Below are 57,671 nucleotides of genomic sequence, written 5' to 3'. Positions count from 1 at the left end.
GGCGCGATCGACAGCACGGTCAGCTTGTCGAACCTCTTCTCCTCCGACAGCGGCAACGTGTTCGTCACGATCACCTCGGAGATGCGCGAGTTCTTCAACCGGTCGACCGCCGGGTCGGAGAAGACCGCGTGGGTGGCGCACACGATGACGTTCGTGGCGCCCTGGTCGTACAGCGCGTCGGCCGCCTTGCAGATCGTGCCCGCGGTGTCGATCATGTCGTCGATCAGCACGCAGGTGCGTCCGCGGACCTTTCCGACGACCTCGTTGACCTTCACGGAATTCGCCACGTCGAGGTCGCGCCGCTTGTGGATGAACGCCATGGGCGTGCCGAGCGTGTCCGCCCAGCGCTCCGACAGCCGGACGCGGCCGGTGTCGGGTGAGACGATCGTGGTGGTGGCCAGGTCGAGCTTGTCCTTGAGGTAGCTCTCCAGGACCGGCATGGCGAACAGGTGGTCGACGGGCCCGTCGAAGAAGCCCTGGATCTGCGAGGTGTGCAGGTCGATCGACATGAGCCGGTCGGCGCCCGCCGTCTTGAAGATGTCGGCCATCAGCCGCGCGGTGATCGGCTCGCGGCCACGACCCTTCTTGTCCTGTCGCGCGTAGCCGAAGAACGGCATGACCACGGTGATGCGCTTGGCGGAGGCCCGCTTGAGCGCGTCGACCATGATGAGCTGTTCCATGATCCACTTGTTGATCGGCCCGGTGTGGCTCTGGATCACGAAGGCGTCGCACCCGCGTACCGACTCCAGGTAGCGCGCGTAGATCTCGCCGTTGGCGAAGTCGATCAGCTTCGTCGGCGTGAGCGAGACCCCGACGTTCCTGGCGACCTCTTCGGCCAGTTCAGGGTAGGCCCGGCCCGAAAAGAGCATCAGCTCCTTGGACCCCGGCTGTTTGATGCTCGTCACGTGCCACTCTCCCGCTCTTGCTCGGCAAGCGCCCTCTCGGCCGCCGCTGCCGACTTCGTGCCCGCGCGCCTGCGCAAGACCCATTTCTCGATGTTGCGCTGCCGCGCTCTTGCCACGCCGATCGCCCCTGGTGGGACGTCGTCGGTGATGACCGATCCGGCCGCCGTGTAGGCGCCGTCGCCGATGGTCACCGGAGCGACCAGCATGGTGTCGCACCCCACGAAGACGCCGTCTCCGATGGTGGTGTGGTTCTTGTTGACCCCGTCGTAGTTGACGAACACGGCCGACGCCCCGATGTTGACGTCCTCGCCGATCGTGGCGTCGCCCACGTAGGTCAGGTGCGGCACCTTGGACCGTGCCCCGACCTTCGAGTTCTTCACTTCGACGTAGGTGCCCGCCTTCGCCTTGTGGCCCAGCTCGGCGCCGGGGCGCAGGTAGGCGTACGGCCCGACGGAGGCTTCGGGCCCGATGACCGCGCTGTCGCACACCGCGTTGCGCACGACGGCGCCCGCTCCGACGGTCGTGTCGGTCAGCGTGGAGGCGGGGCCGATCTGCGCGCCGGCCGCGACGGCGGTGCTGCCGTGCAGCTGCGTCCCGGGGTGGATGACGACGTCGGACTCGAGCGTGACCTGCACGTCGACGAAGGTGCTCGCGGGGTCGATGACGGTCACGCCCGCCCGCATGTGCGACTCGAGGATGCGCTGGTTCAGCACCTTGCGGGCGAAGGCGAGCTGCACCCGGTCGTTGACGCCTTCGACCTCGACGTAGTCGGCGGCGATGTGGGCGCCGACCCTGTGCCCTTCCTCCCTGAGGATGGACAGCACGTCGGTGAGGTACTCCTCGCCCTGCGCGTTGTCCGTCGACACGCGCTTGACGGCGTCGGCGAGCAGGAGGCCGTCGAAGGCGTAGACGCCGGAGTTCATCTCCTTGACGGCGCGCTGGGCGGGGCCGGCGTCCTTCTCCTCGACGATCTCCAGGACGGCGCCGGTGTCGTCGCGGATGATCCGTCCGTATCCGGTCGGATCGGGCACCTCCGCGGTCAGCACGGTGACCGCGTTGCCGTCGGCGGCGTGGGACTCCAGCAGCCTGGCGAGGGTCTCGGCGCGCAGCAGCGGCGTGTCGCCGTAGGTGACGAGCACCGTGCCGGCGATCGTGCCCACCTCTTCGAGCACGGTGCGGACGGCGTGCCCCGTGCCGCGCTGCTCGCGCTGCACGACCGCCCGAGCGTCGGGGCTGGTCTGGGCGAGGTGGCCGCCGACCCGCTCCTTCGCGTGGCCGATGACGACGATGAGCCGCTCGGGTTCGAGCTCCCGCGCGGCGACGAGCATGTGGTCGACCAGCGCGAGGCCGCACAGCTCATGGAGGACTTTGGGGGTCTGGCTCTTCATCCGGGTGCCCTCGCCTGCGGCGAGGACGATGACTGCTGCCGGGCGCGGCACACTCACGGACTGAGGCTCCCTGTGACGAGGCGGATCAGGGCGTGGCACGGCTACCGCACCGCTACCCTCCCGACACCGTGAGGATACCTTCCCGCCCTCGGTGCCTCTCTAGCTACCCGGCCGATGGCCGTGTCGTGCTCCAGAGCTCCCGGAAGAGGACTCGAACCCCTACAAAGTGGACCAAAACCACTTGTCCTGCCGATTAGACGATCCGGGATGATCCGGACACTCGCGTGTCGCGGCTAGTCATACGATACCGACGTCTGTGTCACTCACGCGCCGCATTTCATCCCGCGGACAGGGCGGTACTCCAGGCTGTCAGCCGAGCACTTATACCAGCCCACGATGGCACCCGCAAGACACAGAACCCACTCAGCAATCGACGGAGACCGTTACCTTCCACACATTCGCTTCTGGCTCGTTCCTAACTTACGCTGACGTAGGTTACGGATGCGTAGCCCGGACATTCATCTACATATGTCGTGAGAGGTAGCCCATGACCGTCCTTGCCGATCGACCGGCGCCCGGTCCCAAGCCAGACGTGGATCCCGAACCCAAGACCAGGGCCGAACTGATCACCTTCGGTCTCGTCGTGGGCCTCCCCCTGGTCGCGATCGCCGCCGCCGTGCCGTTCGCGTGGGGCTGGGGCCTGGGGTGGACCGACATCGCGATCGCCTTCGTCTTCTACGTCGTCTCGGGGCTGGGCGTGACAGTCGGGCTTCACCGCTACTTCACGCACGGGTCCTTCAAGGCGAAGCGCCCGATGAAGATCGCGCTGGGCATCGCGGGCAGCCTGTCGCTGGAGATGTCGGTCCTCGACTGGGTGGCCACGCACCGCAAGCACCACAAGTTCTCCGACAAGGAGGGCGACCCGCACTCGCCGTGGCGCTTCGGCCCGGGATTCAAGTCGATGTCCAAGGGCCTGCTGTACGCGCACATGGGCTGGCTGTTCGAGAGCGAGCGCACCAACAGGGAGAAGTACGCCCCTGACCTGTACAAGGACCCGGACATCATCAAGCTCCACAAGTGGTTCGGCGCGCTGGCCGTCACCTCGATCTTCCTTCCCGCGATTCTCGGCGGGCTGCTGACCTGGTCGTGGCAGGGCGCGCTGACCGCGTTCTTCTGGGGCTCGCTGGTGCGCATCGGCCTGCTGCACCACGTGACCTGGTCGATCAACTCGATCTGCCACGTGTTCGGCGACGAGGCCTTCGAGGTGCGCGACAAGTCGCGCAACGTGTGGTGGCTGGCGATCCCCTCGTTCGGCGAGTCGTGGCACAACCTGCACCACTCCGACCCGACCTGCGCCCGTCACGGGGTGCTGAAGGGTCAGATCGACCTGAGCGCGGGCCTGATCCGGATCTTCGAGCGGCTCGGCTGGGTCCACGACGTGCGGTGGCCGACTCCCGAGCGCCTGGCGGCGAAGCGCATTGGGTAGTGCCGATACCACGGTGCCCGGTCACGGACCGGGCACCGTCATTATGGAACCTGTGACCACCGAATCCCGATCCCGCAGACGCATGACAGGAAGAGAGCGAAGAGAGCAGCTGATCACCATCAGCCGCGCGCTGTTCGCTGAGAAGGGGTTCGACGGGACCTCCATCGAGGAGATCGCCGCCACGGCGCAGGTGTCCAAGCCTGTGGTGTACGAACACTTCGGCGGCAAGGAGGGCGTCTACGCGGTGGTGGTCGATCGCGAGATGCAGAAACTGCTCGGCATGATCACCGCGGCGCTGTCGGCGTCGCACTCGCTGATCAAGCTGGAACGGGCGGCGCTCGCGCTGCTGCAGTACATCGAGGAGAGCAGCGAGGGCTTCCGCATCCTGGTGCGCGACTCGCACGCCGCTTCGGGCACGGGCACCTTCGCGAGCCTGATCAGCGAGATCGCCAGCCAGGTCGAGGACGTGCTGGCCGACGAGTTCAAGAGCAGGGGCTACGACCCCAAGCTCGCGCCGATGTACGCGCAGATGCTGGTCGGCATGGTGGCGCTGACCGGTCAGTGGTGGCTCGACGTGCGCAGGCCCGGCCGCGAGGAGGTCGCGGCACACCTGGTGAACCTGGCGTGGAACGGCCTGACGGGCCTGAACCCGACGCCGCAGATCACCGCGACGAGCAAGCACCTTGAGCTCGCTCCCGTGCCCGCGATGCCCAGGCCGACCGAGAAGGAGCTCAAGGAGGCTCAGAAGGCCAGGGCCAGGGAGCTCAAGGAGGCCGAGAAGGCCAGGGAGCGTGAGCTGAAGGAGCGCGAGCGGCTGCTGCGCGACGCCGAGAAGGCCAAGGAGCGCGAGGACAAGCTGCGTCAGCGCGAGGCGAGGTTGGCCGAGCGGGCGGCGAAACTCGAACAAGAGTGAGTCGTTGAGACGAAGTTAACGCTTTGTTCAATCTGGTTGGGCATATTACGTAATATGTCCGCCGAGCTCCTGCATACCGGAAATGATCTGCCCCTGCCTCAGGAGCGGTTCCTCAACCGTGAGGAAAGCTGGCTCCAGTTCAACGAGCGGGTGCTCGAGCTGGCCGAAGACTCCTCCCTCCCCCTTCTCGAACGCGTCCGATTCCTGGCGATCTTCGCGAGCAATCTCGACGAGTTCTTCCGTGTACGGGTGGCCGGCCTCAAGCGGCGGATGGCGACGGGCCTGCTGCTGCGCACCAAGAGCGGCCTCAAGCCGCGCGAGGAGCTGGCCCGCATAGGGACGATCGCGGACGGCCTGGCCAAGCGCCACGCCGCCCTCTTCCACGAGCGGATCTGCCCGCAACTGGCGAGCGAGGGCATCGAGATCGTCCGTTGGGACGACCTCGGCCGCGACGAGCGCACCGAGCTGCGCAAGCTGTTCAGGGAGCGCATCCGTCCGGTTCTGACGCCTCTGGCCGTCGATCCGGCCCACCCGTTCCCGTACATCTCGGGTCTGAGCCTCAACCTGGCCGTCGTCGTGCGGAACCCGTCGACGGATCACACGGTCTTCGCCAGGGTCAAGGTGCCGTCCCAGCTCCCGCGGTTCGTGACCGCCTCCAAGGACAGGTTCGTCCCGCTGGAGGATGTGATCGCCGCCCACCTCGGGCAGCTGTTCAAGGGCATGGAGATCCTCCAGCACCACGCCTTCAGGGTGACCCGCAACGAGGACCTCGACGTCGACGAGGACGTCACGGAGAACCTCATGAAGGCGCTGGAGAAGGAGCTGCTCAAGCGCAGGTTCGGTCCCGCGGTCCGGCTCGAGGTCGAGGACACGATCACGCCCGAGGTGCTCGAGCTGCTGGTCGACGAGCTGGACGTGGCGCCGCACGAGATCTACAAGATCAACGGCCCGCTCGATCTGACGGGCCTGCACGCGATCGCCGACCTCGACAGGGGCGAGCTGAGCTACCGCCCGTTCGTCCCCTCCGAGGCCATCCACGCCGAGGACGACATCTTCGCCGTCCTGCGCGAGCGTGACGTGCTGCTGCACCACCCCTACGACTCCTTCGCGACCAGCGTGCAGCGCTTCATCGAGCAGGCGGCCGAGGACCCGAGCGTTCTGGCGATCAAACAGACCCTCTACCGCACCAGCGGCGACTCCCCGATCGTGAACGCGCTGATCGACGCGGCCGAGGCGGGCAAGCAGGTCGTGGTCGTCGTGGAGATCAAGGCCCGCTTCGACGAGCACGCCAACATCTCGTGGGCGCGCAAGCTGGAGAAGGCCGGCTGCCACGTGGTCTACGGCGTGGTCGGCCTGAAGACCCACTGCAAGCTCGCGCTGGTCGTACGGCAGGAGCCTTCGGGCGAGCTGCGCCGCTACTGCCACATCGGCACCGGCAACTACAACCCGAAGACCGCCCGGCTCTACGAGGACTTCGGCCTGCTCACCGCCGATCCCCTGGTCGGCGAGGACGTGACCGACCTGTTCATCCACCTGACCGGCTACTCCAACCACTCGGCCTACCGCAGGCTGCTCGTCGCGCCGCACTCGCTGAGGGGCGGGCTGCTGGCCAGGATCGAGCGGGAGATCGCCCATCAGCAGGCGGGCCGTCCCGCGAGAATCCGGATGAAGACGAACTCCCTCGTGGACGAGCAGCTGATCGACGCCCTCTACCGGGCATCCCGTGCCGGCGTGCCGGTGGATCTGTGGGTTCGGGGCATCTGCGCGCTCCGTCCGGGCATTCCCGGGCTGAGCGAGAACATCCGCGTCCGCTCGGTTCTCGGGCGCTTCCTCGAGCACTCCAGGGTGTACGAGTTCGGGCTCGGCAGGCGACCCGAGATCTGGATCGGCAGCGCCGACCTGATGCGCCGCAACCTCGACCGCAGGGTGGAGGCGTTGGTGAAGGTGACCAGCCAGCCGCACAGGGCCTACCTGATCGAACTGCTCGACCTGGTGATGGCCGAGACCACGAACAGCTGGTGGCTGAACTCCGACGGCACGTGGAGCCGCCACCAGGGCGAGGACCTGCAGAGTCACACCCTGGCGACCAGGCGCTGGAGAACCGTTGATGACTGACCCCATCAGAGCCGCAGGCGCGGTCGTCTGGCGAGGTGACGAGGTCGCCCTCGTCCACCGGCCCGCCTACGACGACTGGACCTTCCCCAAGGGCAAGCTGCGGCAGGGCGAGCACATGATCGCCGCCGCCCTGCGCGAGGTGCGCGAGGAGACCGGGCTCACCGTGCTCCTCGGCCGCGCCCTGCCTCCCGTCCACTACCTGCGCAAGGGCCGGTTGAAGCGGGTCGACTACTGGACGGCCCGCGCGGTCTCCGGCGAGTTCGTCCCCGGATCCGAGGTGGACGAGATGGTCTGGCTGCCCGTCGACGAGGCCAGGGCGCGCCTGACGTACGAGTGGGACGCGGGCCTGCTGCGTACCGTCACCGCCGCGCCGCTGGAGACCACCCCCTTACTCCTGATACGGCACGGCAGCGCGGGCTCGCGCCAGAAGTGGAAGGGGGACGACGACCTGCGCCCGCTCGACGACGAGGGCGAGGTCCAGGCGCGCACGCTCGCCACGGTGCTGCCCGCCTACCGGCCAGGAGCGCTGCTCAGCTCGCCGAGCCGGCGGTGCGTGCAGACCCTGCCCGACGCCGGCGTCCGGCTCGAGCCGCTGCTGAGCGAGCCGGGCTACGACCCTGACAAGACCGCCGAGCTCGTGCGCGAGATCGAGGGCCCCGTGGCCGTGTGCAGTCACGGCAAGGTGCTCCCTCCGCTGATCTCCGAGCTCAGCGGCGTGCGGGTGCACCTGCGCAAGGGCGCGTTCGCCGTCGTCCATCGCGCCGGCGAACAGGTCGTCAGCGTCGAGCGCTACGCCGTCTGAACCTTCGCCCACACCTTGGGGAAGTCGGCCTGCGCACGCTCGGCCGTGCCTCGCTCGATGCCGACGAGGACGCCGTAGGTGAAGGTGTCCTCCCCCGCCTGCCGCGCGCTCTCCGCCTCCTTGGCGAGCGTGTCCTGCGCGACGACCCCGTCCTGATGCAGTCCGAGCACGTCCTGGATGGATTCGGCGCGCTTGGCCAGCTTGCTCATCCCGAGCGCCTCGGCGGTGTATCGAGCGCGTTTGGCCGCCTTGCGCACGTCGTGCATGGCGATCTCGCGCCGCTCCTCGTCCGGGATGGCCTGAGCGGTGTCGTACGCCTTCGTCACCCGCTGCCAGTTCTTGTCGGCGACACCGGCGAGCGTGGAGTCGGCGGGCTTCTTGGCCGCCTTGCCCAGTGACGGCTTGGCGACCAGCTCGTCGAGCGCGTCGAGCAGCGCGTAGTAGCGCTCGCCGCTCAGCGTCTCCCTGATCCTGCCGTACGCCTCTTCCTCCCGTGCGCCGAGGTCGTCGCCGAGCCGTACCTGGATGGGGCCCACCACCAGCTCGGGCGGCAGGTTCTTCAGGTGACGGGCGAACCTCGCCCTGATGACCTCCAGGTCGCGGGCCTCGCCGAGCACGGTGCCGAGCCACTGCAGCTCGTCCTGAACCCGCTCGGTGTCGCGCACGATGCTCCTGAACGCCTTCAGCGCGCTGCGCAGCCTGCGGCAGGCGACGCGCATCTGGTGGACCGCGTCCTCCTCGGCCCTACGGGTGCGCGGGTCCTGCGAGAGGAGCGCCTCCACCTGTCCTGCCAGGTAGTCGATGACGACGTCGCCGGCGGTGCCGTCGCCGACCCGGGCGCGCGTGGGCGCCGCCGGCTTCAGCAGCCTGGCCAGCTTGCTTCCCGTCCCGGCGGGTACGGCCCCCGCCTTGCGCAGCCGCTTGCCGACCTTGGCCAGCAGGTCGGGGTCGCCGTTCTCGAGCAGCTCGGCCTCGACCTCGCGCCAGCGCTCGACCTGCGGCGCGTCTCCGAGCACGGTGCCCTTGACCCGGTCGTCGGCCACCTCGACCAGCCCCGACAGGACGCGCACGCTCCTGCGGGTGTCGAGCTCGGCGACGGCCGCCAGCTCGGCGCCGCGCGTGTAGGCCTGGACGAGCTCGGCCAGCTCCCAAGGGATGATCTTCGTGCTTCTGGTGAGCGGGAGCTGGATCTCCTGGCGGGCGCCCTTGGCCTTCGGCAGCTTCAGATGCCAGCCCGCGTCCGCGCCGCCTCTGCGTCTGCGCAGCGTGATGCCCCTGGCGGCCAGCCTCAGATCAGGGGTGTCGTAGTAGAGCGCCACGAGCTGGTAGCTCCTCGGCCCCACGACCTCCCCGAGCTTGCCCAGGTCAGGGACTTCGTAGTCGTCAGGGACGTCGAACTTGTCTTCGATCTCGATGCTCACTGCACCTCGCAAGTGTCGAATTGCGGACAATAATGCCACTGCGCAATGAACAGGAGAAGTCTGGAAGAATCCTCGCCGCCAGCAGGTGGAACCATGGCCCAGGCTTGACGCCGCCGCGCGCCCTTTGCGCCTATCTACCCATGTTCCGCCTGTTCAGGAGGTCTAACCTTTCCGGCCGACCACGAAGATCCGCCGGAACGGGAAGGGCGTGCCGTACGGCCTGCTCGGATAGGCCTCGTCGAGCCGGACGGCGAGCTCGTCGGCGAAGCGCCTGCGCTCGTCGGGCTCCAGCCTGTCGAAGACCGGGCGCAGGGCCGTACCGGAGATCCAGTTGAGGACCGCGTTCTCGCCCTCGAGGATGTGGACGTAGGTGGTCTCCCACGCGTCCACCCGCAGCCCGAGGCCGCTGAGCTGGTCCACGTACGCCACCGGGTCGACGACCGGCCAGGGACGCTCGAAGTCGCCGAGCCTGTCCCGCCAGGCCTCGCTCGCGCACAGCTCCCTGATCAGCACGTGGCTGGGGGCGTCGAAGTTGCCCGGCACCTGGAAGGCGAGCCAGCCTCCAGGACTGAGGTCGTCGACCCAGCGCTCGAACAGGTCGCGATGCGTCGGCACCCACTGCAGCAGGGCGTTCGACACCAGCACGTCGATGGGCCGGTCGGGATGCCACAGGGTCACGTCGGCGACGTCGAACCTGGCGGTGGTCCGCAGCTCGCGCGCCTTGCTGATCATCGCGGGCGAGGAGTCGAAGCCGTAGACGGTGGCTCCGGGCCAGCGTTCGGTCAGCGTGGCGGTGAGTTCGCCCGATCCGCAGCCCGCGTCGACGACATAATCGGGTGCGTCCGCGTGGACGCGGCTGACCAGCTCGATATACGGCCTGCCGCGCTCGTCGGCGTACTTGGCGTAGGTCGCGGGATCCCAAATATCTCTCGACATAGAGATAATTGATATCGAGAGAGATATCTCGATGTCAAGACAGTACACTTTGTGTCATGACGATGGACGAGGTCGACAGGCTCGTGGCGTCCTGGCAGCAGGAACGCCCCGATCTCGATGTGACGCCGCTGCAGGTGCTGAGTCGAGTCTCCCGCCTGGCCCGCCATCTCGACAGGGCGCGACGCGCCTCCTTCGCCGAACACGACCTCGAGCCGTGGGAGTTCGACGTGCTCACCGCGTTGCGGCGGGCGGGCAAGCCGTACGAGCTGTCGCCTGGCGCGCTGCTGCGCGCGACGCTGGTGACCTCAGGGACGATGACCAACCGCATCGACCGGCTGGAGCAGGCCGGCCTGGTACGGCGCCGCCCCGACCCCGAGGACCGGCGCGGCGTGCTGGTGTCCCTGACCGACGAGGGACGGGCCAGGGTCGACGCCGCCTTCGCCGACCTGCTGCGACGGGAGCGGGACCTTCTGGCGAGCCTGGGGTCCGACGAGCAGAAGATTCTCGCCGATCTTCTCCGCACCCTCCTCACCCCGTTCGACACCTGACCGTCCGCGCCCACGACCATGCCCCGAGCCGGCCGGCCACTTCGCCGAGGATGGTCAGCGTCGGTCCGTCACCCAATGGGGGTGGCCCAGGCCGGCCTGACACTCGCCGAGCGTGGCCCGGGCCGGCGTGGCACTCGCCGAGCGTGGCCCGGGCCGGCGTGGCACTCGCCGAGCGTGGCCCGGGCCGGCCTGACACTCGCCGAGGGAGGCTCGGGTCAGGCGGGCGCTCGCGGAGAGTGCCCGCCGGGCGGTCACTCGCCGAGCCGCTCGGCCACCTCCAGCCACTCCGCCTCGACCGCGTCCTTCTCGTTCAGGATGTCGCGCAACTTGCCGTCCAGCTCGCCCAGCCTGGCGTAGTCGCTGGCCGCCTCCGCCATCACGGCGTGCAGCTTCTCCTCCTGCCCACTGAGCTTGTCGAGCTGCCGCTCCAGACGGCTGAGCTCCTTGCGCAGCTCCCGCTCCTCCTTCGCCGACAACCCGGAGGGAGCCTCGACGCTCTCCGGCGCGGGCGCCGCCGCCGGAGCCGTGCCCGCGACCCGCGCCGTGACCGCCGTACCGGCCGCCCGCCGTTCGAGGTACTCGTCCACCCCGCCCGGCAGCATCGACAGCCGCCCGTCGCCCAGCAGCGCCACGCACCTGTCGGCCACCCGCTCAAGGAAGTAGCGGTCGTGGCTCACCAGCACCAACGTGCCCGGCCAGCCGTCGAGCAGGTCCTCCAGCTCGTTCAACGTCTCGATGTCGAGGTCGTTGGTCGGCTCGTCGAGCAGCAGCACGTTCGGGTCGTCCATGAGCAGGCGCAGCAACTGCAGCCGCCGCCGCTCCCCTCCGGACAGGTCGCCGACGACCTTCCACTGCGCCTCGCCCTTGAAGCCGAGGCGTTCGAGCAGCTGGGAAGCCGTCCACTCCTTCTTGCCGAGCTGGATGTACTTGCGGATCTGCTCCACCGACTCCAGCACCCGCTGCGTCAGGTCGACGTCGGCGAGCTCCTGCGACAGGTACGCCAGCCGTACCGTCCTGCCCGTGACCACCCGGCCCGCGTCCGGCTTGACCTGGTCGGCGAGCAGACGCAGCACCGACGACTTGCCCGAGCCGTTGACGCCGATCAGCCCGATGCGGTCGCCAGGACCGAACTGGTAAGTGCACCGCTCCAGCACCAGCGGGCCCGCGTCGGGCCCGCCCGCGTGCAGCGTGACGTCCTCGAGGTCATAGACGGTCCTGCCGAGCCGCGCCGCCGCGAACTTCATCAGCTCGACGGTCTCCCGCGCCGGCGGCTCGTCCGCGATCAGCGCCTGCGCCGCCTCGATCCTGAACTTCGGCTTCGACGTACGCGCGGGCGGACCCCTGCGCAGCCAGGCGATCTCCTTGCGCATCAGGTTCTGGCGGCGCTCCTCGGCCGCCTGCGCGATACGCGCCCGCTCGGCCTTGGCGAGCACATAGGCGGCATAGCCACCCTCGTAACGCTCCACCCTGCCGTCGACGACCTCCCACGTCCTGGTGGAGACCGCGTCGAGAAACCACCTGTCGTGCGTCACGACCAGCAGCGCGCTCCTACGCTGCGCCAGATGCCCCGCCAGCCAGGCGATGGCCTCGATGTCGAGATGGTTCGTGGGCTCGTCGAGCATGATCAGCTCGTGCTCGTCGATGAGCAGCCTGGCCAGCGCCGTACGCCGCCGCTCCCCACCCGACAGGTCCCCGACCAGGCTCTCCAGGTCGAGATCGCCGATCAGGTTGGCGAGAATCTCCCTGATCGCCTGGTCGCCCGCCCACTCGTGCTCGGCTCTGCCGCCCAGCACCGTCTCGTGGACCGTTCTGCGCGGGTCGAGGTCGTCCCGCTGGGACAGCAGACCGACTCGCAGACCCCTGTTGTGCGTCACCCGCCCGGAGTCCGGTTTCACCGCCCCCGCGACCACGGACAGCAGCGTCGTCTTACCGCCGCCGTTGCGGCCGACGACGCCGATGCGCTCACCGGCCTCGATGCCGAGGGACACGTCGGAGAGCAGCGGCTTGGGCCCGTAGGCATGGGAAACCGACTCAAGATTGACCAGATTCATCGCCCCCCAGGGTACGGACTACCGCCCCATTTGGCTAAGCGACCCATCCCGCCCTCCCGCCCGCACGGCGGCGTGCTCCTCCACCACCGCCCGGAGCACGGCCCACCGCTCGAAGCACGGCCACCTCTCGAAGCACGGCCACCTCTCGAAGCACCGCCCGGTGCGCCACAGCTGATCGGTGCCGCCGCTCAGAGCACGGCCGCCGCCATGAGCGCCACCTGGTGCGCTGCAGCTGGTCGGTGCCGCCGCTCAGAGCGCGGCCGCCACCCGGAGCGCCACCGCCCGAAGCGCCACCGCCCTCACACGATCGAGGCGCCTGCCACCGGTCCATGAGCGGGCACCGCCGTACGGCACACGCCCGCCCCGACGAGTCCAACCGCCAGTTCCCGCGCCTGGTCCTCGTCAGCCGCCAGGAACGCGCACGTCGGACCCGACCCCGACACGATCGCACCCAGCGCGCCCAGCTCCCGCCCCGCCTCCAACGTACGGGCCAGCGACGCGCGCAACATCAACGCCGCAGGTTGCAGATCGTTGGCCAGCTCCGCGCCCAGCGCCCGCGCGTCCCCCTCCTTCAACGCCGCCAGCAGCGCGTCGCTGGCCTGCGGCCAGGCCACGACCTCGCCCAGCGCCGCCCGCAACCGGTCACACTCCGCGTACACCCTCGCCGTCGACAGGCCGCCGCCGGCGATCGCGAACACCCAGTGGAACCTGCCGCCCGTCGCCAGCTCGGCCAGTTGCTCACCCCTGCCCGTGCCGACCGCCGTACCGCCCAGCAGCGAGAACGGCACGTCGCTCCCCAGATCGGCGGCGATCTCCATCAGGTCCTCACGCGGCAGCCCGAGACCCCACAACTCGTTGCAGGCCACCAGCGTGCCCGCCGCGTCGGCGCTGCCGCCCGCCATGCCGCCCGCCACCGGGATCGCCTTACGGATGATCAGCTCGACCCCGTACGTCCTGCCCGCGTGCTTCGCCAACGCCCTGGCCGCCTGGATGGCGAGGTTCCCGTCGTCCACCGGTACCTGGTCGGCGGACTCACCCTCCACCCGCACGGAGATCGACTCCGACTCCTTCGCGATCACCTCGTCGAAGACGGAGACGGCATGAAAGACGTTCACCAGGTCGTGGTAGCCGTCATCCCGAAGCGGGCCCACGGACAGCTGCACGTTGACCTTTGCGGGCACCCGGACGGTCACGGAACTCATCGATCTTCTGCCACTCTCGTCGCCTGCTCGGTCAGGGCTTTCGATGCTAGCGGGACCCGCACGCTCACCACGCCCTCCCACCCCGACCCTCACCATAAGCCCACGCCGTCCTGGCCCGACTGGAGGTGGAGACCCGTGGACGGCGCAGGAAGCGCGGATGGCAGGGAGACGCGGGAGGCACGCGAGAAGGAGCGAACGGATGTGAGAGGGAGCGAGGGCTCGGGGCCAGGCCCAAGCGACACAGAGAGCTGCCGAGCCGAACTCGCAGGCCAGACCCAAGCGACACAGAGAGCTGCCGAGCCGAACTCGCAGGCCAGACCCAAGCGACACAGAGAGCTGCCGAGCCGAACTCGCAGGCCAGACCCAAGCGACACGGAGGGCTGCGGGGCCGAGCTCGTAGGTCTGGCGGTTCGGCATATTCTGCCGACTGCGGCAGCAACCCAGCACGAGTGAGGTGGATCCGATGTCTCAGGTGACGGTCGTCGAGGTGCCGCAGTGGCGAGGGTCGGGTTCGGCAACGGCCGAGCGCCTGGTCGAAGGGGCCGGGCTGCTCGCGGCGATGGTGCCGGACGCGGTCCGCCATCGGGTCGAGGTCGAAGAAGGCGATGCTCCTTCCGCTCTCGCCACCACCGCCGGTAGGGCCAGGGCTGCCATCGGCGGCGCCCGCGACGGGTTCGTGGTGACCGTGGGCGGAGACTGTGGCGTCGAGCTGGCGCCCGTGTCCGACGCGATCGATCGGTACGGCGAGCGTCTCGCCCTCGTCTGGTTCGACGCGCACGGGGACCTCAACACCCCCACGTCGTCCCCCTCCGGCGCCTTCCACGGGATGATCCTGCGAGCGCTCACCGGCGAAGGGCATGACGAACTGGTGCCCGGACGTGCCATCAGCCCCAGCAGGGTGGTTCTGGCCGGTGCGCGGGACCTGGACCCAGGCGAGCGGGACTTCATCGCGGCCAGCGGCCTCACCCATGTGACCGCGGCCGACCTGGCCGACCCCGCCGTGCTGGTGGAAGCCGTGGCGGCTACCGGAGCCTCGGCCGTCTACGTCCATATCGATCTTGATGTGTTGGATCCCGAGGTGTTCGCGTCCGTGGGGAGTCCGGCGTCTGCGGGGCTGCAGCCTGACCACCTTCTCAAGCTCGTGACGGCTCTGACGGAACGGTTCGAGCCGGCGGGGCTCGGCATCACGGAGTACGAGCCAGGCCGGCCCGAGGACCAGGCGCTCCTGACCCCGCTGGTCGCAGCCCTCGTCGCCAGCGTGTCCTGACCCTGAGGCGAGGCCAGGCGAGTCTGAACCCCACCGGCTCCCCGACCCAGCACCCGCCCACTGCCAGGTCGCGAGCCCTCGACCCCGGGACGCGTCACCCCACACCCCACGAGCCTCGCGACTGTCAGGCCCCGGAACCCCGCCCCGGAACACGCCGCCCCAAGAACCACAGGCCCGTCGGCCACCACGCCCGGGACGCATCGCCTCAAGAGCCACGAATCTGTCGGATACCAGGCCCCCGGCACCTCGACCCAGAACACGCCACCCCAAAAACCACAAGCCCGTCGGCCACCACGCCCGGAACACATCGCCCCAAGAACCACGAACCTGTCGGATACCAGGCCCCGGGACCTCGACCCGGCACGCGTCGCCCCATGTCCCGCGAGCCTGTCGGCTGCCACACCAGGGGCGTCGGCGAGCCAGAGCCCCCAGCCCCACGCTCCGGCAACCCGTGGGCGGCCTGCCCGGGCCCGTTGCTGCCACGCGACAGAATCCGGTCGGCATCCTGTCGGCGCACCCGGCCCTGAGCCTGCGCCCGCGAGATTCCACGCCCGCCGGCCCAGCGGTGACCCGGCCAGAGCCGGCCCCGCACCTCGGCAACCCGTAGCCGCCATGCCCGGAGCCCATCGATGAGTTGGCCCAGAGCGCACCGGCTCCTGTAGCGCGGAAGCCTTCGGGCAGGCCATGTTCTGGCCCGTAGTGCGGAAGCCCTTGGAGCAGGCCACATTCTGGCCCGTAGTGCGGAAGCCCTTGGAGCAGGCCACATTCTGGCCCGTAGCGCGGAAGCCCTTGGAGCAGGCCACGTTCTGGCCCGTAGCGCGGAAGCCCTTGGAGCAGGCCACGTTCTGGCGCGCGGCGCGGAAGCCTTTGGGCAGGCCATGTCCTGGTGGGCGGGCCTGCCCGGCGGAGGGGGACAGCGGGCTTCCTCCGCCGGGCAGGTGGGGTGCCGTGTCAGGCAGCCGTTGGGGTTGTCGGGGTCAGCCGGGGCGGACGGCTCCTCGGTAGCGGGGGCGGTAGTAGGCCGAGTCCAGGAAGTCGGTCTTCTTGACCACATCACCGGTTTTGGGAGCGTGGATCATGATGCCGTCGCCGAGGTACAGGCCGACGTGGGTGGGGTCGCCTCCTCCGCCGCCGAAGAACACCAGGTCGCCGCGGCGCAGGTCGGTCAGCCGGATGCGCCGGCCTTGCCGGAACTGGGTCCCGGTGTAATGGCCGAGCTTCACCCCCGCTCTAGACCAGGCGTAGAGCGTCAGGCCTGAGCAGTCGAACCCGACGGTGCCCGCGCCTCGCCCTATGCCTCTGCTGGGTCCTGCGGGGGTGCCGCCGCCCCAGGAGAACGGGGTGCCCAGGCGGGCGATCGCCGCGATGGCCGCGGTGTCGCCCTTGGCGCGCGTGACCCGGCTCGGGCGGGGTCTGCCGGTGCCCGGTGTCCTGCCGGGCTTGGCGACCTTGGGCGGCCTGACGCGGGGCGGTGGCACGGGACGTCGGACGACGCGTGGCAGGCCGACACGGGGCTTGGCGAAGCCGGGCATCACAACGCGCGGCATGCCGCCCAAGGGCGGGGTGGTGACGCGAGCCGGGTCCACGTCAGCCGGGGTCACGCGAACCGCGATCATGCCCGGGTCCGCGACGCGAGGCGGAGTGGCCCATGGCCGGGCGACACCTGGCGACGGGGTTCGGAGCGAGGCCTCGCCTGGGCGGTGCCATGCCGGGGCTCGGAGCGGAGCCTCGCCTGGGCGGTGCCATGCCGGGGCTCGGAGCGAGGCCTCACCCGGGCGGTGCCATACCGGAGCTCGGAGCGGAGCCTCGCCAGCGCGGTGCCATGCCGGGGCTTGGAGCGGAGCCTCACCAGGATGGTGCCATGCCGGGGTTCGGAGCGGGGCCTCGCCAGGGCGGTGCCATGTCGAGAAGTGGTGTCGCCAGCCGTCGAGCCAGTCGGCGTCCGTCATCGGCATGCGCATCACCGACCACCTCGTCAGCGATTTTCGGCCAGAGGCGCACGCCTCGGGAGGCAGGACGACCGTCAGGCGAGTGTGGTCGGCTGGCAGTGTCACCGTGCCGAGGCATGGCGGCGTTCCGGGCTCGGCCGCCGCGCCTGGCCAGGCGCTGAGGGTCGCGAGAAAGCCGATGGTGAGCCACATCAGAACCTCCTGAGCCGTGGAAGGGAAGGCTCAGGATCATCCGGAGAGGTTCACGTGGAAGTGGCCGAGCGGGGTTCTGTGGATGAGGAAGGTGAGATGCGCACAGGCTGTGGACGAGGCGAGACGGCGTACAGGTCGTAGGCGAGGAAGGGGAGGCGGCGCGCAGGCTGTAGGCGGGGCGGGCGGGGATACAGCTTGTGGGCGAGGAAGGGAGACGGCGCACAGGCTGTGGACGAGGCGAGGCGGAACAGCGAGTCAGAGCGGGCGAGGCAGAGCGGGCGGGATGGGCTGAGCGAGGCGTGGTAGGGCGAGAGGCGGGGCTAGGCGGGGCGGGGTGGGGCTGGGCGAGGCGGGGCTAGGCGGGGCGGGGTGGGGCTGGGCGAGGCGGGGCTAGGCGGGGCGGCGTGGGGCTGGGCGAGGCGAGACGGGGCGAGGCGAGACGGGGCGAGGCAGAGCGGGCAAGGCGAGACGGGGCGAGGCAGAGCGGGCAAGGCGAGGCGGGGCGAGATGGGGGGCCAGAGCGGGGTGAGGTACTGGCTGTGGATGGGCGCGCCGGTCAGTCGAGGTGTTCCGCGATTCTCGCGAAGGCGACGATGTCCAGTTGCTCGCCCCGCGTCGAAGGCTCCACTCCGGCGGCTCGCAGTGCCTCCTCCGCGCGCGGTGCCGTACCGAACAGTGAGGACAGGGCGGCTCGCAGGGTCTTGCGCCGCTGGGCGAAGGCAGCGTCCACCACCGAGAAGACCTGCTCGCGTGTCGCGGTGGTGGCGGGCGGGTCGCGGCGCTCGAGCGAGACGAGCCCCGAGTCCACGTTCGGCACCGGCCAGAACACCGTACGGCCGACGGGCCCGGCCCTGCGCACGTCGGCGTACCAGGCGGCCTTGGCGGACGGCACGCCGTACACCTTGGAGCCGGGAGGGGCGGCGAGCCGGTCGGCGACCTCGGCCTGCACCATGACCAGGCCCTTGCGGAGCGAGGGCAGCGCCTCCAGCAGGTGAAGCACCACCGGCACGGAGACGTTGTAGGGCAGGTTGGCGACCAGGGCGGTGGGGACGTGCCCGCCGAAGTCGCCGAGGCCCACCCGCAGGGCGTCGGCCTGGACGACGGTCAGCTTGTCGCCGAGCCCGCGCGTGTCGACGGTCAGGGGAAGCTGGGTGGCCAGCACGGGGTCGATCTCCACGGCGACGACGTGGGCGGCCTCGGGCAGCAGGGCGAGGGTGAGCGACCCGAGCCCTGGACCGACCTCGATCACGACGTCGTCGGCCGACAACCCGGCCGTGCGGACGATCCGCCGGACCGTCCCGCCGTCGATCACGAAGTTCTGTCCGAACTTCTTTGTCGGACGAAGGTCCAGCTTGTCCGCCAAATTACGTATTTCAACCGGCCCCAACAGGCTCACAATGGCACTCCCCACGTCATTCATTAAGTCTCCAGCATCCACGACGCTACGAAGAACCAGGCGGAGGAGGGAGGATGGTGTGAACGACGAAGGGACTTCCCTGATGGAGCCGACGGGCGCCACGCCACTGCGTCCGACCGACGCGCGGGAGATCGGGCCCTACCGCCTGCTGGGGCGGCTCGGCGAGGGCGGCATGGGCACGGTCTTCCTGGCGATCGCGCCGACCGGTCGTCCTGTCGCCGTCAAGGTGGTGAAGGCGGAGTTCGCCAACCAGGAGGGCTTCAACGCGCGCTTCCACGCGGAGGTGGACAACGCGCGCAGAGTGGCATCGTTCTGCACCGCGCAGGTGCTCGACAACGGCAACGACGGCGCGGGCAGGCCGTACATGGTGACCGAGTTCATCTCGGGAGTTCCCCTGTCGACGCAGATCGCCAAGTACGGCGCGCTGGAGCCGGGCGCGCTGCACGGCGTGGCGCTGGGGGTGGCGGCGGCGCTCGCCGCCATCCACGTGGCGGGGTTGGTGCACCGCGATCTGAAGCCGGCCAACGTCATCCTGTCGATGTCGGGACCCAGGGTGATCGACTTCGGCATCTCCAGGGCCCTCGACCGTGAGAGCAATTTCACGCTGTCGGGCGAGCTGCTGGGGAGTCCAGGCTGGTGGGCGCCGGAGCAGGTGCGCGGGCAGCAGGTGACGCCCGCGGCCGACGTGTTCGCGTGGGGCTGCCTGGTGGCGTTCGCGGGCAACGGCCGCCATCCGTTCGGCCGCGGCGACGCCATCACGCTGGCGACCAGGGTGCTGCACCAGCCGCCTGATCTCGGCGCGCTGCCCGCGCCGCTCAACGAGCTGGTACGGCGGGCCACCGCGATGGACCCGCTCCATCGGCCGACGGCGCAGGACCTGCTGATATCGCTGGTCGGCGGGCGCGTCCCCGCTCCCGACCCGGCGACGCTGGTCGCCACGGAGTGCTTCGACCAGCCCTGGCAGCCGCCGGCGAACATCGCCGACGAGCCCGACGCCACGGAGGTGTTGTCGGCGACCCTCTCGAGCCCGCCGGTCGCGACACCGACACCGACGCCCGCACCCACACCGACGCCCACACCGCCACCGACGCCCACACCAACACCGACATCGACGCCCGCACCGACGCCGGTGCCCACGCCGACGCCGGTGCCGGTCATGCTGCAGCAGGCTCCCGCCGAGGACGCCAGGCCGAAGACCAATCGCTGGCTGATCCCCGTGATCGTCGCGGCGGTGGCGCTGCTGGTCACGATCGCGCTCCTGATGGTCAACAGGCCGTCGCCACAGACCACGGCGACGCCGACGACAGGGAACGGCGCCACCGCCCAGGTGAACGCGGTCACCGATATCGGCAGGCGTATCCAGCTGGGCGCCGGCTTCGACGACCCACAGGTGATCGTCGCCCGGCGGCCCGACTGCGGCCTGACCGACTACGGCGGCAACCAGCCCACGTCGGGCCGGTTCTGCGTGATCAAGTGGACGATGGTGAACCCCAGCGGTACGGCACGCCCCATCGGCAAGCCTTCCGTCACGCTGCGCGACGACAGGGGCGCCGTCCATGAGGTCACGACATTGTCCAGCGCGCTTCCCGACTCGATCCCGCCGGGCGGGCGGATCGACGGGACGTTCGTGTTCGACCTGCCGCCGCAGCGGATGCCCGCCGTCCTGTCCGGCACCATGCTGCAGGGCGGGAAGGAAATCGAGGTGCGACTGTCATGACTCGTGCACTCCTGACCGTCCTCCTCACAACCGCCATGACCCAAGGAACGGTCGCCATCACCCCCGGAACGGTCGCCATGACCCACGGAGCCGCGGCCATCGCGTCAGGAAACGGTGGCGAAGCCGCGCGGGCGATGCCCTGCACGAGTGACGTGGTCGCCCGCGACGCCGTCGTCGGCGACCCGTTCGACGGCGCCGGCGCGGTCTATCTGGTGTCCGACGACGAGATCGTTCCTGTCAAGCCGCCCACCACCCTCCGGGAGGGCGACGGGTTCGGCTGGTCGGTGGCCCTGGCGGAGATCGACGGGGACGGCTGCGCCGACCTGCTGGTCGGCGCGCCGTACGCCGACGTGGAGTCCCTGCAGGACGCGGGCGTCGTCTACATCATGCCCGGCAAGGGCGGCGCCCCTATCAGGGTGACGTCGCCAGAGCCGCAGCCCGACGCGCATTTCGGCTGGTCGGTGGCGGCCAAGGGGGAGATGATCGCCGTTGGCGCGCCGTACGAGGACCAGGGGGACCTGGCCGACACGGGGTCGGTCTACGTCCTCAAGGGCCAAGGCAAGATGAAGAAGATCAACCAGGAGTCGAAGGAGATCCTGGGCAACCCCGAGGTGGGCGACCAGTACGGCTGGGCGCTGGCCTTCGGGGCGGGCAACAGCCTGGTCGTCGGCGTGCCGTACGAGAACGACGACGGCGCCGGCGTCCAGAACGGCGAGGGCAGGCTCGACTCCGGCTCGGTGAGCATCATCGCCGACATCACCGCGCAGAAGCCGACGGCCGTCAAGTGGGAGCCGCCCGACGACCGTGCCGGTGACAGGTTCGGCTACGCGGTGGCCTACGTCGAGGGCATGGGCATCGCGGTGGGCGCGCCGCAGGCCGACTTCGTGCAGTTCCTCGACGCCGCGGGCAAGCCGACGAGGAAGGTGAAGGGCGAGGGCAACTTCGGCTTCTCGCTGGCCGCCTCCAAGGACGGCAGACTCGCGGTCGGCGCCCCGTACGCGGGCGGCACGGGCGCGGTACGGATCCTGTCGGGCAGCGGCGGATCCGCCGAACGCAGGCTGGTCTTCCCACCGGGCGGCAGGTTCGGCTGGTCGGTCGCCTTCGCCGGCAACCGTGTGCTCGCCGGCGCGCCTGACGCCGCGCCGTACGGCATGGTCGGCATCGCGGGGCGCAACGAGGACACCGTCCAGGAGCTCCAGCCGCCGAAGGGCGTCGAGTTCGGGGCGTCGGCGGGCGGGTGAGCGGGGCCGGCCTAGCCGAACAGTCTGGCCCCGCAGTGCGGCCACTGACCCTGCCAGCGCCCGCCGACGCGCAGGTAGAGCAGTTGCGCCCGGTAGGTCTGCTCCTCGGCGGACCAGACGTGCGGCATGCCTGCGCCGCCGACCGCCTGCCACATCGGCAGGCTGAACTGGTACAGGCCGTAGTAGGGGCCCGAGGGGTTGTAGGCGTGCGGGTTGCCGCGGGACTCGCACGCGGCCAGCGCCGCCCAGTTGAGCCGCGCCACGTCGGCCTGGATCGGGATGGTGCGCGGCGGCGCGGCGGGCCCGGCCGGGGCGACCGTGATCGTGGTGCCCTCGCGAGGGAAGCTGCGGAGCGCGGGCGTGACGCGGTAGCCCCTGCCGTACCGGACCCTGGTCTGCCGCAGCACGCCCCTGACGGTCGCGCTGGTGGTCGTGGTGGTGAGGCGCCGCTCCCCCGCGACCACGTGCACCTCGCGGGGGGTGAACATCGTGACCGCCATCCCGCCCAACGGGATGGCGCCGGTCCTCGGCGCGGACAGGCGGCTGCCGCCGTGCTCGATGGCGAGCTCGTCGAGCGCCCCGCCGACGCTCGTGGCGGTGACGACGTGCCTGGCCGTGCGGCCGTCGACGGTGAGCGTGATCGGGCGGGCGTGGCGGACCACGATCGTGGTCGCCTCGCCGATCGGGGTGTGGGCGGCGGGGTACAGGTAGTCGTGCTCCCCGAACGGGATCTCGGCCTGCTCGAGCACCTCGGCCACGGTACCGGCGGTGCTGCGCAGCGCCATGGCCTTGCCGTCCACGACCAGCGCGACCTCCTCGCCGAGCGTGGCGACGATGATCGAACCGGCCAGGGCAGCCGTCACGAACCCGTAACCGGCCATCGCCCGGCCCGACTTCCAGAGGGGCCGGGGGGCGCGTCGTCGTCCTCTAGCCATCACCCGCGCGAGGCTAACCGAGCGCGGGGCGGGTTCACCGGGAGATGCCGAAGACCGCCTCTCCGTTGGTGTTCACGGCCTCGCACAGCACGTCAGCTGGCATGTCCTTGACCTCTGCCAGGCAGCGCAGCGTGAGCGGGATGAGGTAGGGGGCGTTGGGCTTGCCGCGGTGCGGGACCGGCGGCAGGTACGGCGCGTCGGTCTCGACCAGGATCAGCTCCTTGGGCGCCACCCTGGCAGCCTCGCGCAGGTAGCCGGCGTTCTTGTACGTCACGGGACCGGAGAAGGACATGAAATATCCGGCTTCCACGCACTTCTTGGCCATCTCGGCGTCCCCGGAGTAGCTGTGGAAGACCACGCGCTCGGGCGCGCCCTCCGCCGCCAGCACCTTCAGGACGTCGTCATGGGCGTCGCGGTCGTGGATGACCAGCGCCTTGCCCGTCCGCTTGGCGATCTCGATGTGCGCGCGGAAGCCCGCGTGCTGGTCGTCCTTCGACGCCCAGTCACGGTAGTAGTCGAGCCCCGTCTCGCCGACCGCCCGCACGTCGGGCTCGCCGGCCAGCGCCTCGATCTCGGCCAGCACCTCGGGTGTCGCGGCGTGCGCCTCGTTCGGGTGGATCGCCACGCCCGCGTAGACGTCGCGGTGGGCGGCGGCGACCCGCGCCCCCCACACCGAGGACGGCAGGTCGTAGCCGATGGTGACGAGGCTGTTGACGCCCACCGCGCGGGAGTCGGCCAGGATGCTCTCCACGCTGGCCGAGGCCGCCTGCGCGGCCTGCGCCACGGGGTCTCCGGAGGAGGCCTGCCTGGTGCCCACCATGATGTCGAGATGGCAGTGGCTGTCGAAGACGGGCGTCGTCAGCGGCTCGGGCGCGGAGGGAAGGGTGCTCACTCCCCCAAAGGTACCGTCGCGGCAAGGGACAATCGTCTCCATGCGGTTCGGGATCCTCGGGGCCACCGCGGCCTGGCGCGCCGACGGCACGCAGGTGCCGCTCGGCGGCCCCACCCAGCGTGCCCTGCTCGCCCTCCTGCTGGCCCGTGCCGGCCAGGTCGTCGCCGCCGGCAGCCTGATCGACTCCCTGTACGGCGAGCGGCCCCCCGCCAACGCCGGCCACGCCCTGCAGTCGCAGGTCTCCCGCCTGCGCCGCTCGTTCACGATCGAGCTGCTGCCCGGCGGCTACCGCCTCGACGTCGATCCCTCGGCGGTCGACGCGCACGTCTTCCTTGGTCTGGCCGACGAGGGCCGCGCCGCGCTGGAGGCCGGTGACCCCGCCGGTGCCGCCGATCTGCTGCGCCGGGCTCTGGCACTGTGGCGAGGACCGGCGTCGGCCGACGCCGTTCGTCTGGAGGAGCGCAGGCTGACCGCGCTGGAGGACCGGTTCGAGGCCGACCTGCGCGCCGGAGCCCCCGGTGTCGCCGCCGAACTGCGCGCGGAGATCGACCGTCACCCGCTGCGCGAACGCCTCCGCGGCCAGCTCATGCGCGCTCTTCACGGCGAGGGCAGGCAGGCCGAGGCGCTGGTCGCCTTCGAGGAGACCAGGCAGGTGCTGGCGGAGGAGCTGGGCGCCGACCCGTCGGCCGACCTGGCCGCCGTCCATCAGGGCCTGCTGCGCGGCGCCCGCCCCACGGCTCCGCCCGCCCCGCTGACCGGCCTGGTCGGCAGGGATTCCGACGTGGAAGGAGTACGCGGCCTGCTGCGGGAGGCCCGCCTGGTCACCCTGCTCGGTCCCGGCGGGGTGGGCAAGACACGGCTGTCGATCGAGGTCGCGAGCGGCGACGACGTCGCCTTCGCCGACCTCTCGACGGTCCAGGAGGGCGCCGAGCTGCCGCAGGCGCTGCTCGGCGTGCTCGGCGTGCGCGAGGGCGCGCTGCTGAGCCTGCCCGGCACCATGACTCCCACGTCCAGGCTGGTCGCCGCGCTGGCCGAACGCTCGACGCTGCTCGTCATGGACAACTGCGAGCATCTCGTCGACGCCGTCGCCGCGCTCGCCGAGCTGCTCCTGGGCGGGTGTCCCCGCCTGCGCGTCCTGGCCACCAGCAGGGAGCCGCTCCGCATCACGGGCGAGCACCTGTGGCCGGTCAGCCCGCTGCCGCCCGACGCCGCCGCCAGGCTGTTCGCCGAGCGGGCCAGGGCCGTGCGCCCCGGCTTCACCGCCGACCCCGACGACGTGCGGCGGCTCTGCGCGGCCCTCGACGGGCTGCCCCTCGCCATCGAACTGGCCGCCGCCAGGATGCGCACGCACGAGGTCGCCGACGTGGCCGACCATCTCGCGCTGCGCGGCAGCCGTACGGCGGGGCCGCGGCACCGCACGCTGCGCGCCGTGGTCGCGTGGAGCTGGAACCTGCTGTCCGACGACGAGAGGGCGATGGCCGCGCGGCTGACCGTCTTCGCGGGCGGCGCCACCGCCGCCGACGCCGAGGCGGTGTGCGGGCTGCCGCGTGACGTCCTGGACTCCCTGGCCGACAAGTCGCTGCTCGAGGTCTCGCGCGGCCGCTACCGCATGCTGGAGACCGTCCGCGCCTTCTGCGCCGAGCACCTCACCGACCCCGACCCCGTACGGCAGGCGCACGCCGACCGCTTCCTCGCCTTCGCCGAGCTGGCCGACCCTCACCTGCGCGGCGCCGACCAGCTCGAATGGCTCGACCGCCTGGCGGCCGAGCACGACAACCTCATGACCGCGCTGCGCTGGGCCGTCGCCACGCGGCGCACCGCGCTGGGCGTCAGGCTGCTGGCCTCGCTCTCCTCCTACCTGTGGATGCGCGGCGTGCGCTCCTCCGCGGTCGCCCACGCCACCGCGCTGCTCGAGCAGGCGGGCCCGGAGCCCGACCCTTCGTTCGGTGACGACTACGTGCTGTGCGCGCTCACCGCCGCGGGCGACAGGGATGCGTGGATCCGCCACAGGGCCGCGGCCGAGGCGATCGCCATGGACGAGGCGAGGCCGCGCCGTCACCCGCTGGTCACCTTCCTGTGGCCGATGGTCACCGCGACCAAGTCGGATGTGCGGGTGGTGCTGGCCACTCTGGAGCACGGCAGGCGCAGCGCCGACCCGTGGGAGCGGGCGATCGTCCACGTCATCTGGGGCTATCCGCACCTGGCCGCCGGCGACCTCGACGCCGCAGCGGCGGAGTTCACCGCCGCCGTCACCGCGTTCAGGGCGCTCGGCGACCGCTGGGGGGCCGCGTTCGCGCTCGACTCGCTGTCGTGGCTGGCGGCCGCGCGCGGCGACCGCGCCGCCGCCCTGGCCCTGGTCGAGGAGGCGATCGAGCTGACGGGCCTGCTCGGCGCGCTGGAGGACCTGGCCGACCTGCTGTGCAACAGGGGCGACTACCGGTTCGACGACGATCTGGCGGCGGCAAGGGCCGACTACGAGCTGGCCGAGGAGACGGCGCGCCGTACGGGATCGGCCACGTGCCTGGCCGCGGCGCTACGCGGCCGCGCGGACGTCGCCCTCGCCGAGGGTGACCTCGTGGCGGCGCGGTGGCTGTACGAGCAGGCGCTGGAGCGGTTCGACGAGCGGTGGATCAGGAGCTCGGGCAACCTCACCCGCGCTTTCGTGGGGCTCGGCACGATCGCGGAGACCGAGGGCGACCTGGAGGCCGCCCGCGCCTGGCACCTGCGCGGCGTCGAGATCTCCGTACGGCTCGGCGCCCTGCCCGACGCCGCGATGGCGGTCGACGCGCTGTCCCGTGTCGAACCCGACCCCGGCAGGGCGGCGACGCTGAAGGAGGGGGCGGTGGTCCTGCGCGGGATGGCGAGCGACGGGCATCCCTCGCCCGAGGAGGTGCTGCGCCTGGCCGGCGTGCGGGAGGAGCTCATCGATCACGCGCTCGCCCTGCGGGTGACCGCCTGGTGAGCTTGGGTCGTTGAGGGGCGGCCTGCCGGTCAGGCGTCCGGGTCCTGCTGCTCGAGCTGGGTCTCCATGGCGCCGCACAGGTGGTGGAGGAAGGACTCGAACTGCTGGAGCAACTCGGGCGGGTAATCCGACATCGCGGCGGCCATACGGTCGGACAGGGGCCCGAAGAACTTCCTGGCGGGTTCCTGGATGCGCGGGCTGCTGGTCAGGGTGACGACCCGCCGGTCGACGTGCTCGCGGGTGCGGACGATGTGCCCGGCCCGTTCGAGGCGGTTGAGCAGTGCGGTGGTGGCGCCCGACGACAGCGAGATGCGTTCGCTGAGGCGGGCGGGCGACAGCGGCGCTCCCCTGTCCTCGGCGTAGAAGATCTCCATGAGCGCTGCGGCGTCGGTGGAGTGCACGCCCAGCCAGGCCGCGAAGCGCCGGGTGAACTCGGTGTAGTTCGCGCCGTAGGCCCTCAGCCCTTCCATGAGCCGGTGATGCTGCGCCGAGTCGTGGCCGGGTTCCGCTTCCCCCATCGAGGCCCTCCGTCTTCCTTGTCGTACCGGTGACGCGTTTTGACAACGTACCCCCACCAATCTACCTTCACCATGAAGTTACTTCACGGTGGAGGTATCTGGTAGCGTGCCCGGCCACGGCCACCACCTCGCCTCCGCGTCCGAATCCCCCGATTCCCTGGAGTACTGATGCTGAACGCGCCCCACTCCGACGGCGTCGACCCGTTCGCCGCGACCGCCCGCGGCATCACCGCACCCGATCCCGCCCGTCCCGCCCTGCGCGCCGCAGGACCGATCGTCCAGGTGGACGCTCCGGCCGGCGGACGGGCGTGGATCGTGACCGACGACGACCTGGCGCGAGCCGTCCTGTCCGACCCGCGTATCGCCAAGGACCCCGCGTTCGCGCCCCCGAGCTGGGACCCGCACACCGCAGGACTCGAACGAACCGCCGCCGAGCAGCCGTCCCTCACCACCCTCGACGGTCCCGACCACGCGAGCCTGCGACGCGCACACGCCCCGCTGCTCAACGCCAGACGGATCCGCGCCCAGTCCGACCGGGTCCACGCGATCGCCAGGGAGTTGCTCACCGAACTCGCCGCCGACGGGAGGCCCGTCGACCTCATGGCCGGCTTCACCACCCGCTACCCGCTCACCGTGCTGCTCGACCTGCTCGGCATCCCCCTCGACCTCGTCGACCAGGCCACCGACGCCTGCAGACGGATGTTCAGCGACGACCCCGGCGAGCAGGGCAGGGCGATCGCCGCGCTCGGGGAACTCGCCGCCTGCGGGCTCGGCGACGGACGTCAGGGGCTCGCCGCGGAGTTGCGGGACAGGCTGCCCGCGCAGACCACCCAGGACCAGCTGCGCTACCACCTGTTCGGGCTGATCTTCGCCGGACAGCTGACCACCGACGCCGCCCTCGGCTTCCTGCTCGCGCGAGCGCTCTCGGACGACCCTCACCCGAACGCGGTGGACGAAGAGGCGATCGACCGGCTGGTCCACGAGACGCTGCGGCGGCACCCGCCCGCGCCCTTCACCCTCTGGAGATTCACGACCGCCGAGATCGAACTCGCCGGCGTACGGCTTCCCGCCCGAGCGCCTGTCCTCGTCGACATCCAGGGGATCAACACCGACCCCACCCGCCCGTCGGGGCCGGACCTGACCTTCGGCGCCGGCCCTCACTTCTGCATCGGCGCCCAACTCGCCCAGCTGGAACTGCGCGCGGTCGCCACGGTGCTCCGAACCGACTTCCCTGACGCCCGCCTCACGGTCCCCTTCACCGAGCTTCGGCAGGCCGGCATCGGCGGCCTCCAGGGGAGCAGGCTGACCGCGCTCCCCGTCCGGCTGCGCGGCTGACCACCGTCAGCCCGCGCAACCGATCACGAGCCTCCGCGTGCGCGGCGCGACGCGGAGGCCGTGTGGTCCACTCTTGTCAGTCGACGCTCTCCAGGCGCGGGAAGAGGATCTCGCCCTTCACGATCCGCGCCCCCGCGGGCAGCCTGCCCCACCGGCCCGCCTCGTCCACGCGCTGCGCCGCCAGGGCGCCCAGGTGCTCCTCCGCCCCCAGCGAGGCCCACAGCTTCTCCGCGGTGGCGGGCATCACCGGGTTGAGCAGCACGGCGACCGCGCGCAGCGACTCGGCGGCGGTATAGAGGATCGTGGCGAGCCTGGCGCGGCCCTCCTCCGAGGTGTCCTTGGCCACCTTCCACGGCTCCTGCTCGCTGAGGTAGCCGTTGACCAGCTTCACGAATTCGAAGATCGCGCCGAGCCCGCCCGCGAAGTCGAGCTCGTCGCCGATCGCCCTGTCGGCCTTGGCCACGGTCGCGGCCAGCGCGGTGGCGATGGTCTCCTCCTGGACGGCGGCCGCGGGCAGCTCGCCGTCGAAGTACTTGCCGACCATGGCGGCCACCCTGGAGGCCAGGTTGCCGAAGTCGTTGGCCAGCTCAGAGGTGTAGCGGGCGGCGAAGTCCTCCCACGAGAACGAGCCGTCCTGACCGAACGGGATGGCCCGCAGGAAGTAGTAGCGGTAGGCGTCGACGCCGAAGTGATCGGTGAGCTGCTGCGGCGAGATGCCGGTCAGGTTGGACTTGCTCATCTTCTCGCCGCCGACCATCAGCCAGCCGTTGGCGAAGACCTTGCCGGGCAGCGGCAGCCCGTTGGCCATCAGCATCGCGGGCCAGATGACCGCGTGGAAGCGCAGGATGTCCTTGCCCACGAGGTGGACGTTGGCCGGCCAGATCCGCTCGAAGCGCGCGGGGTCGGAGCCGTAGCCGACCGCGGTGGCGTAGTTGAGCAGGGCATCGACCCACACGTAGATGACGTGCTTGTCGTCCCACGGGATCGGGATGCCCCAGTCGAAGGTGGAGCGGGAGATCGACAGGTCCTGCAGGCCCTGCTTGACGAACTGCACGACCTCGTTGCGCGCGGAGGCGGGCTGGACGAAGTCGGGGTTGGCCTCGTAGAACTCCAGCAGGCGCTCGCCGTACTCGGAGAGCTTGAAGAAGTAGTTGTCCTCGCGCAGCCACTCGACAGGGACCTTGTGGATCGGGCAGAGGTCGCCCTCCAGCAGTTCGCCGGGGGTTTTGAACTCCTCGCAGCCGACGCAGTAGGGGCCCTCGTAGCCGCCCTTGTAGATCTCGCCCTTGTCGTAGAGGTCCTGGACGAACTCCTGGACCCGCTCGGTGTGGCGCTTCTCCGTGGTGCGGATGAAGTCGTCGTTGGCGATCTCGAGGTGCCGCCAGAGCGGCTTCCACGCCTCCTCGACCAGCTTGTCGGCCCACTCCTGCGGTGTGACGCCGTTGGCCTCGGCGGTGCGCATGATCTTCTGGCCGTGCTCGTCGGTGCCCGTGAGGTACCACACCTGCTCGCCACGCTGGCGGTGCCAGCGCGTCAGCACATCGCCCGCGACGGTCGTGTAGGCGTGGCCCAGGTGGGGAGCGTCGTTGACGTAGTAGATCGGCGTGGAGACGTAGAACATGCCATCAAGACTAAGGCTCGGGCCAACCGTCTTGCGCGGCATCCGGAAGACGCCGCGCGCGGCCACGGTGAGGGCTCAGCCCTTGGGGGTCGAGGACTGCTCCCGGCTGACCGCCTCGGCCGCCTCCTCCGCCGCCTTGGCGGCGACGTCGGTGGCCGTCTCCCTGGTGCGCCTGATGCCCAGGATGCTGACGAACAGCGCGGCGAAGATGGTCTGGAAGCTCATGATGAGCGCGGTAGCCGACGGGACGACGATGCGCAGCGACTCGCGGGGGTCGAGCGCGCCGAAGCTGCGGACCTGCCAGTGGACCAGCGACATCACCAGGCCGACCAGACCGGCGACCGCGAGCAGTCCGCCGACGATCAGACCCTTCTCCAGTGTCACGATGCTGATCAGCTTGCGGATGCGCGGCGACTCGGGCAGGAAGCCCTCCTCGGCCGCGTAGACCTTGGTGAACAGCGCGAACAGCGCCGCCTGGAAGCCGATCACCACCGCGGCGGACGCGCCGACCAGCGTGTCGACGTCGAAGGCGAGCTCGCCGATCTGCACGGGACCGAACGTCAGCGCGGCGCCGGCGACCAGGCCGAGCGCCATGAGGACGAGGCCGGGGATGAAGAACAGCCACTTGGGGCTGTACAGGAGCAGGAAGCGCAGGTGGCGCCAGCCGTCTCGCCACGAGCGCAGGTGCGGCGGGCGGGAGCGGCCGTCGGGCGAGAGCGTGGTGGGCACCTCACGCACGTCGAGCCCCTGCAGCGTGGACTTGACCACCATCTCGCTGGCGAACTCCATGCCGCCGGTCTGCAGCCCGAGGTGCAGGATCGACTCGCGGCGGAACCCGCGAAGACCGCAGTGGAAGTCGCCGATCGCGCTGGGGAAGAACAGCCTGCCGACGAACGACAGGACGGGGTTGCCGAGGTAGCGGTGCAGCGGGGGCATGGCGCCGGGGGCGATGCCGCCCTTGAAGCGGTTGCCCATCACCAGGTCGGCCCCGTCGCGCAGCTGCTCGACGAACGGCAGCAGCGCGGTGAAGTCGTAGGAGTCGTCGGCGTCGCCCATGATGACGTACTTGCCGCGGGCGGCGCGGATGCCGCCCATGAGGGCGTTGCCGTACCCCTTCTCCTCCACGTGGACCACGCGGGCCCCGGCGTCACGGGCGAGCTGCTGCGAGCCGTCCGTGCTGCCGTTGTCGGCGATCAGCACCTCGCCGTCGATGCCGTGCTCCTGCATGCACGCAACAGCCTTGCGCACGCAGACTTCCACGGTCTCGGCCTCGTTGAGGCAGGGCATGACCACCGTCAGTTCCACGTCTAGACCCTTCAGTCACGGCACTTCCAGCCAACCATCATGCCCTGTGCCCCGGCGTGGTCGGGTCAAGTCCTCAAAACGGCTGGCATTCTTTAGGGGAATCTTCGGCGAAGAGCCCAATGATAGAATCGGGTAGCTCGGCACTATCGCTGCTGGGTCTACCGCCGGAAGGACTATCCGGTCCTCTGCAGCAGGAGCGGTGGAGGTCAAAGCATGGTGAGCGTTGCCGAGAGAACGCGTGTCGAGCCTTCCGTCCCAGGGCGAAAGGCTCGTTTGCTGTCCTACGTGGGCAGACACCGCGTGTTCTTCACCGCCTTCGCGCTCGGCGCGTTGCTGCGGCTCGTCGCGATGCTCGGCTACGGCCCCGCGATGTGGTTCAACGACTCCTACGAGTACGTCTCGGTGGCGCTGCACCCGAGGCCGAGCGCGGTCAGGCCGGACGGCTACAGCTTCTGGCTCATGCTGCTGCGCCCCTTCCACAGTTTCTCCCTGGTGGTCTTCACCCAGCATCTGATGGGCCTGGCCGCGGGCGTGCTCATCTACGCGCTGCTGCGCAGGAAGTTCGGGTTGCCCAAGTGGGGCGCGACGCTGGCCGCCGTGCCCGTGCTGTTCGACGCCTACCAGATCCAGCTCGAGCAGATGGTGATGTCGGACACGATGTTCACGCTGCTGGTCGTGGGCGTCATCACGCTGGTCCTGTGGCACCGGCGCATGTCGTGGAAGGTCGGCGCGGTCGTCGGGTTCCTGCTCGCGCTCACCGCGCTGACCCGCTCGATCGGACTGCCGATCCTCGGCCTGGTCGTCGTCTACATGCTGATCAAGCGCACCGGCTGGAAGCCGATCGTCGCCATGGTCACGGCCTGCGCCATCCCCGTCGTCGCCTACATGACGTGGTTCTACACGGCCTTCGGCAAGTTCGCGATGACCAACAGCGACGGCCTCATCCTCTACATGCGAGTGTCGATCTTCGCCGACTGCAAGAAGATGGACCTTGAGCTGCCGCGCGAGCTGCCGCTGGCCTTCATGTGCATCGAGGAGCCCGTCAGCAAGCGGATCGGTTACGCGCAGTGGTACCTGTGGGGCACCGGTAGCGGCAACGGCAACGGCGGCGGCGAGGTGCTGCACCGGCTGCCGGGCAAGGTGAAGTTCGACGACTTCAAGAACGAGGTGGCCAGCGAGTTCGCCAAGCGCGCGATCCTGGCCCAGCCCGGCGACTATCTCGGGGTGGTCGCGCGCGACTTCATGCGGGCCTTCACCTGGGGCAGGCCGCGCTTCCCCGACGCGAAGACCTACAACATGTACCAGTTCCAGCCGTACTACGATCTCGACGCCAACGGCAAGCCCAAGCGGCTGCCGCAGTGGGCGACCGTGGGCGGCAGGGCCGACACCGACGCGTTCATCTACGAGCAGGGCCCCGCGGAGACCAGGATCGTGCAGCCGTGGGCGGGCGTCATGAGCACCTACCAGAAGGTGTTCTACCTGCAGGGCGTCATGCTGGGCGGGATCCTGCTGATCGGCCTGGCGGGCGTGGTGGTCAGGTGGCGCAACCTGGGCGGTCCCGTGCTGCTGCCGTGGCTGGGGGCGTTCGGGCTGATCCTCGCGCCCGCAGCCACGGCCGAGTTCGACTACCGCTACCTGCTGCCCGCCGTACCGCTGGCGTGCATCGCGGCGGCGATCACGTTGAGGCGCGGGATCAAGGTGCGCCGCCGCTCCGCGCTCACACCCACGAGCGCATCAGCATCCGAGCCCACCACTGCGCGAACGTGATCGTCTCCGCGGACAGGATCGGGTAGAGCCACCAGAAGTTGATCAGTACCACCAGCGCGCACGCGCCGACCGTGGCCGCGCCCGCGGCCCTTCTGATCGGCGGCGCGCTCGCGGGGCCGAGCGCGACGCCCGCGACGAGCACGAGCGCCAGCACCATGAACGGCACGACGGGGGTCATGTAGAACAGGTACATCGTGCGGTTGTCGGCGATCGCGTAGTAGAACCACGGCAGCCAGCCCACGCCGTAACCGAGCAGCACCGCGCCCGCCCGCCAGTCGCGCCTGGCCACGTACAGGGCCACGAGGGCGAGCAGCGCGAGCAGCGCCAGGTACCAGAGGGCGGGCGTGCCGACGCCCAGCACCGCCGAGGAGCACTTGTCGGCGCCGCAGCCGGTCGGCGGCGGCTCGCTCGGGTAGTAGAACGACACGGGCCGCTGCAGCAGCGGCCACTGCCAGGGCTCCGACATGTACGGGTGCCCGTCGTCCATGCCGGTGTGGAAGCCCAGCACCTGCAGCTGGTAGCCGAGCCACGAGCGCAGGGAGTCGAGGACGAAGAAGGCGGGCCCCGCCTGCGTGGCCTGGTCCCAGTTGCGCCCCCAGCCCTCCGCCCGCACGAACCAGCCGGTCCAGCTGAGCATGTAGACCACCGCGGGGGCCAGCGCGAGCGCCCCGAGCGCGCCGGTCAGGTCCCGCGCCACCACTCCCCTGTACGGCCGGCGCAGCCCGAGCGCCCTGCGCGCCCCCGCGTCCCACATCAGCGACATGATCGCGAAGCCGATGAGGAAGAAGACGCCCGACCACTTGACCGCGCACGCCGCCCCCAGGCACGCGCCGCCTGCCAGCCGCCACGGCCTGACGCCCAGCCAGGGGCCGGTCACGGTCGTCAGGGAGGTCTCGTACCAGTCGGACAGGCGCTGCCTGGCCTTGTCCCTGTCGACCACGAGGCAGCCGAACCCGGCCAGCACCCAGAACATCAGGAAGATGTCGAGCAGCGCGTTGCGCGAGAGCACGAAGTGGAGCCCGTCGAGCGCGAGCAGCAGGCCCGCCAGGCAGCCGAGCAGCGTGGATCGGGTCATCCTGCGGGCGACCCTGGCGATGATCAGGATCGACAGCGTGCCCACCACCGCTCCGGCGAAGCGCCAGCCGAAGGGGGTCAGGCCGAACAGCCACTCGCCGGCCGCGATCATCCATTTGCCGAGCGGGGGGTGCGCGACGTATTCGGCGCACTCCTCGACGGTCGGGCACTGCTTCCAGAAGTTCAGGTCGCCCGCGATGATCATCCGGTCGGCGATGGGGTTCTTGGTGTCGCCGAGAGCCACCCGCTCGACGCCGAATTTCAGCAGCGCGTAGGCGTCCTTGATGTAGAAGGTCTCGTCGAAGACGACCGCGTGCGGCTCTCCGAGCCGAAAGAATCTCAGGAATCCCCCGAAGGCGGTGACCAGAAGCGGCCCCAACCATCCCCATAACGCGTCAACCGGCATGGGGGGAACTAGTCGCCTATTTCCCACCTTGGCACCTTAGGGGGTGGGCGATCTCCTGTGAACCGCGTCGTACAGCTCTCGTCTGGGCATGCCCGACTCCTTGGCCACGTCGACGATGGCCTGCTTGCGCTGGACGCCCTCGGCCGTGCGCCGGTCGACCTCGGCGACGAGCGCGTCGAGGTCAGGAGGACCGGCGTCGGGCACGTGGCCGGCGACGACCACGGTGATCTCACCCTTCACCCCTGCCGCCGCCCAGTCGGCCAGCTCGGCCAGGCCGCCCCGCCGTACCTCCTCGTAGGTCTTGGTCAGCTCGCGGCACACCGCGGCCCTGCGCCCGGGACCGAACGCCTCGACCATCGCCCGCAGCGCCACCTCCAGGCGGTGCGGGGCCTCGAAGAAGACCATCGTGCGCTCCTCGCCCGCCAGCGCGGCGAGCCTGCGGGCGCGCTCGCCCGGCTTGCGCGGCGGGAAGCCCTCGAAGCAGAACCTGTCGCTGGGCAGGCCAGAGACGGCCAGCGCCGTCGTGACCGCCGAAGGACCCGGCAGAGCGGTGACGGTGATGCCCGCCTCGACCGCCAGGCTGGTCAGGCGGTAGCCGGGGTCCGACACGCCCGGCATCCCCGCATCGGTGATCACCAGTACCGTGCGGCCGTCGTGGAGCGACTCCATCAGCTCGGCGGCGCGGGCGGCCTCGTTCTGGTCGTAGTAGGAGACGACCCTTCCGCTGATCTCCGCGCCGAGGTCGCTGGCCAGCCTGCGCAGGCGTCTGGTGTCCTCGGCAGCAACCACGTCGGCGCTCTCCAAAGCGTCGCGTAGTCTTGGTGACGCGTCTGCGACCTGCCCGATCGGCGCGCCTGCCAGCACCAGCCTGCCCTGTTCTCTCACCAGGCCATTGTGTCAGCCAGCCCCAATTGGGCGGTGTTTCTTACGTAACTACCGCGTTGGGGCCCCTACGATGTCCGAATGGCCGTGACCGATTTCCCGCACAAGGCCTTCTCAGAGTCAGAGGGCGAGTCTGAGCGTTCCCTGCGCGACAGGCTGGTCCCTTCCATGCCGAGAAGCGCCCTGTGGGGATGGATCGGGCCGCTGATCGTGGCCGTGTTCGGGGCGGTGGTCCGCTTCGTCGACCTCGGGCGGCCCAGAGGCGTGGTCTTCGACGAGACCTACTACATGAAGGACGGCTACTCCCTGCTCACCTGGGGAGTGGAACGCGTCACCGTCAAGGACGCCGACAAGCTCGTCCTCGCCGGACGCACGGGCGAGATCTGGAAGCAGTGCGCCGCCGACAAGATCGGCGAGTGCGCCTCCTACGTCGTGCACCCACCGCTGGGCAAGTGGATGATCGCGGTGGGCGAGTGGCTGTTCGGGCTCAACCCCCTCGGCTGGCGGGCCGCCGCCGCCTTCGTCGGCGCGCTGTCGATCCTGATCATCGCCAGGGTGGCCCGCAGGATGACCCGCTCCACGCTGCTGGGCTGCTTCGCGGGGCTCATGCTGGCGCTCGACGGGCTCCACTTCGTGCTCTCGCGTACCGCGCTGCTCGACATCTTCCTGATGTTCTGGGTGCTGGCCGGGTTCGCCTGCCTCGTGGTCGACAGGGACAAGGCCCGATCACGCCTCGTCGACTGGTACGAGACCTCAGCGCTGTCCGACAGGGGCCCCTACCTCGGGGTACGGCCGTGGCGGCTGGCCGCGGGGCTCTGTCTCGGCGCGGCGTGCGCGGTCAAGTGGTCGGGCGTCTTCTTCCTCATCGGCTTCGCGATCATGTCGATGGTGTGGGACGCGGGGGCGCGCAAGGCGGTCGGGCTGCGCAGGCCGTACTCGGGGGCGCTGGAGAAGGACGTGCCCTCGGCGCTGATGGCGATGGCGCTGGTGCCCGCGATCACCTACGTCGTCTCGTGGACCGGCTGGTTCGTCAACGCCACCGGCTACGGCCGCAACTGGGCCGAGGCGACCTCTCAGGGGCCCGTTCACTTCGTGATCAACTCGATCGGGTCGTGGATCGGCTACCACTTCCAGGTGCTCGGCTTCCACAACCAGCTCGACTCCACCCACCCCTACCAGTCCGAGCCGTGGTCGTGGCCGCTGCTGCTGCGCCCCGTCGCCTTCTTCTACGAGGGCAGGCAGAACGCCTGCGGGGTCAAGGACTGCTCGGAGGCGGTGCTCGGCGTCGGCACCCCCGTCATCTGGTACGGCGCGCTCGCCGCGCTGATCGCCATGGTGGCGTGGTACGTCTCCACCCGCGACTGGCGGGCCGGAGCGGTCCTGCTGGCCTACCTGCTCGGCTGGCTGCCCTGGTTCTACTGGGCGATCGCCGACAACCGCACCATGTTCCTGTTCTACGCCGCCCCGATGGTGCCGTTCATGGTGCTCGCCCTCACGCTGGCCGCGGGACTGATCATCGGGCCCTCGACGGCCTCCCCCTCCCGCCGCATGATCGGCGCGGCTGTGACCGGCGCGTTCGCGCTGCTCGCACTGATCAACTTCGGCTGGCTCTACCCCGTCCTTTCGGGCGAGGTGATCCCCTATGCCGAATGGAACGCCCGCATGCTGTTCAAGTCGCGCTGGATCTGATCCCAAAAACTGTCCGCTTACAACTGGTTTCGTAGGGTAGGCGCCGTGCACGACCCGATACGCACCGGTTTCGGTCATCGTCAGGGCTGGGGTCCATACGGCAAACTTCGAGGCATGCCTGCACCGGACGTGGCCGCGCTTCTCCTGGAGTTGGAGCGATCCGAGCCAGAAGTGGCCGACGAAGCCAGGACCGCGGTGGAGTGGCTGACCGGCGGCGAGCCGCTGGAGACGGTCACCCAGCTCGACGTATGCGAATTCCTCTGGTTCACTCTGCCGACCAAGGTCGACGGCGACCGCGAGAGCACGGCCGTCTCCCTCGGACGGCTGCTGCGGCTCGGCGGTCTCGACCGTTACGCCGCGCTCTGCGACTCACCGACCACGACCGAGATCCTGCGCACCTACGAGCGCGAGGGCGAGGAAGCGGGTAACACCGCCTACCACCAGGCGCTCCAGGCCACGGGCGTGCTCCCGCCCGACGTGCCCGAGCTGCAGTGGAGCACCATCATGGGGCCGGAGGAGCTGGGCGCGCACGTGGCGTGCTCGGCCGCGCTGGAGCTGGCCATGCTGACCGCCCCCGACTTCGACGGCCAGGTCGGCCTCACCAGGCGCTGGCTCACCGAGGCCAGGCCCGAGCTCGGCGGCGACAGCTGGCTGCACAGGGTGCAGGGCGAGCGGCTCAACCGCTGGGTGCTCGGCCGCGGCCCCGCGCGCCGCGAGCTGGCCCAGCCTTTCGAGGTACGGCTGCACGCCCCCGTTCCCGCCGCCCCGCTGCCGGCGCTGCAGGGCCTGCTGGTGCTGGCCGCCTCGGAGGAGGGCGTGCCGCTGCGGCTGCCGCCCTCACCTGAGGCCATCGCCCTGCGCGAGCTGGCCGAGCACTCGCTCGGCGCGATCAGGCACTTCGGGACCAGGCTCATCATCACCGCCGAGGGCAGACGCCTGCTCGCCTCGCCCGAACACCTCTGGGAGGCGGCCACGGCCCTGCTGCTCGCCCAGGGCGACAGCGACGTCACGGTGTCGGCGGGCGAGGCGGCCCTGCTGCTGCTCGCCTCGGGCGACCCGCTGCCGTGGTCCGAACTCTGCGCCAAGGTGTCCGAGGTGATCGGCGGCGAGGGGTGGCGGCCCGACGACGTCGCAGGCACGCTGGCGACGCTCCTGCGCCACATCACCGCGCTGGGGCTCGGCGTCACCCTCGACGGTTCGGTACGGCTGACGCCGGTGGGCCAGTCGGCGGCACTGGCGGCGCTGCGGGCACACGCCCTGCGGCCCAGAAAGTACGTGAGCGTCTAACCGCGCTGTTTGCGGGAAGTGGGAGTCCGTGCCGGACCCCACCTCCCGCCACAGCTCCGATCCCCCCGCCCCGCCTCCCGCCGGGCCGGCCGGACCTGTCGCTCCCGCCCCGCCCGCGCGTCCCCTCCACGACGTGAGACAGTCGAGGGTGCCCGGCGGCAACCCGTTCGTCTTCGGGTTCGTCGGCGCCCTCGGCGTGCTCACCGCGTGGCTGCTCGTCCAGGCGATCGCCACCGCCGGATCCATGCTGCTGCTGATCGTGGTGTCGCTGTTCCTGGCGATCGGGCTCAACCCCGCCGTGGAGTTCCTCAGAAGGCACAACCTGTCCAAGCCTCTGGCGATCACGGTGGTGTTCCTCGGCGTCATCCTGGTGTTCGTCGGCTCCGGCCTGGTGCTGGTGCCGCCGCTGACCGAGCAGAGCGGCGCGTTCGCCGAGCGCATCCCCCGCTACGCGGCCCAGCTGCAGACCAATCCGATCGTCCGCGACCTCGACCAGCGCTTCCAGCTGCTGGATCGGCTGGTCGACCACGTCGGCAGCGGCGCGTTCGGTACGCAGCTGTTCGGCGGGCTGCTCGGGTTCGGGCAGGTCGTCATCGGGGCGATCTTCAACGCGCTCACCGTGCTGGTGCTCACCCTGTACTTCCTCGGGTCGATGGAGACGATGAAGAAGGCCTTCTACCTGCTGGTGCCGCGCTCACGCCGGGACCGCACCAGGATGATCGGGGACGCGATCGTCGACAGGATCGGCGGGTACGTCGGAGGCAACCTGGTCGTCTCGCTCATCGCCGGCGTGGTGACGTTCGTCTTCCTGGTGATCATGCGCGTGCCGTACGCGCTGGCGCTGGCGTTGATCGTGGCGCTGACGGATCTGATCCCCATGGTCGGCGCCTTCATCGGGGCGGTGATCGCCTCCACCGTCGGGTTCTTCGTCTCCGTCCCCGTGGGCATCGCGTGCGTCGTGTTCTTCATCCTCTACCAGCAGGTCGAGAACTACTGGATCGCGCCCCGCGTCATGGAGCGCTCGGTCGACGTGCCGCCGGTCGCCACCATCGTCGGCGCGCTCATCGGCGGGACGCTGCTCGGGGTGGTCGGCGCCCTGCTCGCCATCCCGCTCACGGCCGCACTTCTGATCATCGTGCGCGAGGTGGTGCTGCCCAGGCAGGAGCGTGCGTGACGTAGCCGGCGGGGCCGGTGTGGCCGGGTCCGCTCGCGGCGCCGGACGGGGGTCGCGGGAGGGAGAGGGATCCCTCTCAGGAGGGAGGTGAGGGATCGCCCGCTGCGGCGATCACACGAAGGTCCCGTTTCGCGAAGATTTCCGGCATGAAGAAGTTCGCGTTCATCGCCGCTCCCCTGTTCGTCCTCGCCTACGGCGTCCTGCGCATCATCGACGGCTTCGACGGCGAGCGAGGTCCCGGGTTCGCCTGGACGGCGGGCCACCTCGCCTTCCTCGCCGCCCTCGCCCTGTTCGTCCCGATCTTCCTGGAGATGCGGCGGATGGCGGGCAGAGGCGCCTTCGCCACCGGCAGCGTCGTCGTCGCCTTCGTGGGCATCGCGTCCGTCTCGACCCAGTTCGCCATCGACATCGTCGTCGGCCTCCTCTCCCCCGACCACGCGGCGATGGGCACGCACTTCGACGCGGTCCAGTCGATCCCCGGCGTGGAGTTCGCGGTCTACAGCGCCCTGCCGTTCCTGTTCTACCTCGCCCAGGTCGCTCTGATCATCCAGCTCGCCGTCCAGCGGAAGGTCAAGGCCTGGACCCCGATCCTGGTCGTCCTCGACTTCGGCCTGCCGATCATCGAGAAGGACCTCATCCCGCTCGGCGCGATCCTCCTGCTCATCTCCTTCGTCCAGCTCGCCCGCCAGGTCGGCCCCAGGTCAGCCCACGCTCTGGCCGCTTGACCGCTTCAGCTTGCTGCGCGACACGGCCACGCCCGCCAGGCAGAGCAGGCCGCCTGCCAGGGTCAGCCAGCCGGGCACCTCGCCGAGCGCGACCCACGACATCAGCACCACGATGGCGGGCACGAGGTAGGTGGTGGCGCCCATCTTGCCCGCGGTCGTCCTGGCCAGCGCGTAGGCCCAGGTCGTGAACGCCAGGGCGGTGGGGAAGACGCCCAGGTAGACGACATTGAGCGTGGCGCCCGCCGAGGCGGTGGACACGTCCTCCACCAGCTGACCGGCGAACGGAAGGCACGCGGCCGCGCCGACGAGGCACCCGAACGTCGTCACCTGCAGGGCGTCGGCGTGCCGGAGGGCTGGCTTCTGGAAGACGACGCCGATGCCGTACGAGACGGCCGCCAGCAGGCACAGCAGCACGCCGCCCAGCGAGGAGTTCCCGCCGTCGGACATCGAGACGCCGACGACGGCCGCTCCCGCGAACGACACGGCGAGCCCGGCGAGCAGGGCCCGGGGGAAGCCTTCCTTGAGCAGCCACCCGCCGAGGATGGCGACGACGATCGGGCCGATGTTGACCACCATCGCGGCCGTGCCGGCGTCGACGAGCTGCTCGCCCCAGTTGAGGGCCACCATGTAGAGCCCGAACCAGAGCAGGCCTGAACCGAGGATCCCGGGCCAGGCGGCTCTGGGCGGGAGGCCGCCACCGCGCGCCAGCCAGATGGCCACCAGCACCACGGACCCCGACAGCAACCGTCCCAGCGCGAGCGAACCGGGGCTGTATTCGGCCCCCGCGCTGCGAATCGAGACGAATGCCGAGGCCCAAAGGAGCACAGTGACCCCTGCTGCGGCGAATGCCCGTTTTTCCATGTGAGAACACTAGGGCCTCGGCCCGACAAAGGCTCGCGGGGTTCAGCCCTCTCATTTTCAGACGTTTGTCTTAGACATAGGTGTTGCACAAGCGTATGAGACGCAGGTATTGTTCTGAGTGCAGGCAGAGACCCCCTCCCCAAGGAGCCCCCCATGAAGAACCCGACCATTCTGATCTCGGGCGCGAGCGTCGCCGGCACCACCCTGGCCTACTGGCTTCACCGCCACGGCTTCACCCCCACTGTCGTGGAGCGGGCCTCCGAGGTTCGCGAGGGCGGCTACAAGATCGACATCCGGGGCGCGGCGCTCGAGGTGGTCTCCCGCATGGGGATCCTCGACGAGATCCGCCGCGAGCGGACCGACGTCCAGGGCGGCTCGGTCGTCAACGCCGCCGGCAAGCGGGTGGCCTCCATGGACGGCGACACGTTCGGCGGCCGGGTCCACGAGGACGCGGAGATCCTGCGCGGCGACCTCAGCCGCCTGCTGTACGACCTGACCTGCGACAAGGTCGCCTACCTCTTCGACGACTCCATCGCCTCGCTGACCGACGGCCCCGACGGCGTGGACGTCGTCTTCGAGAGCGGCAAGCGGGCCACCTACGACCTGGTTGTCGGCGCCGACGGGCTCCACTCCAACACCCGCAGGCTGGCCTTCGGGCCCGAGCAGCAGTTCGTCCGCGACCTGGGCTACTACGTCTCGATCTTCAGCGTTCCCAACCACCTCGACCTCGACAGGTGGGAGCTGACCTACGTGGGCGCCGGCCGTACCGCGCTGACCTACAGCACCGCCAAGGACACCGGAGCGAAGGCGATGTTCCTGTTCTCGTCCGAGCCGATCGCCTACGACCACCGCGACCGCGACCAGCAGCAGCGGATCCTGGCCGGCGCCTACGCCGCCGAGGGCTGGGAGGTCCCGCGCCTGCTCGAGGGCATGTCCTCCGCGCCCGACTTCTACTTCGACTCGCTCAGCCAGGTGCACATGGACCGCTGGTCCACCGGCAGGGTCGCCGTGGTCGGCGACGCCGCCTACTGCGCCTCTCCCGCCTCAGGGCAGGGCACCAGCCTGGCGCTGGTCGGCGCCTACGTCCTCGCGGGCGAACTGGCCGCCGCCGGCGGCGACCACGAGGCGGGCTTCGCCGGGTACGAGCGGGAGATGCGGCCCTTCGCCGCCGCCAACCAGAAGCTCGGCCCCGCCAACATCAAGCGGATGGTGATGCGGACCAAGGGGCAGATCAGGGTCGCGATGACGATGCTGTCGCTGATGCGCTTCCTGCCGGGCAAGGACCGGATGATGGCCAAGGTCGTCGAGCCCATCCACAAGGCCGCCACCGCCATCTCGCTCAAGAGCTACTGACCCTCTACGCCCGGTCCAGCGCCGTGGCGAGCATCTCCTCGAGCACCTGCTGTGACGCCCGGAGCTGGTCGATCGTCTCGGCGACGCGGGCGTGCTCGTGGCGCAGGTTCTCGATCATGACGGGACAGGCCGACGGCACCATCCGCTCCCCCTCGTCGTGCACGCAGTGCAGGAGCCTGGCGATGACCGCCGTCGGGAGGCCCGCCGCGAGCAGCGTCCTGATATGGCGTACGGCGGCGACGTCCGCGTCGGCGTACTCCCTGTAGCCGTTGGCCAGCCGTACCGGCCTGAGCAGGCCCTGCTCCTCGTAGTAGCGCAGCAGCCGCCGGTTCACCCCTGTCGCGTGGGCGAGGTCGCCGATCCGCATGTCGCCCCTCCAGGGGTTGACCCTCACATCGGTGTGATGCCTTACCGTCCCCATTGTCGCTGATGAGAACACCTGCCGCTGATGGAGGAGTGAAGAATGGCCGGAGCAGTGATCATCGGGGCCGGTCCTGGAATCGGGCTGGCGGTCGCCCGCCGGTTCGCGAAGGAAGGCATGCCGATCGCGCTCATCGCGCGCGGCGAGGTCGCCGCCGGGAGCGTCGCGGCCGCAGGAGTGCCCGTGCTCGCCCTGCGGGCCGACAGCACCGACGAGGAAGGGCTGCGCGCCGCCCTCGACACGGCCGCCGGCGAGTACGGACTGCCCGACGTCGTCGTCTACAACGCCGCGATCATCCAGGCCGACGGGCCCGGCGAACTGTCGGCGCAGGGGCACCTGGACGCGTGGGCCGTCAACGTGGTCGGCGCGCTGACCGCCGCGGCGCACGTCGCCCCCGAGATGGCACGGCGAGGCAACGGATCGTTCCTCGTCACGGGGGGCATGCCCGAGCCGAAGCGGGAGTACGTGAGCCTGTCGCTCGGCAAGGCCGGGGTCCGCACCCTGGTGACGCTCCTCGATCAGGAGTACGGGGCGTCGGGGGTGCACGTGGCCAGCGTCACCGTCGCGGGGGCGGTCGCGCCCGGCACGGACTTCGACCCCGACGACATCGCCGAGCACTACTGGCGCCTGCACACCCAGCCGCGCGAGCAGTGGACGCACGAGGTGCTCCACACGGGACGCGCGTAACCACCGGGTAGCCGCCCGGGGCGCGGCCGTAGGGCGTCAGCCGGCGACCGCCGCCACCGCGGCGGCGATCGTGCGTGGATTCGCCGGTACGGGAACGCCCTCGACGAGAACGGCCGGCGTCCCGCTCACCCCCCGCTCGATGGCCGCCTCCGTGAGGTACGCGGTCCAGTCGAGATAGGCGCCCGAGAGCACGCACGCGGCGAACGACGGTTCGACCAGCCCCGTCATGACGCCGATCTCGACCAGTTCGTCGTTGGTGAGTCCCGGCCCGCCCTCGGGCGGCTGGTTGGCGAAGAGCGCGTAGGTGTACTGGACGAACCTTCCCCCGTCGGAGGCGCAGCCGGAGGCCGCGGACGCGCGGGAGGAGTACCTGGTGGTGGACAACCCGTCCAGGAACCCCATCGGGTGGTAGACCAGGGTGATCACCCCGTCGGCCACGAGCTTGTCCAGCGTCGGCCCTGACGCCTGCTCGAACATCCTGCAGAACGGGCACAGGAGGTCGAGGTAGGCGTCCACCGTGACCGGTCCCACACCGACGGCGATGCCATCCCCGCTCTCGGAGGCCCCGGCCGGCGCCCTCACCCTGCGTGACCACCGGCTCATGAGCTCTCCTCCTGGAATCCGCACCCGGAGGTTGTCGTTCCTACCCCGGCCTACGGACCCCCAGCCCAAGAACGGCCAAAACCCGGCATTCGTCTCAGCCGCAGGCAGCCCGTCCCCGGTCGCACCAAGCCTGCCCGGCGCCTACGCGCAGGTCTTCGTCTCAGGAACGCAGTGCTTGACCTCGGGGTGACGCGCCGACGGCCGGTCCAGCAGGGGCTGCTTCCTCTTCAGCAGATGCTGGTCGAAGAAGGCGCCGACGTACCTGCGGGTGATCTCCAAGGAGCGGGCGCCGGACAGCTTGGCGCCGCCGTCGACGCCGAGCTGGTTCGCCAGCAGCATGATGTCGGTGAACGACTCGTGCTCCGTGCCGGTCACCAGCAGCCAGCGCTTCCACCCGGTCATGAGCTTCCAGTCGCGCTCCCAGGTGTCGGCCGGGCCGCCGGCTCCCGGGGTGTACGTGCCGGGCTTGCCCAGGAACATGAACGGCCGCGACAGCTTGCCGTCGAGAATGCCGACAGGCGTGGTGCCGTCGATGTCGATCCCGGCGCGGAGCCGGGAGTCCTTGACCATCGCGGCGATGACGCTCGCGCCGCCCGCGGAGTGGCCCGCCATCGCGATCCTGGACGGGTCGATCAGCGAGCCTCCCTTCCACTTCGCGTGCGGCCCGGTCAGCTGGTCGAGCACGAAGGACACGTCGGCCGCCCGGCCCTTCGACAGCTTCGTGAAGAGCGTCTGGTCGTGGTCGCCCTCGCAGGGGACACAGGTCGTGACCCGCCCGTCGGGGAAGGTCGTGGCGACGTTCTCATAGGTGTGATCGATCGCGGCCACCACATAGCCCCTGCTCGCCAGGTCCTCGGCGAGGGCGGTCAGCGTACTGCGCGGCTTGGTGAAACCGGGGGAAAGCACCACGAGGGGCAGGCCACGCCTACGGCCCGCAGGCTTCACGTCGGTGAAGGCGTTGGTGCGCGTCCTGCTCAGTACGTCGAGCGGGACTCCCGTCAGCTGCGCCTCCTTGAGCAGGAGCTCGGACTCCTTCGCTGTCATGTACGGCGCCCGCCGGCGGCCCGGTGACGTCGCCGGGTACCACAGGGAGACCATGAGCTCCCGCGCCTTCACCTCGGGCACCCACGGATCGGGGCGGGAGGTGTCCTTCAGGTACAGGGACTCCGTGCCGACAGGACGGGAACCGGTCGGCTCGGGCAGGAACGGCGTCCCGCTCGACGCGACCGAGGAGGCGGTGACGGCAGTCGCGGACGCCGCGGCGGGGGGCGCCGCGGCGAGGGACGCCGACCCCGCGAAGGCGAGCAGTCCCGCGACGGCGAGCGTGCCGCCGCGCAGGACCGGATTCCGCGGCCTCGGCTTTCCTCCGGCGGACCGTCCCGCCACGGCCCCGCCTTCCCTCGCGGCGAACACCGACACGTCGCCGCCGTACCGCCTGGCTGCGCCTTCCGGTTCTGTCACACGACCCATGGCATATCCGTTCTTCCGATCGGGACGGCCGCCTCGGCGGGGAAGCCCCACGGCGACCTGATGGCGGGAACGAAACTAGGCGCAGCCGATCTTCACGCGCGTCGGCCGTCGCGCCGACATCGCCTACCTCCCGGGGACGACCACCCGCGGCGTCATCCTTGCGATGTACTCCCAGCGGACACCGCTCCGGTCATTCAGCACGATGCACGGCAGATCAGGCGAACGCGACAATATGCCGGTGACAGCGGATGAACGACGGCTCTGGCGGCAGCACGCGCTCGACATGCTCCGCCCCGAAGCGCGAACCGACCGGCCGTCTCGCCCGGCACTCGTCGCCGACGTGCTACTGGCGACCCTCCTGACCGTCGCCGCGGTGTTCGCGGCGACGGGCTTCGCAGGTCACGCCGACGCCGACGCCGGACCGCACCGCGTGTTCGAGCTCTTGCAGCTTCGGCCCGGCCTCCGGGTCTCGCCCCCCGCGCCTCCCCCACCGCCCCCCTTGCCCGCCCTGCCGTCCCCCGGCACGAACATCGGCACGCCGCCGCCCACGCCGGTCCCTCCCGCCCTGCCCGCCGACCTCCACGAGTACGAGCCGCCCCCGCTCCTGGTGGTGCTCACCGCCCTGCCGCTGGCGGCCCGGCGCCGGTATCCCCTCACCACCTTCTGGGTGGTGCTGTCCGCGACGCTGGCCATGAACGGGGGCGAGACGTGGATCACCGTGCTGACCTGCGCGATCGCCGCCTACAGCGCCATCGCCCACAGCCGCAACCGGGTGCCCGCGGTGGCCGGCCTCCTGCTCGCCGCCGTGCTGGCCGGCGCCGTGGACCGCGACATCGTCCCCAGCCTGCCCAGCTGGCTCGGGCCGTACGTCATCCTGCTCAGCGCCGGAGCTCTGGCGATCTTCGTCCGGTTCTGGCGGCGCAGCAGGAACCGGCTCGCCGAACTGCAGCAGGCCCAGGAGGACGCCATGCGCAAGGCGGTCCAGGCCGAGCGCTCCAGGATCGCGGGCGAACTCCACGACGTGGTGACCCACAATGTCAGCGTGATGGTGATCCAGGCCGGCGCCGCGCGCAAGGTGATGGACGCGCGGCCGGACCAGACCAAGGAGGCCCTGATCGCGATCGAGGCCAGCGGCCGGGCCGCCATGGCCGAGCTGCGCAACGTCATGGGCCTGCTCGCCGGCCCGGAAAGCGCGCGCCCCGACGACCCGGACGACGGACTCGAACCACAGCCCGGGCTCGACCGGCTCGAGGGCCTCATCGAACGGGTCCGCGCCGCCGGCGTCCCTGTGGACGTCACGCTCTCGCCGCCCGACGGCCCCCTGCCTCCCGGGGTCGACCTGGCGGTCTACCGCGTCGTGCAGGAGGCGCTGACCAACACGATGAAGCACGCCGCCGGCGCCGCGGCGTCCGTCACGATCGGCCACGACGGCGACCGCCTGGAGATCGAGGTCACCGACACCGGCGGCACGCAGACAGCCCAGTCACGGACCGGCGACGGCCGCGGGCTCATCGGACTGCGCGAACGGCTCGCCCTCTACGGCGGGACCCTCGAGGCCACCCGCAGAACCGGCGGCGGATACCGGTTGAAGGCCCGCATCCCATGGAGAGCCTCGTGAACCCGCCGCTGCGCGCCGTCATCGCCGACGACCAGGCGCTGGTCCGCACCGGATTCCGCATGATCCTCAACGCCGACGGCATCGACGTGGTTGCCGAGGTGTCCGACGGAGCCGAAGCGGTCGCCGCCGTCCGCCGTACCCAACCCGACGTCGTGCTCATGGACATCCGGATGCCGCGGATGGACGGCATCGAAGCCACCCGGCAGATCGTGACCGGCGGCGCGAACGGCACCCGCGTCCTCATCCTGACCACCTACGATCTCGACCACTACGTCTACGCCGCGCTCACCGCGGGGGCCAGCGGCTTCCTGCTCAAAGACGTCACCCCCGAGCACCTGGTGGCCTCCGTACGGCTGGTCCGCTCCGGCGACGCCCTGCTCGCCCCGACGATCACCCGCCGCCTCGTGGAGCGGTTCGCCCGCCGCGACGACTCCAGGGCCGCCCTCCACCGCGACCTGTCCGAGCTGACACCGCGAGAACTCGAGGTCCTGCGCCTGCTCGCCACCGGCCTGAGCAACGCCGAACTCGCCGACCGGCTGACGCTCAGCGCGACCACGGTGAAGACCCACGTCGCCCGCATCCTGTCCAAACTCGGCCTCCGCGACCGCGTCCAAGCCGTCGTCCTCGCCTACGAGACCGGACTGATCTCCCCCGGCCGCCCGACCGGCCCGGCTGATCTCTGAGAAGCGGCCTCAGACCTGGATGGACGGACCGATCGCGGTTCTACTTCTGAGTGCAGAGCGCGGTGTCGAGGGCGGCGTTGACCCGCTCGGCGCCGGCGTCCGTGGTGGGCAGCGCGGTCACGGCGACCGTGGCCGCCCGGCCGTCCTCGGTGACGCCGTTGCGGGTCTCGTAGCCCGAGATGTCGCCCCCGTGCCCCCACGCGTGGCCGCCACAGCTCAGCGGGATCTTCATCAGGCCGAGCCCGTAAGACCAGCCGGCCGGGAATCCAGGAGCCTCGACCGTCCGCTTCATCTGCTCCAGCTGGGCCGGCTTGAGCAGCTCGCCGCCCAGCAGCGCGCCCAGGAAGCGGTTGACGTCGCGCGGGGTGCTGACGAGGTTCCCGGCCGTCCATCCCCATGAGGGGTCCATTTCGGTGATCTTCACCAGCTCGCCGCCCGGCGCGCCGGTCTTGGAGTGGTACCCGTTGGGATGGGCGCCGCGGATGGTCTGCTCGCCGACGCCGGGCCAGTAGGTGTCACGCAACCCGAGCGGCTTGATGATCCGGTTGGTGACCTCTTCACCCATCGGCCGGCCCGTGACCTTCTGCACCAGCATTCCGAGCAGGACGTAACCGGTGTTGTTGTATCTCCAGCCCTTCCCGGGGGCGAAGACCGGCTTCTGCCCCAGGGCCCTGTCGATCAGTTCTCGGGGCTCGAAGTAGGTGTGCTGGATCTCGAACAACGACGGGTAGTTCGTGTACTCCGGCAGACCGGAGGTGTGCTGGAGCAGTCGGCGGGTCGTGATCTCGCGGCCGTCGTTGCCGTTGCCGCGGATCAGGCCGGGCAGGTACTTCTCGACGGGCGCGTCCAGGTCGAGCCTGCCCTCGCCGGCCAGTTGCAGCACGACCGTGGCGGTGAACGTCTTGGTGTGGCTGCCGACGCGCACCTTCCCGTTGACCGGGACCTTCGCCCGTGTCTCCAGGTCCCCCACCCCGGCGGTGTAGTCGCGGACGCGCCCGTCGCGGCCCCGCACCGCGGCCACGACGCCGGGGAAGTCACCGGTGCGGACCAGGTCGTTCAGGTTCGTCTGCACGGTGTCGGCGGGACCCGTCCGCGGGACGGGGTCGGCGGCGGCCGCGGCGGCCGCGGTCAAGCCGAGGGTGCCCAGGGCGACGGCGGCCGCGGTGGCCAGGGCCAGCCGGCCACGGCGCCTGGTGGACGCGGACCTGGTCGAAGGGGACGTGACGGACAAGTGCGACATCAGGGCTCCCTGCTCGATAGCTCGGTGCGACGCCGACAAGCATGTCGGCGCGAGCAGGTCATGATCGATACCCTCCGCTGGAGTCATGGGGTATGGCCGGCACTACCGCCCACCGGCGCCGTTCAGCCGCGAGACCTGCGACGATGTCCACGGCCCCGCCTTGCGCGGAGACCTCAGGGGTCTCCGCGCTTGAGGGTGCTGGAAGAACCGGACCTGCGGACATCGGCCCCCGCCCGATGCCCGCAGGATCAGGCCCGGGTCACCGGCTCGGCTTGGCGCCCAGGTCGTCGACGTAGCCCATGGCCTCGTAGGTCTGCCGGAGCAGCGGGGTCGAGGAGCCCGCCTCGAGGACGTCGAGCTCCAGGAGCTTGGCGGTCCTGTCGTCGAAGATCAGACGGTAGGTGATCTTGCCGGCCTCGCCTGCCTCGTCGGGCCCGGCCGTCTCCAGGGCGACTCCCGTGCGCCCCATGCCGTCGGCCACGCCCGTCTGCGACTTCAGACCAGACGTGGAATCGGCCAGCACCTGGTAGAGGGCCGCCCTGGTGCCCGGCGTGATCGGCGCGCTCAGCAGATCCGTGCCCGTCTGCCACAGGTAGGAGGCGAGCGGGACGGTCTTGCCGCTCCGGCCGTACAGATCGCGCAGCTTCGCCTTCAGCCCCTCCTTGTCGGTCGGCAGTTCGGAGATGGTGGACCAGGTGAGGGAGTCGTTGCCGATCGACAGGATGCCCTCCGGCGCGCCCTCCTTCGTGCGCGGCCGATCATCGGCGGAGAGGCGAGGAGAGCCCGCCTGCTTCCACTTCGCCTCGTCCTCCGGAGTCGCGAAGTCGACCTTCACGTCCTGGTTCGTCACCCGGCGGCCGCTGGCGTCCTCGCGCGACAGCCACATCTCGGCGGTGTCGCTGCGGATCGCGGTGTACGGCAGCTTCGCCTGCTTCAGCGCGAGGATCTTTTCGTCGAACTCCTTCTTGGCGGCCTTCAGCTCGGCGGGCTTGTCCTTCAGCTCCGCCTCCTTGGCCTTCCACCCGTCCAGCAGAGGCGTGATCTTGGCCATGTACTCATCAGGGGCGCTGTGGACCTTCTGGGCGGTGCGCACCCGGGAGTACCAGTACGTGCCCGACGCGATCGGCTCCTCGGCGGCCACCTTGGCCGCCGCGAGCAGGATCGTCCGGGTGTTCGCGGCGGTACCGCCGGCCGTGGACTTCGCCCCGGCGTCCACCGATGGCGCCCGCAGGCCGGACTGCTGGGCAGCGATCGGGCCTCGGGACGGCGCGGCCCCCGTGACCAGTTGCGGAACGATGATCGCCGCGGCGGCGAGCCCCGCCGCGGCCGTGGCCGCGACAACGAGAAGGGGTGTGCGCTGAGCCATGGAGAACCTCCGGAAGTGGGGGGGTGTACGAGGTGACTGGAACGCGCGCGCCAGATCCGCCGAGCGGCGCCGCCGGTAGGCGTCCTCGGTGAGCGCGTCGGGACGCAGGGTGGCGATCAGATCATCGATGGGGTCTTTTTCGTTCATTCCTGTCCCTGAAAGGTGAAGCGGAGCGTGAGCTTGAGCGCGTCGGCCAGGCGGCGCCGGGCACGGTGCAGCCGGACGTTGTACGTGCGAGGCGAGCAGCCGGCCACCTGAGCCGCCTCCTCAGGGGTGAGGCCGTACCAGTTGGCCAGGACCACCGCCTCGATGTCCTGTTCACGCAGGCCTGCCAGTACGGCCAGTGCCTCCTGCCGGCTGGCGACCCGCTCGGCCACGTCGCCCTCGACGAAGGTGCTCAGCCCGGCGAGCCGAGCGATCAGTTCGTCACTGCGCAACCGGCGGACACGGTGGTTGCGCAGCAGGTTCCGGGTCACGCCGAGCAGCCACGGCAACGGTGGATCGGGCAGATCGTCCAAACGCCGCCAGGCGACCAGAAAGGTCTCGCTGGTCAGGTCCTCCGCCATGGCCGGCTCGGCACGCAGCAGGGCATAGCCCAGTACGTTCCGGTAATGCCGGTCATAAAGGTTGGTGAATCGTTCTTCGGGATCGTCCACACCTAGAACTGTCTCGGAGGGCCCTCCGGATTACCGGGCGACCCGAATTCGCACCGCCCCATAGGCCTGCGGGCCGTACCGGAGCCGGCTCAGAGGACCTTCCAGTCGAGCTCGCCGGCGACGACCGCGGGCTTCCAGTACCCGATGGAGCCGTCGTTCTCCATGGCGTCGGCGGTGGCCTTCAGGAGGGCGTAGTACGAGCGGATCCTGCGCCCTCCGGGCGTGAAGCTCATGGTGCCCTCGTGATCGGTGTCGCCGACGTCGCGCTTCACCGAGTCGATCACGAGGTGGTTGCCCGATCCGTCGGCGCCGATGGGGAGCATGCGCCCGTCCCACCATTCCGTCCGTGGATCGTCGAACCCCTCGTCGCCGTTGTCGTCACCGTCGATCTCGCACAGCGCTCGCCACGTGCCACGGATCTCCTGGACACTCAGGTTCGCATTGCCGAGGAAGCCGAACCCCCAGGTGTCCTTCACGAGAACGGTCCCGTCGTGCCGCAGCAGTGAGGCCCGCAGGTCGTCGGGGAACAGCATCCCCATCTGCGCCTCCGCCGCCGCGATGGTCTCGGGCTTTCCCGGCTTGCCGAGCGTGCGATGGCTTCTCGGGGCGTTGGCCTTCAGCCACGACTCGATCCGCCGCCACTGCCTGTCCACTGCCCGCGCCACCTTCGCGTTGAGCTTCCGTACGCGCGGGGCCGCCTTCCTCGGCCGGCAGTCCGCGTCGGGACCCGAGGCGTAGACCGGGACCGGCTCCTGCGTCTCCCCACCTTCGGTGGGCGGAGGAACGTCGTCGAAGGACGAATCGTCGTCACGCCTCAACTCGGCGAACAAGCATTCGACGTGGCTGTCCGAAGAGGTCTCGGCGCATGGCACGTCCTCGATCTCGAACGACGCATACCCGACGAGGTTCGTCTCCTTGGAGAAGACCGCGGATTCCAGGGCTTGCGTACCGGCGGCCAGCAGGAGAAGCGCGAGTCCGGCCATGCCCCAGCGGGCCAGGCGGCGCCGGGTGGCGTCATCCAGCGGCTCCCTCGCCTCACCACCCTCGAAGAGCGTTGTGGACGCGGGCCGGTCGAAGACGGAGGGCTTGGGGGCGTAACGCTGGAGAGTCTCCTCGGTCGGGGTGCCGAGAATCGGGGCCGGGGGCCACTGCGATACAGGGCCGCCCTCGGCCGAGGTCTCGGGTGTCGCCTCATCCTGCTGGACGGGACGCCGTACCGTCACCCGTCGACGAGAACGCACGATCACGACGATCGTCGCCGCCACTATGGCCGCCGAAACCGCGAGCCATACCCCGCGAGCCGTGATCAATCGCCGCACGCCCGGCAGAGTACCCGGAAACGGTCCGCACAGAGATCGAAACCGGCCATCGCCTCGGCCGCCCGGTCCCGAGGGCCGCGCCGGCCGATCTGCGGATCGAGTTCTTCCCTCTCGAGCAGGTGGATCAGGGAGGCGAGACCTGGTCCGAAGGGGGCGGCTACGGTGAAGGGTTCGAGCCGCTTGTCATCCGTTCTGGCCGTCTCTGATCATCACTCGCTGCCGTTCGTGATCTGTTCCCCCTACTATCTGACGTGCCCTGCTGAGCCGGATATCGACAGGAGGCTTCGGATGGTTGGAGAGTCCGGGACGTCTGCAATGGCACGGTGACGCTGCTCGCGGGCCGCTATCGGCTGCTGTCCCAGCTCGGCCAGGGCGGCATGGGCACGGTCTGGCGGGCGATGGACGAGCTCCTCCGGCAGGAAGTGGCCATCAAGGAGGTGCGGCTCCCGCCCGACCTCGACGAGGCATCACGGGCCGAGCTGGCCGAACGCACGCTCCGCGAGGCGCGCGCCGCGGCGACGCTCCGTTCCCACCCGTCCATCGTCACCGTGCACGATGTGGTCCTCGACGGCGGACGGCGCCGTGGATCGTCATGGAGCTGGTCCGCGGCCGCTCCCTTGACCGGGCCGTTCGCGACGACGGCCCGCTGCCGCCGCACCGGGTCGCCGCGATCGGCCTGCGGATGCTCGAAGCCCTCACGGCCGCGCACACATCGGGCATCCTGCACCGGGACGTCAAACCCGCCAACGTCATGCTCACCGACGACGGGCGGGTGCTGCTGACAGACTTCGGCATCGCGACCATCGTCGGAGACACCGGGCTCACACAGACGGGGATGCTGACCGGCTCGCCCGGCTACATCGCCCCGGAGCGCCTGCGCGGCGAGGCCGAGGGCCCGCTCGCCGACCTGTGGTCGCTCGGCGCGACGCTGTTCACGGCGGTGGAGGGCGGCCCGCCGTTCGCCCGCCCGAACGAGGCCGCGGTGCTGGCAGCCGTGCTCATGCAGGAACCCGCCCCTTTCCGCCTGGCCGGCCCGCTCGCACCCGTGCTGGGCGCGATCCTGGAAAAGGATCCGGCGCGCCGCTGCTCCTCGGACGAGGTGGCCGGCTGGCTGGACGCCATCTCGCGGGGCGACACCGCGACCGGTCCGACCCTGCCACGGCAGCGGACCACGCCTGGACGCTCCTCTCGACGCGTCCGTCCCCAGGTCGTCATGGGCGCCGTGCTCGCGGTGGCGCTGACCGTGGCGGCGGGGATCGTTGTCGTGCCGTACCTGTTTCCGAACACCGTCCGCTTACTCGGCTACGTGCTCACGCCCCGATCGACCTACTCTCTAGCACCGACAGTACCGACGTTCAGCCCGACGGCGGTGGCCACGCCGCTGATCGCCCGCGACTTCGAGGCCTGCGACCTGCTGACCAAAGCTCAGACGCGCTCCCTGTTCGGCGCTTCGATGAAGCGCCAGTACTACACCGCCTCCAGCTGCAGCTGGAGCAGGGCAGACGGCGTCAACCTGCGCGTCATGGCGGTCCGTATGCCCAGTACATCAGCGGCCGACCTCTACCACGATCAGATGGTCAAATACATGAAAGAGGAGCCGAAGCGCAACGCGGGAACCAAACTCCGCAAAGGGCCGGACATCGGCGACGAGGCGTACAGCTATACCCAACGGCGTCCCTTCGGGCTCCCGTTCTACCAAACGCACATCGCCCTCCGCCTGTCGAACGTCTCGGTGGTCATCGACGTCTACGCACCGCGGTCCGGTCACGCCACTGCGGATCAGGCGGCCGAACTCATCGCGGCGGCCGTCGACAAGTACCGATAGCCCCCGATCGGCTCCCATCGACCTCTTCGTGGAAGACCCTTCGGCGCCGCAGGTGACAGAGTCGCGGTGTCACTCGGTCGGTCGGCGTGGACGGGGAGGGCGGCCGGTACGGCCTCAGGCCGCTCATCAAGTGAACCGGTCAGCTGGATCATCGGGACATCGCCCGATATCTGCAGCGGATCATTGTACGCCGACCCCCTGACCCCCGAGAGCGCCGACGCTCTCGTCGACCCCTCCCTCAAGGCGATGCGCCCCTGTTTGCCCAGGTAGGTCCCGCGATGAGTTTCCGAGACGGCCGGACGGGACGACCGCCCGGATGCTCCACTTGCCGGAGAGGAGGTGGAGATGCCCCGCTGGTCGAAGTTCGCCCTCTCCGCGCTCGTCCCTCCCTTCTTCGGCGCTGTCGTGTGGGCATGGGGAGAGCGGGCGGGGATGGACCTGGACCGGATCGGCCTGCTGGTCGGTCTCCTGGGCGGCCCGCTCGGCCTGCTGGCGGTGTGGTGGACCGCGCCGGAGCCCGGATCAGGGCCGGCGCTCGGGGCCGGATCGTGGGACGTCGTCGGGGAGGTGCCGAGGCGGCCCAGGGCGTTCCAGCCCCGGCACGGGCTACGGGCCCGGCTCGACGCGACGTTGGGGACGGGCGGGGCGGCGGTGATCTGCTCCCTGACCGGCGCCAGGGGTGTGGGCAAGACGCAACTGGCGGCCGCCTACGCCAGGGACAGGATCGCGGCGGGGGTGCCCGTCGCGTGGCTGCACGCCGAGACGCCCCAGCAATTGAACGCCGGGCTCGACCTCATGGCGGAGCGGCTCGGGCTGCGCCGGCCGGAGGATCCGGCCGAGCTGGCCCGTGGAGTGCGGACCTGGTTGGAGGCGCGGCGGGAGCCGTACCTGGTGGTACTCGACAACGCGGTGGATCCCGACGAGGCCGCGGCGCTGCTGCCCGCCTTCGGCGCGGCCACCGTGCTGATCACGGCCAACAATCGTGCCTTCGAGCGGCTCGCCGAGACGGTGGACGTGGGCCCGTTCACCCGGGAGGAGGCGCTCGGTTATCTGGGCGAACGGCTGGGGCCGCTCGACCGGGAGGGCGCGTCACGGCTGGCGGACGAGTTGGACCGGCTGCCGCTCGCGCTGTCGATCGCGGCCGCCGGGCTGGCCGGGTCGGCGGGGCTGAGCTATGACGCGTACCTGACGCTGCTGCGCGAGACCGGTGTGGAACAGCTGCTGGCGCGTCCGGCGGGCGAACCGTACCCGACGGGGGTGGCACAGGCGATCGTCCAGTCGGCGGCGCGGCTGAGCGAGGGCGCCGCGTCGCTGCTGGGCACGCTGGCGGTGCTGTCCGCGGCGGGGACCGAACTGGCACTGCTGGGCCCGAACGCGCACGGGCCGCTGGCGGAGTTGCGCGCCGCCGCGCTGGTCACGATGAGCGGCGCGGACTCGACCGTGGTGGTGGCGCACCGCCTGGTGCAGCGCGTGGTCAGGGAGCGGGCGCGCGCGGACGGCTCGCTCGTCCGCCACGTGCACTCGGCGGCGGCGCTGCTCACCGTCGTCGAGAGCGTCACCAGGGAGGACGTCTGGCGCAGGATGCCCCTGCTGCTGACCGTGGACGAGCACGCCCAGGCCCTCTGGTCGGCGCTCCGGCCCGACCGGGAGCCTGAAGCGGCCGAGCGGGTGCTGCGGATCCGCTACCGGGTCGCCTACCACCTCAACCAGCTCGGCATCGGCGCGCGGGCCGTACCCGTCTGGGCGCGGCTCGCCGAGGCCTGCGAACTGCTGCTCGGCGCCGACCACGCCGACACGCTGGAGGCCAGGCACGGGCTGGCCACCGCCACGATGGGCGCGGGACGCCATGAGGAGGCCGTCAAGTTCTACGAGGCGCTGCTGGCCGACCGCGAACGTGTCCAGGGCCCCGACCACCGCAGAACCCTGCGAACCCGACACAACCTCTCCCTCGGCTACGTGCGGGCGGGGCGACCGGCCGAGGGGATCCGGCGTATGCGCCGCGACATCGCCGACCGCGCCCGCGCGCTGGGCGCCGACCACCCGTGGACGCTGGCCGCCCGGCACAACCTGGGCTGGGCCCTGGTGGAGGCAGGGCGGGCGCCGGAGTCGCTCGACTGGAACGCGGCGGTGCTGGCCGACAGGACCCGCGTGCTCGGCGCCGACCACGTCGACGTCCTGTACACCCGCGAGGACCTGGCCCGCGCCCACCGGATGACGGGTCGGGCCCGGGAGGCGGCCGAGCAGCTGGAGTCGCTGGTGGAGGATTGGGTCCGTGTGGTCGGCGCGGGGCATCCGCTGACGCTGAACTCGATGCACGAACTGGCGGTCACCTACGAGACGCTCGGACGAGACGCGGCGGAGCTGTACCGGCGGGTTCTCGCCGACCGGGAGAAGGTGCTCGGTCCCGACCATCCTGATACCCGGCGGACCGCCGAGGCACTGGCCAGGTAAAAGAAGACAGCCGCGCCCTCCGGAAAGACCGTGCAGCCTCTCCCCAGAGCCGAGCCGTCAGACGACGGCGAGCGCCTTGGTGATGTTCCACTCGGCTAGTTCCAGCATCCATTGCCGATCGGGGAAGTCGGTGTCCGCGATACGTAGCGGGCCCTCGATCAGCGACAGCACCTGCGCGTAGCGGTAGAGCTCCAACCTGTGGGGATCGAGATCCACCGGACGCAGCGCTGGGTATGCGTCGCCGAAGCGCATCTGCAGCCAGGCGTGTTCCCACTCGACGTCGAAGTAGGTCAGGCCCTCGAAATCGATCATGACGGGTTCGCCCGCGGGCGTGATGAGTACGTGATCGGGTCCGAGTTCGCCATGTACCAGCCCATACGTCTCGCGCGCCCCGACCGTGCCACGAAGGTGACGCACATGTCCGGCGATCCGGTCATGCGCCTCGCTCACCCGGGCGTCGCGGGTCGCCACGGCGTCGAGGTGGCCGAGCGCCCGGTCCACGATGATGTCCTCGGTGCGTCGGATCTGGGACGCCTCGCCGCGGGTGATGGCGGCGAGCTTGCCATACTTCGGGCCGAGCGTGGTGTGCATGCGCCGCAAGGCGTCACCGAGCATGGACAGCGGCACGGCAGCCGCGGCCGGGTCGTGTTCCATCAACGCCTCGAGCTTCACCGCGCCGACGTCCTCGACCAACGCGACGTCGGCATCGAGGTAGCGGCTGTCGCGGTCGAGCATCAGCAGCCGTGGGGTTCGCACACCTGCGGCGGTGAGGGCCGAGTGGTTGGCGACGAACAGTTCCGCTCCAGACGCGTCGGTGAACGGGTCATCAGGGACGGTCGGCGACGGCGGCCAGTAGTTCTCGCCGGCCGCCCATACGTAGAGGATCACGGTCGTCCCGTCGTCCAGACCGAGACGGTAGACGCCCTTCTTGCTGCCGCCGGTCAGCCGGTCCAGCGCGGCGAGTCGCCGGCCGACGCCGAACTGTTCCGCTACAAG

At 70.4% G+C, this 57,671-nt stretch carries 45 protein-coding genes, 1 tRNA gene and 1 pseudogene (1 of these 47 running past the window's edge); 22 read left to right on the top strand and 25 right to left on the bottom strand.

All coding sequences use genetic code 11. The annotated features are described in order from the left end of the window. The 3 genes from AC3EO4_RS13065 to AC3EO4_RS13055 all read right to left on the bottom strand — a co-directional run. Positions 1-905, bottom strand: partial view of a ribose-phosphate diphosphokinase gene (locus AC3EO4_RS13065; RefSeq protein WP_379583615.1) — the 5' portion only. Its footprint begins 73 nt before the window's first position; only the first 905 of its 978 coding nucleotides appear in the window; its start codon is at positions 903-905; its stop codon lies beyond the left edge, outside the window. Next, a complete protein-coding gene (gene glmU / locus AC3EO4_RS13060; RefSeq protein ID WP_379583613.1) occupies positions 902-2,350 on the bottom strand; it encodes a bifunctional UDP-N-acetylglucosamine diphosphorylase/glucosamine-1-phosphate N-acetyltransferase GlmU in 1,449 nt (482 codons plus the stop codon). Before glmU ends, AC3EO4_RS13065 begins: the two co-directional genes overlap by 4 nt. A 139-nt stretch (positions 2,351-2,489) precedes the next feature. Next, positions 2,490-2,561: transfer RNA gene (locus AC3EO4_RS13055), tRNA-Gln, on the bottom strand. 279 nt (positions 2,562-2,840) lie between these two features. Between AC3EO4_RS13055 and AC3EO4_RS13050 the strand changes: the two genes are divergently transcribed. The 4 genes from AC3EO4_RS13050 to AC3EO4_RS13035 are packed head-to-tail and all read left to right on the top strand — an operon-like array spanning position 2,841 to position 7,609. Next, positions 2,841-3,779 (top strand): acyl-CoA desaturase, encoded by a 939-nt coding sequence (locus AC3EO4_RS13050; protein ID WP_379583611.1) that lies wholly within the window; start codon positions 2,841-2,843, stop codon positions 3,777-3,779. Positions 3,780-3,822: 43 nt separating this feature from the next. Further along, on the top strand, positions 3,823-4,692 hold the full coding sequence (locus AC3EO4_RS13045) for a TetR/AcrR family transcriptional regulator (protein WP_488186340.1): 870 nt from the start codon (positions 3,823-3,825) through the stop codon (positions 4,690-4,692). Positions 4,693-4,746: 54 nt separating this feature from the next. Next, positions 4,747-6,807, top strand: a complete 2,061-nt coding sequence (locus tag AC3EO4_RS13040) for an RNA degradosome polyphosphate kinase (protein ID WP_379583607.1) — start codon at positions 4,747-4,749, stop codon at positions 6,805-6,807. Continuing rightward, complete coding sequence (locus AC3EO4_RS13035) at positions 6,800-7,609, top strand: NUDIX hydrolase (RefSeq protein WP_431895630.1); 810 nt, start codon at positions 6,800-6,802, stop codon at positions 7,607-7,609. The genes AC3EO4_RS13040 and AC3EO4_RS13035 overlap by 8 nt, the downstream gene beginning before the upstream one ends. Here AC3EO4_RS13035 and AC3EO4_RS13030 read toward each other — a convergent pair. Beyond that, positions 7,597-9,030, bottom strand: coding sequence for a CYTH and CHAD domain-containing protein (locus AC3EO4_RS13030; RefSeq protein ID WP_379583603.1), 1,434 nt, complete (start codon positions 9,028-9,030; stop codon positions 7,597-7,599). The two genes, AC3EO4_RS13035 and AC3EO4_RS13030, sit on opposite strands and share 13 nt — an antisense overlap. Before the next feature lie 162 nt (positions 9,031-9,192). Then, a complete protein-coding gene (locus AC3EO4_RS13025; RefSeq protein WP_379583601.1) occupies positions 9,193-9,966 on the bottom strand; it encodes a trans-aconitate 2-methyltransferase in 774 nt (257 codons plus the stop codon). Between the two features lie 56 nt (positions 9,967-10,022). Between AC3EO4_RS13025 and AC3EO4_RS13020 the strand changes: the two genes are divergently transcribed. Further along, positions 10,023-10,514: a MarR family winged helix-turn-helix transcriptional regulator gene (locus AC3EO4_RS13020; protein WP_379583599.1), complete on the top strand. Its 492-nt coding sequence runs from the start codon at positions 10,023-10,025 to the stop codon at positions 10,512-10,514. Positions 10,515-10,765: 251 nt separating this feature from the next. Here the strand turns inward: AC3EO4_RS13020 and AC3EO4_RS13015 are convergent, their stop codons facing one another. Together AC3EO4_RS13015 and AC3EO4_RS13010 are read right to left on the bottom strand one after the other, a co-directional pair. After that, positions 10,766-12,565, bottom strand: coding sequence for an ABC-F family ATP-binding cassette domain-containing protein (locus AC3EO4_RS13015; protein WP_431895627.1), 1,800 nt, complete (start codon positions 12,563-12,565; stop codon positions 10,766-10,768). A gap of 299 nt (positions 12,566-12,864) precedes the next feature. Continuing rightward, on the bottom strand, positions 12,865-13,767 hold the full coding sequence (locus tag AC3EO4_RS13010) for a 4-(cytidine 5'-diphospho)-2-C-methyl-D-erythritol kinase (RefSeq protein ID WP_431895625.1): 903 nt from the start codon (positions 13,765-13,767) through the stop codon (positions 12,865-12,867). Positions 13,768-14,230: 463 nt separating this feature from the next. Between AC3EO4_RS13010 and AC3EO4_RS13005 the strand changes: the two genes are divergently transcribed. Further along, positions 14,231-15,034: an arginase family protein gene (locus AC3EO4_RS13005; RefSeq protein ID WP_431895623.1), complete on the top strand. Its 804-nt coding sequence runs from the start codon at positions 14,231-14,233 to the stop codon at positions 15,032-15,034. Between the two features lie 977 nt (positions 15,035-16,011). Here the strand turns inward: AC3EO4_RS13005 and AC3EO4_RS13000 are convergent. Beyond that, entirely contained in the window at positions 16,012-16,650 is a 639-nt protein-coding gene (locus tag AC3EO4_RS13000) for an NlpC/P60 family protein (RefSeq protein ID WP_431895622.1), read from the bottom strand. Between the two features lie 1,081 nt (positions 16,651-17,731). After that, the gene (gene rsmA, locus AC3EO4_RS12995; RefSeq protein WP_379583589.1) at positions 17,732-18,595 is read right to left on the bottom strand and encodes a 16S rRNA (adenine(1518)-N(6)/adenine(1519)-N(6))-dimethyltransferase RsmA; all 864 of its coding nucleotides are present in this window, start codon (positions 18,593-18,595) and stop codon (positions 17,732-17,734) included. 55 nt (positions 18,596-18,650) lie between these two features. Between rsmA and AC3EO4_RS12990 the strand changes: the two genes are divergently transcribed. Together AC3EO4_RS12990 and AC3EO4_RS12985 are read left to right on the top strand one after the other, a co-directional pair. Beyond that, positions 18,651-20,309, top strand: a complete 1,659-nt coding sequence (locus AC3EO4_RS12990; protein ID WP_431895620.1) for a serine/threonine-protein kinase — start codon at positions 18,651-18,653, stop codon at positions 20,307-20,309. Further along, positions 20,306-21,550: a hypothetical protein gene (locus tag AC3EO4_RS12985; RefSeq protein ID WP_431895618.1), complete on the top strand. Its 1,245-nt coding sequence runs from the start codon at positions 20,306-20,308 to the stop codon at positions 21,548-21,550. Before AC3EO4_RS12990 ends, AC3EO4_RS12985 begins: the two co-directional genes overlap by 4 nt. Before the next feature lie 11 nt (positions 21,551-21,561). On the opposite strand, the gene AC3EO4_RS12980 is transcribed toward AC3EO4_RS12985, so the two are convergent. After that, positions 21,562-22,485 carry a resuscitation-promoting factor gene (locus AC3EO4_RS12980; protein WP_431895617.1) on the bottom strand — a complete coding sequence of 308 codons (924 nt, stop codon included), beginning with the start codon at positions 22,483-22,485 and terminating at the stop codon, positions 21,562-21,564. 34 nt (positions 22,486-22,519) lie between these two features. After that, complete coding sequence (locus AC3EO4_RS12975; RefSeq protein WP_431895615.1) at positions 22,520-23,377, bottom strand: TatD family hydrolase; 858 nt, start codon at positions 23,375-23,377, stop codon at positions 22,520-22,522. Between the two features lie 40 nt (positions 23,378-23,417). Between AC3EO4_RS12975 and AC3EO4_RS12970 the strand changes: the two genes are divergently transcribed. Next, the gene (locus tag AC3EO4_RS12970; protein ID WP_431895613.1) at positions 23,418-26,339 is read left to right on the top strand and encodes an ATP-binding protein; all 2,922 of its coding nucleotides are present in this window, start codon (positions 23,418-23,420) and stop codon (positions 26,337-26,339) included. A gap of 29 nt (positions 26,340-26,368) precedes the next feature. Here the strand turns inward: AC3EO4_RS12970 and AC3EO4_RS12965 are convergent, their stop codons facing one another. Next, positions 26,369-26,857, bottom strand: a complete 489-nt coding sequence (locus tag AC3EO4_RS12965; protein ID WP_431895611.1) for a MarR family winged helix-turn-helix transcriptional regulator — start codon at positions 26,855-26,857, stop codon at positions 26,369-26,371. A 168-nt stretch (positions 26,858-27,025) separates the two neighbouring features. On the opposite strand from AC3EO4_RS12965, the gene AC3EO4_RS12960 reads away from it, so the two are divergent. After that, positions 27,026-28,192, top strand: a complete 1,167-nt coding sequence (locus AC3EO4_RS12960) for a cytochrome P450 (protein WP_431895609.1) — start codon at positions 27,026-27,028, stop codon at positions 28,190-28,192. 76 nt (positions 28,193-28,268) lie between these two features. On the opposite strand, the gene metG is transcribed toward AC3EO4_RS12960, so the two are convergent. Beyond that, positions 28,269-29,813: a methionine--tRNA ligase gene (gene metG / locus AC3EO4_RS12955; protein WP_431895608.1), complete on the bottom strand. Its 1,545-nt coding sequence runs from the start codon at positions 29,811-29,813 to the stop codon at positions 28,269-28,271. Positions 29,814-29,888: 75 nt separating this feature from the next. Beyond that, positions 29,889-31,118 carry a glycosyltransferase gene (locus tag AC3EO4_RS12950; RefSeq protein WP_379583574.1) on the bottom strand — a complete coding sequence of 410 codons (1,230 nt, stop codon included), beginning with the start codon at positions 31,116-31,118 and terminating at the stop codon, positions 29,889-29,891. 285 nt (positions 31,119-31,403) lie between these two features. Between AC3EO4_RS12950 and AC3EO4_RS12945 the strand changes: the two genes are divergently transcribed. Next, a complete protein-coding gene (locus AC3EO4_RS12945) occupies positions 31,404-32,885 on the top strand; it encodes a hypothetical protein (protein WP_431895606.1) in 1,482 nt (493 codons plus the stop codon). On the opposite strand, the gene AC3EO4_RS12940 is transcribed toward AC3EO4_RS12945, so the two are convergent. After that, positions 32,836-34,338 carry a dolichyl-phosphate-mannose--protein mannosyltransferase gene (locus tag AC3EO4_RS12940; RefSeq protein WP_379583571.1) on the bottom strand — a complete coding sequence of 501 codons (1,503 nt, stop codon included), beginning with the start codon at positions 34,336-34,338 and terminating at the stop codon, positions 32,836-32,838. The two genes, AC3EO4_RS12945 and AC3EO4_RS12940, sit on opposite strands and share 50 nt — an antisense overlap. A gap of 63 nt (positions 34,339-34,401) precedes the next feature. Then, positions 34,402-35,250: a 16S rRNA (cytidine(1402)-2'-O)-methyltransferase gene (gene rsmI / locus AC3EO4_RS12935; RefSeq protein ID WP_379583569.1), complete on the bottom strand. Its 849-nt coding sequence runs from the start codon at positions 35,248-35,250 to the stop codon at positions 34,402-34,404. A gap of 78 nt (positions 35,251-35,328) precedes the next feature. Between rsmI and AC3EO4_RS12930 the strand changes: the two genes are divergently transcribed. From AC3EO4_RS12930 to AC3EO4_RS12915, 4 genes are all read left to right on the top strand, one after another. Next, positions 35,329-36,936 carry a dolichyl-phosphate-mannose--protein mannosyltransferase gene (locus AC3EO4_RS12930; protein WP_431895604.1) on the top strand — a complete coding sequence of 536 codons (1,608 nt, stop codon included), beginning with the start codon at positions 35,329-35,331 and terminating at the stop codon, positions 36,934-36,936. Positions 36,937-37,050: 114 nt separating this feature from the next. Continuing rightward, a complete protein-coding gene (locus tag AC3EO4_RS12925) occupies positions 37,051-38,223 on the top strand; it encodes a hypothetical protein (protein ID WP_379583565.1) in 1,173 nt (390 codons plus the stop codon). Between the two features lie 133 nt (positions 38,224-38,356). Next, entirely contained in the window at positions 38,357-39,397 is a 1,041-nt protein-coding gene (locus tag AC3EO4_RS12920; protein ID WP_431895602.1) for an AI-2E family transporter, read from the top strand. A 146-nt stretch (positions 39,398-39,543) separates the two neighbouring features. Then, entirely contained in the window at positions 39,544-40,122 is a 579-nt protein-coding gene (locus AC3EO4_RS12915) for a hypothetical protein (protein ID WP_379583561.1), read from the top strand. On the opposite strand, the gene AC3EO4_RS12910 is transcribed toward AC3EO4_RS12915, so the two are convergent. Further along, positions 40,099-40,983 (bottom strand): DMT family transporter, encoded by an 885-nt coding sequence (locus AC3EO4_RS12910; RefSeq protein WP_379583559.1) that lies wholly within the window; start codon positions 40,981-40,983, stop codon positions 40,099-40,101. The two genes, AC3EO4_RS12915 and AC3EO4_RS12910, sit on opposite strands and share 24 nt — an antisense overlap. Before the next feature lie 153 nt (positions 40,984-41,136). Here AC3EO4_RS12910 and AC3EO4_RS12905 point away from each other — a divergent pair, with 153 nt between their 5' ends. After that, the gene (locus AC3EO4_RS12905) at positions 41,137-42,336 is read left to right on the top strand and encodes an FAD-dependent monooxygenase (RefSeq protein ID WP_431895599.1); all 1,200 of its coding nucleotides are present in this window, start codon (positions 41,137-41,139) and stop codon (positions 42,334-42,336) included. Positions 42,337-42,340: 4 nt separating this feature from the next. Here the strand turns inward: AC3EO4_RS12905 and AC3EO4_RS12900 are convergent, their stop codons facing one another. Continuing rightward, entirely contained in the window at positions 42,341-42,703 is a 363-nt protein-coding gene (locus tag AC3EO4_RS12900) for a MerR family transcriptional regulator (RefSeq protein ID WP_431895597.1), read from the bottom strand. A 96-nt stretch (positions 42,704-42,799) separates the two neighbouring features. On the opposite strand from AC3EO4_RS12900, the gene AC3EO4_RS12895 reads away from it, so the two are divergent. Further along, the gene (locus tag AC3EO4_RS12895; RefSeq protein ID WP_431895595.1) at positions 42,800-43,444 is read left to right on the top strand and encodes an SDR family NAD(P)-dependent oxidoreductase; all 645 of its coding nucleotides are present in this window, start codon (positions 42,800-42,802) and stop codon (positions 43,442-43,444) included. Between the two features lie 36 nt (positions 43,445-43,480). Here the strand turns inward: AC3EO4_RS12895 and AC3EO4_RS12890 are convergent, their stop codons facing one another. After that, entirely contained in the window at positions 43,481-44,047 is a 567-nt protein-coding gene (locus AC3EO4_RS12890; RefSeq protein WP_431895593.1) for a DsbA family protein, read from the bottom strand. A gap of 141 nt (positions 44,048-44,188) precedes the next feature. Then, on the bottom strand, positions 44,189-45,508 hold the full coding sequence (locus AC3EO4_RS12885; RefSeq protein ID WP_431895591.1) for an alpha/beta hydrolase family protein: 1,320 nt from the start codon (positions 45,506-45,508) through the stop codon (positions 44,189-44,191). A gap of 247 nt (positions 45,509-45,755) precedes the next feature. Here AC3EO4_RS12885 and AC3EO4_RS12880 point away from each other — a divergent pair, with 247 nt between their 5' ends. Both AC3EO4_RS12880 and AC3EO4_RS12875 read left to right on the top strand, forming a co-directional pair. Beyond that, the gene (locus AC3EO4_RS12880) at positions 45,756-47,135 is read left to right on the top strand and encodes a sensor histidine kinase (protein ID WP_431895589.1); all 1,380 of its coding nucleotides are present in this window, start codon (positions 45,756-45,758) and stop codon (positions 47,133-47,135) included. Beyond that, on the top strand, positions 47,120-47,818 hold the full coding sequence (locus AC3EO4_RS12875; RefSeq protein ID WP_379583546.1) for a response regulator: 699 nt from the start codon (positions 47,120-47,122) through the stop codon (positions 47,816-47,818). Before AC3EO4_RS12880 ends, AC3EO4_RS12875 begins: the two co-directional genes overlap by 16 nt. A gap of 40 nt (positions 47,819-47,858) precedes the next feature. Here AC3EO4_RS12875 and AC3EO4_RS12870 read toward each other — a convergent pair whose 3' ends face one another. The 4 genes from AC3EO4_RS12870 to AC3EO4_RS12855 all read right to left on the bottom strand — a co-directional run bounded on the left by AC3EO4_RS12870 (position 47,859) and on the right by AC3EO4_RS12855 (position 52,399). Then, on the bottom strand, positions 47,859-49,058 hold the full coding sequence (locus tag AC3EO4_RS12870) for a serine hydrolase domain-containing protein (RefSeq protein WP_431895586.1): 1,200 nt from the start codon (positions 49,056-49,058) through the stop codon (positions 47,859-47,861). A gap of 259 nt (positions 49,059-49,317) precedes the next feature. Continuing rightward, positions 49,318-50,571 (bottom strand): hypothetical protein, encoded by a 1,254-nt coding sequence (locus AC3EO4_RS12865; RefSeq protein WP_431895584.1) that lies wholly within the window; start codon positions 50,569-50,571, stop codon positions 49,318-49,320. Next, on the bottom strand, positions 50,568-51,080 hold the full coding sequence (locus tag AC3EO4_RS12860; protein WP_431895582.1) for an RNA polymerase sigma factor: 513 nt from the start codon (positions 51,078-51,080) through the stop codon (positions 50,568-50,570). The genes AC3EO4_RS12865 and AC3EO4_RS12860 overlap by 4 nt, the downstream gene beginning before the upstream one ends. A gap of 89 nt (positions 51,081-51,169) precedes the next feature. Then, the gene (locus AC3EO4_RS12855) at positions 51,170-52,399 is read right to left on the bottom strand and encodes an SMI1/KNR4 family protein (RefSeq protein ID WP_431895580.1); all 1,230 of its coding nucleotides are present in this window, start codon (positions 52,397-52,399) and stop codon (positions 51,170-51,172) included. Between the two features lie 323 nt (positions 52,400-52,722). Between AC3EO4_RS12855 and AC3EO4_RS12850 the strand changes: the two are divergent. The 3 genes and pseudogenes from AC3EO4_RS12850 to AC3EO4_RS12840 form a co-directional block, all read left to right on the top strand. Next, positions 52,723-52,956 (top strand): annotated as a pseudogene (locus tag AC3EO4_RS12850) (protein kinase domain-containing protein); the annotation flags it as partial. After that, positions 52,866-54,224, top strand: coding sequence for a serine/threonine-protein kinase (locus AC3EO4_RS12845; protein WP_431896015.1), 1,359 nt, complete (start codon positions 52,866-52,868; stop codon positions 54,222-54,224). The pseudogene AC3EO4_RS12850 and the gene AC3EO4_RS12845, both read left to right, overlap by 91 nt. A 345-nt stretch (positions 54,225-54,569) precedes the next feature. Continuing rightward, entirely contained in the window at positions 54,570-56,675 is a 2,106-nt protein-coding gene (locus AC3EO4_RS12840; RefSeq protein WP_431895578.1) for a tetratricopeptide repeat protein, read from the top strand. A 57-nt stretch (positions 56,676-56,732) separates the two neighbouring features. Here the strand turns inward: AC3EO4_RS12840 and AC3EO4_RS12835 are convergent. Further along, positions 56,733-57,671: phosphotransferase family protein (locus AC3EO4_RS12835; protein WP_431895576.1), on the bottom strand; the 939-nt coding region annotated here is incomplete at its 5' end.

It is taken from the genome of Nonomuraea sp. bgisy101, from assembly GCF_057708945.1.
Note: the sequence above shows the minus strand (reverse complement) of the source record. Positions and strands in the feature narration are given on the sequence as shown.

Excerpts from the sequence above, each read along its gene's own strand:
- AC3EO4_RS13050 (WP_379583611.1), top strand. The coding sequence starts at position 2,841 with ATGACCGTCCTTGCCGATCGACCGGCGCCCGGTCCCAAGCCAGACGTG.
- AC3EO4_RS13045 (WP_488186340.1), top strand. The coding sequence starts at position 3,823 with ATGGAACCTGTGACCACCGAATCCCGATCCCGCAGACGCATGACAGGA.
- AC3EO4_RS13040 (WP_379583607.1), top strand. The coding sequence starts at position 4,747 with ATGTCCGCCGAGCTCCTGCATACCGGAAATGATCTGCCCCTGCCTCAG.
- AC3EO4_RS13035 (WP_431895630.1), top strand. The coding sequence starts at position 6,800 with ATGACTGACCCCATCAGAGCCGCAGGCGCGGTCGTCTGGCGAGGTGAC.
- AC3EO4_RS13025 (WP_379583601.1), bottom strand. The coding sequence starts at position 9,966 with ATGTCGAGAGATATTTGGGATCCCGCGACCTACGCCAAGTACGCCGAC.
- AC3EO4_RS13020 (WP_379583599.1), top strand. The coding sequence starts at position 10,023 with ATGACGATGGACGAGGTCGACAGGCTCGTGGCGTCCTGGCAGCAGGAA.
- AC3EO4_RS13015 (WP_431895627.1), bottom strand. The coding sequence starts at position 12,565 with ATGAATCTGGTCAATCTTGAGTCGGTTTCCCATGCCTACGGGCCCAAG.
- AC3EO4_RS13010 (WP_431895625.1), bottom strand. The coding sequence starts at position 13,767 with ATGAGTTCCGTGACCGTCCGGGTGCCCGCAAAGGTCAACGTGCAGCTG.
- AC3EO4_RS13005 (WP_431895623.1), top strand. The coding sequence starts at position 14,231 with ATGTCTCAGGTGACGGTCGTCGAGGTGCCGCAGTGGCGAGGGTCGGGT.
- AC3EO4_RS13000 (WP_431895622.1), bottom strand. The coding sequence starts at position 16,650 with ATGATCGCGGTTCGCGTGACCCCGGCTGACGTGGACCCGGCTCGCGTC.
- rsmA (WP_379583589.1), bottom strand. The coding sequence starts at position 18,595 with ATGAATGACGTGGGGAGTGCCATTGTGAGCCTGTTGGGGCCGGTTGAA.
- AC3EO4_RS12985 (WP_431895618.1), top strand. The coding sequence starts at position 20,306 with ATGACTCGTGCACTCCTGACCGTCCTCCTCACAACCGCCATGACCCAA.
- AC3EO4_RS12980 (WP_431895617.1), bottom strand. The coding sequence starts at position 22,485 with ATGGCTAGAGGACGACGACGCGCCCCCCGGCCCCTCTGGAAGTCGGGC.
- AC3EO4_RS12970 (WP_431895613.1), top strand. The coding sequence starts at position 23,418 with ATGCGGTTCGGGATCCTCGGGGCCACCGCGGCCTGGCGCGCCGACGGC.
- AC3EO4_RS12965 (WP_431895611.1), bottom strand. The coding sequence starts at position 26,857 with ATGGGGGAAGCGGAACCCGGCCACGACTCGGCGCAGCATCACCGGCTC.
- AC3EO4_RS12960 (WP_431895609.1), top strand. The coding sequence starts at position 27,026 with ATGCTGAACGCGCCCCACTCCGACGGCGTCGACCCGTTCGCCGCGACC.
- metG (WP_431895608.1), bottom strand. The coding sequence starts at position 29,813 with ATGTTCTACGTCTCCACGCCGATCTACTACGTCAACGACGCTCCCCAC.
- AC3EO4_RS12930 (WP_431895604.1), top strand. The coding sequence starts at position 35,329 with ATGGCCGTGACCGATTTCCCGCACAAGGCCTTCTCAGAGTCAGAGGGC.
- AC3EO4_RS12925 (WP_379583565.1), top strand. The coding sequence starts at position 37,051 with ATGCCTGCACCGGACGTGGCCGCGCTTCTCCTGGAGTTGGAGCGATCC.
- AC3EO4_RS12915 (WP_379583561.1), top strand. The coding sequence starts at position 39,544 with ATGAAGAAGTTCGCGTTCATCGCCGCTCCCCTGTTCGTCCTCGCCTAC.
- AC3EO4_RS12910 (WP_379583559.1), bottom strand. The coding sequence starts at position 40,983 with ATGGAAAAACGGGCATTCGCCGCAGCAGGGGTCACTGTGCTCCTTTGG.
- AC3EO4_RS12905 (WP_431895599.1), top strand. The coding sequence starts at position 41,137 with ATGAAGAACCCGACCATTCTGATCTCGGGCGCGAGCGTCGCCGGCACC.
- AC3EO4_RS12900 (WP_431895597.1), bottom strand. The coding sequence starts at position 42,703 with ATGCGGATCGGCGACCTCGCCCACGCGACAGGGGTGAACCGGCGGCTG.
- AC3EO4_RS12895 (WP_431895595.1), top strand. The coding sequence starts at position 42,800 with ATGGCCGGAGCAGTGATCATCGGGGCCGGTCCTGGAATCGGGCTGGCG.
- AC3EO4_RS12890 (WP_431895593.1), bottom strand. The coding sequence starts at position 44,047 with ATGAGCCGGTGGTCACGCAGGGTGAGGGCGCCGGCCGGGGCCTCCGAG.
- AC3EO4_RS12875 (WP_379583546.1), top strand. The coding sequence starts at position 47,120 with ATGGAGAGCCTCGTGAACCCGCCGCTGCGCGCCGTCATCGCCGACGAC.
- AC3EO4_RS12870 (WP_431895586.1), bottom strand. The coding sequence starts at position 49,058 with ATGTCGCACTTGTCCGTCACGTCCCCTTCGACCAGGTCCGCGTCCACC.
- AC3EO4_RS12865 (WP_431895584.1), bottom strand. The coding sequence starts at position 50,571 with ATGAACGAAAAAGACCCCATCGATGATCTGATCGCCACCCTGCGTCCC.
- AC3EO4_RS12840 (WP_431895578.1), top strand. The coding sequence starts at position 54,570 with ATGCCCCGCTGGTCGAAGTTCGCCCTCTCCGCGCTCGTCCCTCCCTTC.